The 54,517-nt window shown below is 68.4% G+C and carries 58 protein-coding genes and 1 tRNA gene (2 of these 59 only partly in view); 15 read left to right on the forward strand and 44 right to left on the reverse strand.

Translation table 11 applies throughout. The annotated features are described in order from the left end of the window. The 3 genes from CD928_RS08955 to CD928_RS08965 form a co-directional block, all read left to right on the forward strand. Positions 1-78 carry the end of a hypothetical protein gene (locus tag CD928_RS08955; protein WP_095386753.1) on the forward strand. It extends 330 nt beyond the left edge of the window, so only the last 78 of its 408 coding nucleotides appear in the window; its start codon lies off the left edge, out of view; its stop codon occupies positions 76-78. After that, on the forward strand, positions 71-985 hold the full coding sequence (locus CD928_RS08960) for a sterol desaturase family protein (protein WP_095386754.1): 915 nt from the start codon (positions 71-73) through the stop codon (positions 983-985). Before CD928_RS08955 ends, CD928_RS08960 begins: the two co-directional genes overlap by 8 nt. Positions 986-1,296: 311 nt before the next feature. After that, positions 1,297-2,883, forward strand: a complete 1,587-nt coding sequence (locus CD928_RS08965; RefSeq protein ID WP_095386755.1) for a GMC family oxidoreductase — start codon at positions 1,297-1,299, stop codon at positions 2,881-2,883. Between the two features lie 31 nt (positions 2,884-2,914). Here the strand turns inward: CD928_RS08965 and CD928_RS08970 are convergent, their stop codons facing one another. After that, positions 2,915-3,457, reverse strand: coding sequence for a helix-turn-helix domain-containing protein (locus CD928_RS08970; RefSeq protein WP_095386756.1), 543 nt, complete (start codon positions 3,455-3,457; stop codon positions 2,915-2,917). A 187-nt stretch (positions 3,458-3,644) separates the two neighbouring features. On the opposite strand from CD928_RS08970, the gene CD928_RS08975 reads away from it, so the two are divergent. Next, positions 3,645-4,019: a VOC family protein gene (locus CD928_RS08975; RefSeq protein ID WP_095386757.1), complete on the forward strand. Its 375-nt coding sequence runs from the start codon at positions 3,645-3,647 to the stop codon at positions 4,017-4,019. Positions 4,020-4,575: 556 nt separating this feature from the next. Here the strand turns inward: CD928_RS08975 and CD928_RS08980 are convergent. From CD928_RS08980 to CD928_RS09040, 13 genes are all read right to left on the reverse strand, one after another. Beyond that, entirely contained in the window at positions 4,576-5,910 is a 1,335-nt protein-coding gene (locus CD928_RS08980) for an ammonium transporter (protein WP_095387347.1), read from the reverse strand. Between the two features lie 14 nt (positions 5,911-5,924). Next, a complete protein-coding gene (locus CD928_RS08985; RefSeq protein WP_095386758.1) occupies positions 5,925-6,263 on the reverse strand; it encodes a P-II family nitrogen regulator in 339 nt (112 codons plus the stop codon). A 287-nt stretch (positions 6,264-6,550) separates the two neighbouring features. Then, positions 6,551-7,249, reverse strand: a complete 699-nt coding sequence (locus CD928_RS08990; RefSeq protein ID WP_095386759.1) for an endonuclease/exonuclease/phosphatase family protein — start codon at positions 7,247-7,249, stop codon at positions 6,551-6,553. Between the two features lie 165 nt (positions 7,250-7,414). Further along, positions 7,415-7,627, reverse strand: coding sequence for a DUF2007 domain-containing protein (locus CD928_RS08995; RefSeq protein ID WP_095386760.1), 213 nt, complete (start codon positions 7,625-7,627; stop codon positions 7,415-7,417). Beyond that, positions 7,627-8,190 carry a pyridoxamine 5'-phosphate oxidase family protein gene (locus CD928_RS09000; RefSeq protein ID WP_095386761.1) on the reverse strand — a complete coding sequence of 188 codons (564 nt, stop codon included), beginning with the start codon at positions 8,188-8,190 and terminating at the stop codon, positions 7,627-7,629. The genes CD928_RS08995 and CD928_RS09000 overlap by 1 nt, the downstream gene beginning before the upstream one ends. Before the next feature lie 31 nt (positions 8,191-8,221). After that, on the reverse strand, positions 8,222-9,019 hold the full coding sequence (locus CD928_RS09005) for a hypothetical protein (RefSeq protein ID WP_217983746.1): 798 nt from the start codon (positions 9,017-9,019) through the stop codon (positions 8,222-8,224). After that, positions 9,016-9,591 carry a DUF924 family protein gene (locus CD928_RS09010; RefSeq protein WP_095386763.1) on the reverse strand — a complete coding sequence of 192 codons (576 nt, stop codon included), beginning with the start codon at positions 9,589-9,591 and terminating at the stop codon, positions 9,016-9,018. The genes CD928_RS09005 and CD928_RS09010 overlap by 4 nt, the downstream gene beginning before the upstream one ends. Before the next feature lie 3 nt (positions 9,592-9,594). Beyond that, positions 9,595-10,002, reverse strand: coding sequence for a hypothetical protein (locus tag CD928_RS09015; protein ID WP_095386764.1), 408 nt, complete (start codon positions 10,000-10,002; stop codon positions 9,595-9,597). Between the two features lie 455 nt (positions 10,003-10,457). Continuing rightward, positions 10,458-11,669 (reverse strand): hypothetical protein, encoded by a 1,212-nt coding sequence (locus CD928_RS09020; protein WP_095386765.1) that lies wholly within the window; start codon positions 11,667-11,669, stop codon positions 10,458-10,460. 344 nt (positions 11,670-12,013) lie between these two features. Next, on the reverse strand, positions 12,014-13,456 hold the full coding sequence (tldD, locus tag CD928_RS09025; RefSeq protein ID WP_095386766.1) for a metalloprotease TldD: 1,443 nt from the start codon (positions 13,454-13,456) through the stop codon (positions 12,014-12,016). A gap of 267 nt (positions 13,457-13,723) precedes the next feature. Beyond that, entirely contained in the window at positions 13,724-14,278 is a 555-nt protein-coding gene (locus tag CD928_RS09030; protein ID WP_176473528.1) for a DUF4402 domain-containing protein, read from the reverse strand. A 168-nt stretch (positions 14,279-14,446) separates the two neighbouring features. After that, positions 14,447-14,644: a zinc-finger domain-containing protein gene (locus CD928_RS09035; protein ID WP_095386768.1), complete on the reverse strand. Its 198-nt coding sequence runs from the start codon at positions 14,642-14,644 to the stop codon at positions 14,447-14,449. Between the two features lie 139 nt (positions 14,645-14,783). Next, positions 14,784-15,344, reverse strand: a complete 561-nt coding sequence (locus CD928_RS09040) for a DUF4402 domain-containing protein (protein ID WP_255247091.1) — start codon at positions 15,342-15,344, stop codon at positions 14,784-14,786. A 111-nt stretch (positions 15,345-15,455) separates the two neighbouring features. On the opposite strand from CD928_RS09040, the gene CD928_RS09045 reads away from it, so the two are divergent. From CD928_RS09045 to nadB, 3 genes are read left to right on the forward strand one after another with little or no spacing between them, the layout of a single operon-like run. After that, positions 15,456-16,379, forward strand: coding sequence for an ABC transporter ATP-binding protein (locus CD928_RS09045; RefSeq protein ID WP_095387349.1), 924 nt, complete (start codon positions 15,456-15,458; stop codon positions 16,377-16,379). Further along, on the forward strand, positions 16,372-16,821 hold the full coding sequence (locus CD928_RS09050; protein WP_095386769.1) for an endonuclease domain-containing protein: 450 nt from the start codon (positions 16,372-16,374) through the stop codon (positions 16,819-16,821). Before CD928_RS09045 ends, CD928_RS09050 begins: the two co-directional genes overlap by 8 nt. Beyond that, complete coding sequence (nadB, locus tag CD928_RS09055) at positions 16,818-18,404, forward strand: L-aspartate oxidase (protein ID WP_095386770.1); 1,587 nt, start codon at positions 16,818-16,820, stop codon at positions 18,402-18,404. The genes CD928_RS09050 and nadB overlap by 4 nt, the downstream gene beginning before the upstream one ends. Before the next feature lie 14 nt (positions 18,405-18,418). On the opposite strand, the gene CD928_RS09060 is transcribed toward nadB, so the two are convergent. Beyond that, a complete protein-coding gene (locus tag CD928_RS09060; RefSeq protein WP_095386771.1) occupies positions 18,419-19,621 on the reverse strand; it encodes a M20 family metallopeptidase in 1,203 nt (400 codons plus the stop codon). Continuing rightward, positions 19,618-20,796: an acyl-CoA dehydrogenase family protein gene (locus CD928_RS09065; RefSeq protein ID WP_095386772.1), complete on the reverse strand. Its 1,179-nt coding sequence runs from the start codon at positions 20,794-20,796 to the stop codon at positions 19,618-19,620. The genes CD928_RS09060 and CD928_RS09065 overlap by 4 nt, the downstream gene beginning before the upstream one ends. 211 nt (positions 20,797-21,007) lie before the next feature. Here CD928_RS09065 and CD928_RS09070 point away from each other — a divergent pair, with 211 nt between their 5' ends. Next, entirely contained in the window at positions 21,008-22,291 is a 1,284-nt protein-coding gene (locus tag CD928_RS09070; RefSeq protein ID WP_095386773.1) for a dipeptidase, read from the forward strand. On the opposite strand, the gene CD928_RS09075 is transcribed toward CD928_RS09070, so the two are convergent. Next, the gene (locus CD928_RS09075) at positions 22,288-22,692 is read right to left on the reverse strand and encodes a DoxX family protein (protein WP_095387350.1); all 405 of its coding nucleotides are present in this window, start codon (positions 22,690-22,692) and stop codon (positions 22,288-22,290) included. The genes CD928_RS09070 and CD928_RS09075 overlap by 4 nt on opposite strands. Before the next feature lie 2 nt (positions 22,693-22,694). Beyond that, positions 22,695-23,987, reverse strand: a complete 1,293-nt coding sequence (locus CD928_RS09080; protein WP_095386774.1) for an FAD-dependent oxidoreductase — start codon at positions 23,985-23,987, stop codon at positions 22,695-22,697. A gap of 155 nt (positions 23,988-24,142) precedes the next feature. Between CD928_RS09080 and CD928_RS09085 the strand changes: the two genes are divergently transcribed. Then, positions 24,143-24,216 (forward strand) — tRNA-Gln (locus CD928_RS09085). 30 nt (positions 24,217-24,246) lie between these two features. Here CD928_RS09085 and CD928_RS09090 read toward each other — a convergent pair. The 9 genes from CD928_RS09090 to CD928_RS09130 all read right to left on the reverse strand — a co-directional run bounded on the left by CD928_RS09090 (position 24,247) and on the right by CD928_RS09130 (position 34,036). Then, positions 24,247-25,077 carry an SDR family oxidoreductase gene (locus tag CD928_RS09090; protein WP_255247092.1) on the reverse strand — a complete coding sequence of 277 codons (831 nt, stop codon included), beginning with the start codon at positions 25,075-25,077 and terminating at the stop codon, positions 24,247-24,249. Positions 25,078-25,195: 118 nt separating this feature from the next. Then, positions 25,196-26,566, reverse strand: coding sequence for an efflux transporter outer membrane subunit (locus CD928_RS09095; protein ID WP_095386776.1), 1,371 nt, complete (start codon positions 26,564-26,566; stop codon positions 25,196-25,198). Further along, positions 26,566-27,711 carry an HlyD family secretion protein gene (locus CD928_RS09100; RefSeq protein ID WP_095386777.1) on the reverse strand — a complete coding sequence of 382 codons (1,146 nt, stop codon included), beginning with the start codon at positions 27,709-27,711 and terminating at the stop codon, positions 26,566-26,568. The genes CD928_RS09095 and CD928_RS09100 overlap by 1 nt, the downstream gene beginning before the upstream one ends. Next, positions 27,708-29,387: an MFS transporter gene (locus CD928_RS09105; protein WP_095386778.1), complete on the reverse strand. Its 1,680-nt coding sequence runs from the start codon at positions 29,385-29,387 to the stop codon at positions 27,708-27,710. Before CD928_RS09105 ends, CD928_RS09100 begins: the two co-directional genes overlap by 4 nt. Further along, positions 29,380-30,009 (reverse strand): TetR/AcrR family transcriptional regulator, encoded by a 630-nt coding sequence (locus CD928_RS09110; protein WP_095386779.1) that lies wholly within the window; start codon positions 30,007-30,009, stop codon positions 29,380-29,382. Before CD928_RS09110 ends, CD928_RS09105 begins: the two co-directional genes overlap by 8 nt. 100 nt (positions 30,010-30,109) lie before the next feature. Beyond that, complete coding sequence (locus tag CD928_RS09115) at positions 30,110-31,576, reverse strand: S41 family peptidase (RefSeq protein ID WP_095386780.1); 1,467 nt, start codon at positions 31,574-31,576, stop codon at positions 30,110-30,112. Between the two features lie 52 nt (positions 31,577-31,628). Next, complete coding sequence (locus CD928_RS09120) at positions 31,629-32,348, reverse strand: RlmE family RNA methyltransferase (RefSeq protein WP_095386781.1); 720 nt, start codon at positions 32,346-32,348, stop codon at positions 31,629-31,631. Then, a complete protein-coding gene (locus CD928_RS09125) occupies positions 32,345-33,439 on the reverse strand; it encodes a Ppx/GppA phosphatase family protein (RefSeq protein WP_095386782.1) in 1,095 nt (364 codons plus the stop codon). Before CD928_RS09125 ends, CD928_RS09120 begins: the two co-directional genes overlap by 4 nt. A 189-nt stretch (positions 33,440-33,628) precedes the next feature. Next, positions 33,629-34,036 carry a glycine zipper 2TM domain-containing protein gene (locus tag CD928_RS09130; protein WP_095386783.1) on the reverse strand — a complete coding sequence of 136 codons (408 nt, stop codon included), beginning with the start codon at positions 34,034-34,036 and terminating at the stop codon, positions 33,629-33,631. A 194-nt stretch (positions 34,037-34,230) separates the two neighbouring features. On the opposite strand from CD928_RS09130, the gene CD928_RS09135 reads away from it, so the two are divergent. Continuing rightward, a complete protein-coding gene (locus CD928_RS09135; protein WP_095386784.1) occupies positions 34,231-35,226 on the forward strand; it encodes an esterase-like activity of phytase family protein in 996 nt (331 codons plus the stop codon). A gap of 37 nt (positions 35,227-35,263) precedes the next feature. On the opposite strand, the gene rpmB is transcribed toward CD928_RS09135, so the two are convergent. Further along, complete coding sequence (gene rpmB, locus CD928_RS09140; protein ID WP_095386785.1) at positions 35,264-35,557, reverse strand: 50S ribosomal protein L28; 294 nt, start codon at positions 35,555-35,557, stop codon at positions 35,264-35,266. A 139-nt stretch (positions 35,558-35,696) separates the two neighbouring features. Here rpmB and tadA point away from each other — a divergent pair, with 139 nt between their 5' ends. Beyond that, on the forward strand, positions 35,697-36,152 hold the full coding sequence (gene tadA, locus CD928_RS09145; RefSeq protein ID WP_095386786.1) for a tRNA adenosine(34) deaminase TadA: 456 nt from the start codon (positions 35,697-35,699) through the stop codon (positions 36,150-36,152). A gap of 29 nt (positions 36,153-36,181) precedes the next feature. Here tadA and hemN read toward each other — a convergent pair whose 3' ends face one another. From hemN to CD928_RS23385, 15 genes are all read right to left on the reverse strand, one after another. Further along, positions 36,182-37,501: an oxygen-independent coproporphyrinogen III oxidase gene (hemN, locus tag CD928_RS09150; RefSeq protein WP_095386787.1), complete on the reverse strand. Its 1,320-nt coding sequence runs from the start codon at positions 37,499-37,501 to the stop codon at positions 36,182-36,184. Between the two features lie 61 nt (positions 37,502-37,562). Continuing rightward, the gene (locus CD928_RS09155) at positions 37,563-37,790 is read right to left on the reverse strand and encodes a hypothetical protein (RefSeq protein WP_095386788.1); all 228 of its coding nucleotides are present in this window, start codon (positions 37,788-37,790) and stop codon (positions 37,563-37,565) included. Next, positions 37,787-37,942: a cbb3-type cytochrome oxidase assembly protein CcoS gene (ccoS, locus tag CD928_RS09160; RefSeq protein WP_095386789.1), complete on the reverse strand. Its 156-nt coding sequence runs from the start codon at positions 37,940-37,942 to the stop codon at positions 37,787-37,789. The genes CD928_RS09155 and ccoS overlap by 4 nt, the downstream gene beginning before the upstream one ends. Beyond that, a complete protein-coding gene (locus tag CD928_RS09165) occupies positions 37,939-40,059 on the reverse strand; it encodes a heavy metal translocating P-type ATPase (RefSeq protein ID WP_095386790.1) in 2,121 nt (706 codons plus the stop codon). Before CD928_RS09165 ends, ccoS begins: the two co-directional genes overlap by 4 nt. Further along, positions 40,056-40,526, reverse strand: a complete 471-nt coding sequence (locus CD928_RS09170) for a FixH family protein (protein WP_095386791.1) — start codon at positions 40,524-40,526, stop codon at positions 40,056-40,058. The genes CD928_RS09165 and CD928_RS09170 overlap by 4 nt, the downstream gene beginning before the upstream one ends. Continuing rightward, positions 40,523-41,980 carry a cytochrome c oxidase accessory protein CcoG gene (gene ccoG / locus CD928_RS09175; protein WP_095387351.1) on the reverse strand — a complete coding sequence of 486 codons (1,458 nt, stop codon included), beginning with the start codon at positions 41,978-41,980 and terminating at the stop codon, positions 40,523-40,525. Before ccoG ends, CD928_RS09170 begins: the two co-directional genes overlap by 4 nt. Further along, positions 41,967-42,905 carry a cytochrome-c oxidase, cbb3-type subunit III gene (ccoP, locus tag CD928_RS09180; RefSeq protein ID WP_095386792.1) on the reverse strand — a complete coding sequence of 313 codons (939 nt, stop codon included), beginning with the start codon at positions 42,903-42,905 and terminating at the stop codon, positions 41,967-41,969. Before ccoP ends, ccoG begins: the two co-directional genes overlap by 14 nt. Beyond that, the gene (locus tag CD928_RS09185) at positions 42,892-43,056 is read right to left on the reverse strand and encodes a cbb3-type cytochrome c oxidase subunit 3 (protein WP_095386793.1); all 165 of its coding nucleotides are present in this window, start codon (positions 43,054-43,056) and stop codon (positions 42,892-42,894) included. The genes ccoP and CD928_RS09185 overlap by 14 nt, the downstream gene beginning before the upstream one ends. Next, positions 43,053-43,829, reverse strand: coding sequence for a cytochrome-c oxidase, cbb3-type subunit II (gene ccoO, locus CD928_RS09190; protein ID WP_095386794.1), 777 nt, complete (start codon positions 43,827-43,829; stop codon positions 43,053-43,055). The genes CD928_RS09185 and ccoO overlap by 4 nt, the downstream gene beginning before the upstream one ends. A 14-nt stretch (positions 43,830-43,843) precedes the next feature. Further along, a complete protein-coding gene (gene ccoN, locus CD928_RS09195; protein ID WP_095387352.1) occupies positions 43,844-45,502 on the reverse strand; it encodes a cytochrome-c oxidase, cbb3-type subunit I in 1,659 nt (552 codons plus the stop codon). Positions 45,503-45,662: 160 nt separating this feature from the next. Beyond that, complete coding sequence (locus CD928_RS09200) at positions 45,663-46,352, reverse strand: Crp/Fnr family transcriptional regulator (protein WP_176473562.1); 690 nt, start codon at positions 46,350-46,352, stop codon at positions 45,663-45,665. A 62-nt stretch (positions 46,353-46,414) separates the two neighbouring features. Continuing rightward, positions 46,415-47,626, reverse strand: coding sequence for an NnrS family protein (locus CD928_RS09205; protein ID WP_141237129.1), 1,212 nt, complete (start codon positions 47,624-47,626; stop codon positions 46,415-46,417). Continuing rightward, positions 47,623-49,875, reverse strand: a complete 2,253-nt coding sequence (locus CD928_RS09210; RefSeq protein ID WP_095386797.1) for a nitric-oxide reductase large subunit — start codon at positions 49,873-49,875, stop codon at positions 47,623-47,625. Before CD928_RS09210 ends, CD928_RS09205 begins: the two co-directional genes overlap by 4 nt. A gap of 31 nt (positions 49,876-49,906) precedes the next feature. Beyond that, on the reverse strand, positions 49,907-50,239 hold the full coding sequence (locus CD928_RS09215; protein ID WP_095386798.1) for a cupin: 333 nt from the start codon (positions 50,237-50,239) through the stop codon (positions 49,907-49,909). A 2-nt stretch (positions 50,240-50,241) separates the two neighbouring features. Continuing rightward, the gene (locus CD928_RS23385; RefSeq protein ID WP_176473529.1) at positions 50,242-50,388 is read right to left on the reverse strand and encodes a hypothetical protein; all 147 of its coding nucleotides are present in this window, start codon (positions 50,386-50,388) and stop codon (positions 50,242-50,244) included. Positions 50,389-50,509: 121 nt separating this feature from the next. On the opposite strand from CD928_RS23385, the gene CD928_RS09220 reads away from it, so the two are divergent. After that, the gene (locus tag CD928_RS09220; RefSeq protein WP_095386799.1) at positions 50,510-51,208 is read left to right on the forward strand and encodes a Crp/Fnr family transcriptional regulator; all 699 of its coding nucleotides are present in this window, start codon (positions 50,510-50,512) and stop codon (positions 51,206-51,208) included. Between the two features lie 109 nt (positions 51,209-51,317). Here the strand turns inward: CD928_RS09220 and CD928_RS09225 are convergent, their stop codons facing one another. After that, positions 51,318-52,022 carry an NAD-dependent deacylase gene (locus CD928_RS09225; RefSeq protein ID WP_095386800.1) on the reverse strand — a complete coding sequence of 235 codons (705 nt, stop codon included), beginning with the start codon at positions 52,020-52,022 and terminating at the stop codon, positions 51,318-51,320. 111 nt (positions 52,023-52,133) lie between these two features. Here CD928_RS09225 and dapB point away from each other — a divergent pair, with 111 nt between their 5' ends. From dapB to CD928_RS09240, 3 genes are all read left to right on the forward strand, one after another. Further along, positions 52,134-52,862 carry a 4-hydroxy-tetrahydrodipicolinate reductase gene (dapB, locus tag CD928_RS09230; protein ID WP_095386801.1) on the forward strand — a complete coding sequence of 243 codons (729 nt, stop codon included), beginning with the start codon at positions 52,134-52,136 and terminating at the stop codon, positions 52,860-52,862. Between the two features lie 5 nt (positions 52,863-52,867). Further along, a complete protein-coding gene (nth, locus tag CD928_RS09235) occupies positions 52,868-53,524 on the forward strand; it encodes an endonuclease III (RefSeq protein ID WP_095387353.1) in 657 nt (218 codons plus the stop codon). Positions 53,525-53,776: 252 nt separating this feature from the next. Then, positions 53,777-54,517, forward strand: partial view of a M20/M25/M40 family metallo-hydrolase gene (locus CD928_RS09240; RefSeq protein WP_095386802.1) — the 5' portion only. It continues 633 nt past the right edge of the window; the window shows 741 of its 1,374 coding nt (coding positions 1-741); the start codon lies at positions 53,777-53,779; its stop codon lies beyond the right edge, outside the window.

The following is a 54,517-nucleotide window of genomic DNA, read 5'->3' on the forward strand; positions in this document are numbered from 1 at the left end:
TTCGGCGCGGTGACGCTGCAATTGGGGAAGGACGCGGGGGTGTGGGCGTCGCGGATGCGGGAGGTGGTGCATGGATAGTCTGCCCGATCCGGTCGTCTACGCGGTCCCCGCCTTCATCCTGCTGCTGATCGCCGAGATGCTGATCGCGCTCCGCCGCGACCGGAGCCGCTACGAGGCGCGCGACACGCTGACGTCGCTGATGCTCGGGACGGTCAGCCAGGTCGCGGGCGCGCTCGTCGGCGCCGCCGTGATCGGCATGTCGGTGTGGGTCTATCAATTCCACCTGTTCGACATCGGGATCGCGTTCCGGAACTGGTGGTGGGCGTGGATTCTCTGCTTCTTTCTGGACGATCTCGCTTATTATGCCTTTCACCGCGCCGCGCACCGGGTGCGCTGGTTCTGGGCGAGCCATGTCATCCACCATTCGAGCCAGCATTATAATCTGTCGACCGCGCTGCGGCAGACGTGGACGGGTTTTTTCAGCCTGACCTTCCTGTTCCGGATGCCGCTGTTCCTGATCGGCTTTCCGCCGGCGATGGTCTTCTTCTGCGCGGGGCTGAACCTGATCTACCAGTTCTGGATCCATACCGAGGCGATCGGGCGGATGCCGAAATGGTTCGAGGCGGTGATGAACACCCCGTCGCACCACCGCGTCCATCACGGGGTGAACCCGCGCTATCTCGACGCCAATTATGCCGGGGTCTTCATCATCTGGGACCGGATGTTCGGCAGCTTCGTCCCCGAACGCGACGACGAGCCGGTGCGCTATGGCATCGTCAAGCAATTGGGCAGCTTCAACATACTCTGGGCCGCGGTCCACGAATGGGTCGGTATCGCGAAGGATGTGTGGAGCGCGCCGTGGCGGCACAAATTCTCCTATATGTGGCGCGAGCCGGGCTGGAGCCACGACGGCAGCCGGATGACCAGCGACATGATCAAGGAACGCTGGCGCGCGGGACGGGCGGTCGAGGATGCGGCGGAATAGTTCGCTTAAGAAGGGGTCACGCGGAGACGCGAAGACGCGGAGGGATTACCAACTCCGTTGGTGCTGAGCTTGTCGAAGCACAGTTCTTCTTCTTGACCTTTTAAGAAGGAAGAACAGCCCTTCGACAAGCTCAGGGCGAACGGATTTAGGAGGCCCGATTTCCTCCGCGCCTCCGCGCCTCCGCGTCTCCGCGTGAACCCCTTCTCGTCGCCCCCGCGAAGGCGGGGGCGACGTGTATGGACTTGCCTCGCCACCTAATGACATTCATGTAAGCCGCACGACCACCGACCGGGTGGCGAGGGGAGCGGAACATGGATCAGTTCGACATCATCGTCATCGGCGGCGGCAGCGCGGGGAGCGCGGCGGCGGGACGGCTCGCCGAGGACGGGATGCAGCGGGTGTGCCTGGTCGAGGCGGGCGGGTCGAACGACAGCGTGCGGGTGAAGACGCCGGGTTTCATGCCCTTCATCCCCGATGCGTCCAACTATCGCTACGAGACGGTGCCGCAGGCGGGGCTGAACGGCCGCATCGGCTATCAGCCGCGCGGGCGCGGGCTGGGCGGGTCGAGCGCGATCAACGCGATGGTCTATATCCGCGGTAACGCCTTCGATTACGATCAATGGGCCGAACTCGGCGCGACCGGCTGGAGCTATGCCGACGTGCTGCCTTACTTCAAGCGCAGCGAGGGCAATGAGCGCGGGGGCGACGATTTTCACGGCGCGAGCGGGCCGCTCAACGTCATGGACCAGCGCTGGCCCAATGTGACGAGCCGGCGCTTCGTCGAAAGCGCCGCGGCGCTGCAACTGCCGCGCACCCGCGATTTCAACGGCGCGAACCAGGAGGGTTTCGGCCTCTATCAGGTGACGCAGAAGGCGGGCGAGCGCTGGTCGGCGGCGCGCGCCTATGTCGAGCCGCTGCGCGGGCGCGCCAATTTCGCGATCCGCACCGGCGCGCTGGTCGAGAAGATCCTGGTCGAGGACGGGCGCGCGACGGGGGTGGTGATCCGGCGCGGCAAGGGGCGCGAGACGCTGCGCGCGGCGGGGGGCGTGATCCTGTCGGCGGGCGCGTTCAACAGCCCGCAGATACTGATGCTGTCGGGGATCGGGCCGGCGGCGCATCTCGCCGAACACGGCATCGGGGTGGTCGCCGACCGCGCCGGGGTCGGTGCCAACCTGCAGGACCATATCGACTATGTGTCGAGCTGGGAGACGCGTTCGACCGAGCCCTTCGGCGACAGCCTGGGCGGGACCTGGCGAATGGTGAAGGCGATCGTCGAGCATCGCCTGGGGCGCACCGGGATCATGACGACCTGCTTTGCCGAGGCGGGCGGCTTCTGGACATCGCGGCCCGACCTCCCCGCGCCCGACATCCAATATCATTTCGTCCCCGCGATGCTCGAGGATCATGGCCGGGCCAAGGTCAAGGGCCACGGCTTTTCGTGCCACGCCTGCGTGCTGCGGCCCGAGAGCCGCGGCAGCGTGACATTGGCGTCGGGCGATGCCGCCGCGGCGCCGCGGATCGACCCCGGCTTCCTGACCGACGATCGCGACATGGCGACCCTGAGGGCGGGCGTGCGGATGATGCACCGGATCGTCGGCGCGCCGCCGCTGTCGGACTATGGCGGCGTCGACCGGCATCCGGTCGACCTCGCCGACGACGCCGCGCTCGATGCGCTGATCCGCAGCCGCGCCGACACCGTCTATCACCCGGTCGGGACGTGCCGGATGGGCAGCGACGCCGACGCGGTGGTCGACCCGGCGCTCAAGCTCAATGGCGTCGAGGGGCTGTGGGTCGCCGACGCAAGCGTCATGCCGCGGCTGGTCAGCGGCAACACCAATGCGCCGAGCATCATGATCGGCGAGCGCGCGGCGGATTTCGTGAAGGCGGCGCTGGGGTGATTTTCCAAACCCTCCTCTTCAGATGAGGGGCTCAAAGGAAGCACGCCTCCGCCAGCAGTTCTCCCTGTCCCGTGAGCCCGTAGCGGCTGACCGGCGGACGCCCGTCGACCACATCGCGCGTCACCAGCCCGTGCCGGCCGAGCGCCGTCAGTCCCTGCGACAGCGCGCGCGGGCTGGCGGGAGCGAGGAGGCGCGCGAGGGCGTTGAAGCGGTCGTGCCCCGTCCCGATCCCCGCGACGATCGGCAGGCCCCAGCGCGTCGCGGCGCCCGGCGGCAGGCCGAGCGCGGCCTGTGCCCCGGCGATCGTCGCGGCGCGTGCGGCGGCTGCGGCGCCCGCCTCGGTCACTATATATTCGGGGCGCAGCGGGTGGCCGTGGCCGGGGTTGCGCCGCACCCAGCCGAGCGCCGCCGCGGCCTCGATCGTGCGCGCCAGGCTGTCGCGCGACAGGCCGAGGCGGTGAATCAGCTCGACGAAGCGCGCGCCCTTGTGGCCCGCGAGATCGGCGAGCAGCGGCACCAGCCAGCGATGGCCGGAAAGCTGGACGAGCAGCGGATCGGGTGCGCTTGACCGCATTTGCAACTAACTATACAAACCAGACTATAAGAGCAAGAGCGCCGGGTGTTTCCCGATTCTCCGATGTCGTCATGGCGAGGGAAGCGGGGCCGAAGGAAGCCTTGGGTCAACCATCCGGGACGGGTCCGGGCGCTCCCGATGGCCGCCTCGCCAAGACGATCATCTTATTTGCAAAGGGAGACATGATATGGCGCTTCAGATCGGATCCGAACTGACCTGCTCGATGGGAGTCACCGACATGACCGCGTCGATCGCCTGGTACGAACGGGTGATGCAGTGCACGCTGCTCTACCGCGTCGACGAAATCGGCTGGTGCGAACTCGCGACGCCGATGGCGGGGGTGAATATCGGGCTGAGCCAGCTCGAATCGGTGGTGCAGGGCGGCGGCGCGACCAATGTGTTCGAGGTCGCCGACATCGACGCCGCGAAGGCGCATCTCGACGCCGAGGGGGTGCGGCAGGACGGCGACATCCAGCATGTGCCGGGACTGGTGCGGCTGATCACCTTCTACGATCCCGACGGCAATGCCTTCATGTTTTCGCAGTCGGAAAAGGCGGGCTGAGGGTAGCGGACGCGGGCCGGAAAGAGCGTAAGCCCCGTCGCATTTCTGCGGCGGGGCTTCCCTAGGTTGCGTCCGAAGACGCGAACCAAATTCTACCTTTTCTTTCGATCCAGTAGGTTCATGAAACGCGCCGGAAGAGACAATGGTTCCCCGGCGGACGGAAAATTTCCGCGTCGCCGGAAGGGGCGATTCGATTCGGCGGCGCGGCGATTCGGCGGTGCGTCATCCTCGAGGGAGGGCACGGATTTCCGGGGTTTCCGTCCGCACACCCCATCGCGGACAAAAAAAGAGGGCCGGGACTTGCGTCCCGGCCCAGCCTTTCAGGCTCTCCCCTCCTGAAACTGTTGACCCAATGAATGCCACATTAATGTCACCTTGGAAAGGCCTAAATTGGGGGCAGCGCTGCCCGGTTTTTGTGCAGGCGGCGGCGTGCACAAAATGCGCAAAAAGAGGCCGGGACTGGTCGGTCCCGGCCTTCAGTGGTTCGCAGGAGGAACCCCGGTGGACCCCGCCGCCCTTGAAAGAGGAGAGAGCCGGCGGCGGGTGTCCTGTCTCGTCAGTAATTATAGGCGCGCTCGCCATGCTCGCCGAGGTCGAGGCCTTCGCGTTCGACCTCTGCCGAGACGCGCAGTCCGGTGAGCGCCTTGGCGGCGTAGATGGCGATGGCGGTGCCGATGGCGGCCCAGACGATCGTCGCGGCGACCGCCGAGACCTGGGTCACGAGCTGCGGTCCGATGGCGAAATCCTCGCCGCCGGGGCCGCCGAGGCTCGGCGCATAGACGATGCCGGTGCCGATCGCGCCGACGATGCCGCCGATGCCGTGGATGCCGAAGGCGTCGAGCGAGTCGTCATAGCCGAGCTTCGGCTTGAGCACGGTGACCATGTAGAAGCAGACGACCGAGGCGACCGCGCCGAGCAGGATGGCGCCGAACGGCCCCGAATTGCCCGCCGCGGGGGTGACGGCGACCAGCCCCGCGATGATGCCCGAGCAAAAGCCGAGCGCCGAGGGCTTGTGGCCGCCGACCTTTTCGGCGAGCATCCAGGCGAGGCCCGCCGAAGCGGTGGCGACGAAGGTGTTGATCATCGCGAGCGCCGCCGAGCCGTTGGCCTCGAGCGCCGAGCCGGCGTTGAAGCCGAACCAGCCCACCCACAGGAGTCCGGTGCCGACCATCGTCAGCGTCAGCGCGTGCGGCGCCATGATTTCCTTCTGATAGCCGATGCGCTTGCCGAGGATGATCGCGGCGACGAGCGCCGAGACGCCCGCGTTGATGTGCACCACGGTGCCGCCCGCGAAATCGAGCGCGCCCATTTCGAAGAAGAGGCCGCCCGTCGCCCACACCATGTGCGCGATCGGGAAATAGACGATCGTCAGCCAGACGAGGCCGAAGACCATCACCGCGGCGAACTTCATGCGCTCGACCGTCGCGCCGAGGACCAGCGCGAGGGTGATCGCGGCGAAGGTCATCTGGAAGCTGATGAACACATATTCGGGCAGCTTGAAACCGTCGCTGAACGTGTCGGCGAGGCTGTCGGGCGTGACGCCCGCGAGGAAGAACTTGCCCCAGGCGAAGAAGGCATTGCCCTCGGGCCCGAAGGCGAGGCCATAGCCGTAACAGACCCAGACGATCATCGCGAGGCAGGCCGCGGCGCCGATCTGCGTCATCGTCGAGAGCATGTTCTTGGTGCGGGTAAGGCCGCCGTAGAAAAGCGCGAGGCCGGGCAGGATCATCGCGAGGACGAGCACGGTCGCGGTCATCATCCAGGCGGTGTCGCCCTTGTCGACCACCGGCGCGGCTTCGGCGGCGGCTTCCTGCGCCCAGGCGGGCAGCGCGGCGAACAGCGCGAGCCCGGCGGCCCCGGCGCTCGCCGCCATCTTGTTTGCGAACGTCATAGTTTCCCCCTTCATTAGAGAGCCGCCTCGCCGGTCTCGCCGGTGCGGATGCGTACGGCCTGACCCACGTCGAGAACGAAGATCTTGCCGTCGCCGATCGACCCGGTCCCGGCGCTTTGCTGGAGTGTTTCGACGACCCGCGGCGTGAGCGCGTCGTCGCAGACGAGTTCGATCTTCACCTTCGGCACCATGTTGGTCGCATATTCGGCGCCGCGGTAGATTTCGGTCTGTCCCTTTTGCCGGCCGAAGCCCTTGACCTCGGTCACGGTCATGCCGGCGATGCCCAGCCCGGTCAGTGCTTCGCGCACCTCGTCGAGCTTGAACGGTTTGATGATAGCCAGGATCAGCTTCATGATGCCCCCTTTTGCTAATGGCACCATGTTGCGGTGCAACAGCCGTGCCAGATTGCGCGAGGGCGGGAAAAGGCGATATTTTCTGAGGGTATTGCGGGCTGCGATGTTCGAAACATTCGCAGAATGGGCAGGAGCGGCGGGGTTTTGCCTAAATTTTAGGCAATGCTAAAGCAGCTTCGTCACCCCGGACTTGATCCGGGGTCCCGCTAGTCGAGGTCGCTGAGCGGGACCCCGGATCAAGTCCGGGGTGACGCGTGAGTAACGAACGATGCTCCTCGACTTCCGTCTTAGCCCACGCTCTCGAACCGCGCCCAGATCGGCAGATGGTCCGACGCCCGCGCCGCGAGCGCGCTCTGGTGCACGCCGGCTTCGACCGCCTGAAGGTCGGGCGAGGCGAAGATGCGGTCGAGCTTCGCGACCGGACGGCGGCTGTGGAAGCTGTGGCCGGTGTCGACGAGCCGGTGATGCTCGCCGAAATCGGCGAGGCAGCCGCCGCGATTGCGCCATTCGTTGCAGTCGCCCATCAGGATCGTCGGCAGCGCCTCGCCCCCGGAGACGTGGTTCAGGATGGCGCGCGCCTGCTGGCGGCGGCGCAGCCCCGAAATATCGAGGTGCATGCCGACGACGCGCAGCCGCGCCTCGCCGACGCGGAGCGTCGCCGCGACCGCGCCGCGCGGTTCGAGCGTCGGCAGGTGCAGCGCGTGGCTTTCCTCGACGTCGATCCCCTTTCGGACGAGCAGCGCGTTGCCGTGCCAGCCGATCGCATAGGGGCGGCCGCCCAGCAGGTCGACGGGAACATAGTCGCTATGCTCCTCGAACATGTGCGGCGGGATCGCGCTCGCGCGCGTGCCGAAGCGGCGGTCGGCCTCCTGCAGGGCGACGACGTCGGCGTCGAGCTCGCGCAGGACCGACAGCACCCGTGCGGGATCGCGGCGGCGGTCGAGCCCGATGCCCTTGCGCATATTGTAGGAGGCGACCTTGATCATGGGGAGAAAGGGCTGTCCTTCGGCTATTCCAGTGTAAAGGACGAGCGGGAGGGATTTGGGTTGCCTCACATGCCCGTCATTGCGAGCGGAACCGAAGCAATCCAGAGCGGTTTACGCAAGCCTGGATTGCTTCGTCGCTCCGCTCCTCGCAATGACGAGGGATATTCAACCCACGCCGAACTCTTCCATCAACGCCTGCGCTTCGGCGAGATCCTCGTCGAGCACCATGACGCGCACCGGGATCATCAGCCCGACGCTGTCGGCGATGTTCATGCCCGCGTCGAAACAGACCGCGGGAACCCCCGCCGATTCGAGCCGCCCGCGCAGCAGTTCGGCCTCGACGCCGCTGGGCAGCCGGACGAGCTCGACCAGCGGCATCAGGCGTCGCCCGCGATATAGCGGTCGGTGGCGCGCGTCGGCAGGCCGTCGATGCTTTTGGTGCGATTCTCGAATTTCTCCAGCCACTCGGCGGGGTCGGCCTGGCGATGATATTTCTGCAGCGTGTCGCGCTCGCGCTGCAATTCCATCATCGGCACGCCCCAGCCGCAGCTCGTCTGGACGCTCTCGACGTCGATGACGAAGATCTGGCGCGTGCCGGACAGCAGAGTGAAGGGCGCCGCGACGGCACCCCAGTCGGCGTCCTGCGGCAGCACCGGGCGCCCGCGACCGTAGATGCGCAAAATCCACGCCGGGCGGTCGAAGGCGCAGAACATCAGCGTGATGCGGCCGTCAGCGGCAAGATGCGCGTGAGTCTCGTTGCCCGATCCGCCGAGGTCGAGCCAGGCGACCCGCGATTCGGACAGGATGCGGAAGCTGCCGGCATAGCCCTTGGGCGACAGGTTGATCCGCCCGTCCGCCGCCGCGGTCGCGACGAAGAACATCGGCTGGCGCTCGATGAAGGCGACATGTTTGTCGGTCAGCGTGTCGGTGAATTCGGCCATGGAGCGATTTAGCGGGCCGCGGGCGGGCTTGTCACGCGCCGAAACGGACCGAGGGGCCGAGGATCAGCGCGAAGGCGAGCGTGGCGATGAGGCCCGCGACGAACAGCGGCCAGCTTCGCCCGACCGCGAAACCGGTCTCGGCCGTGCCCCTGGGCACCGCGAAGCCGATCGAGATGAAGCCCGCGAGCCCGCCGAAGGAAGAGGCGGCCGCCGACATCAGCGTGATGAAGAGGCCGACCGGATTGAGCAGCCCGGTGAGCACCGCGGCGACGCCGGCGACGAGATAATAGCCGTGCGCGAGAGTCCGGCGGGTCGGCCCGGTCGCCGGCGAATCGCCCAGCATCGCGGTAAGGCCGCGGATCGCGGCGCGGACGAGCCAGATATAGGCGCAGAGGCCGAAGAGGAATTCGCCGATCCGCCACAGCCCGGGATGGGCGAGCGGCCCGATGCCGCCGTCGACGCCGGGGCCGAGATCGCCGACCCCGCTCGCGCCCGAGAAGAGGAAATAGCCCGCCGCGACGAAGCCTTCGCTGACCCAAATGAGCCAGAGCAGCAGCCGCGAGACATCGCCGCGCGCGCGGCGCCACAGCGCATGGGCGGCGAGCGCGAGCAGCGTGTTCACCCCAACCCCGGCGAGCGCGACGATCCGGCGCGGCAGGCCGGCGAGCCCGTCGCAATCGGCATAGAAGGCGCCGATCTCGGTCACTTGGCCGCCCTGCAGCGCGCAGGCGGCGGCGTGGCCGCCGATCTCGTGCCACATCGTCAGCAGCGGCATCAGCAGCAGCCCGAGCCCGGCGACGGTGACGATATCGACCCGGCTCGCCCTCACCACCGGCTGCCCTCGGCGATCGCGGCTTCCTCTTCGGGCCGCGTCGCGCGGCCGAGCGCGGCGTTTCGATGCGGGAAGCGGCCGAAGCGGTCGATCATGTCGAAATGCTTCTGCGCATAATCGTGAAAGGCGGGGTCGGCGAGCTGGTGGAACAGGCGCAGCGATTCGCGCTGGTCGTCCCTGTCCTCGCTGTGCTGGAGGGGAAGATAGGCGAACTGGCGGCGTTCGTCGGGCCAGTCCCGGTCCCAGCCCTTTTCGACGATGCCGCGCGCGATCGCGCGGGCGAGGCTGTCGGTCGCGAAGGCCTCGGCGCTGCCGCGATATATGTTGCGCGGCACCTGGTCGAAGAGGATCGCCGCGGCGAGCGCGGTGTCGGGATCGGTCAGGAAGGCTTCGGGGGGCAGCGAGCGCAGCGCTTCGCGCCAGTCGGCGGCGAGGTCGCGCACCGCGGCGTCGAAATCGGGGCCGCCGCCATACCAGTCCTCCATGCCGCGGCCGTCGAACCAGAAGGCGAGGAGGCGCGCCGCCCAGTCGGCGGGCGGCGCGGCCGCTTCGGTCTGCTCCCCGGTCACGGACTATTTCGCGGCCGTGTCGATCTTGCGATAGGGGACGAATTCGCCGAGCGAGACGAAGCCCGCATACATATGGCTGTTGCGGTCGTGGAGTTCGATCGTGTCGATCGAGCACAGCCGCGTGCCGGTCAATTTGGTGACGAGGATATTGTCGTCGCCGTCGAGCGATTCGGCGCCGCCCCGCGGGCGGTTGACCCAGAGGGTGCTGCCGATGCGATAGACGATCGCGGTGTCGTCGACGACCTGCGAGCTGGTCGCGGACGACAGGGTGATGCAATCCTGCGGTTCGCCGGCGACGCGGCCTTCGAGAATCTTGGCGAGCTTTTCCTCGCCGGTCGGCTTGTCCTTGGCGGCAGCGGGCGCAGCCGCGAGGATCGCGGCGGAGAGGATGGTGGCAATCAGCGGACGCATGGTTCGACTCCAGTTCATTCAGGTCTCACCCTGAAACCACTCATAGCAGGAAGCGGGTGAACGGTCGCTGACTGATTTCGTAGAGAGGAACCGCACGTTAGGCGCCGGTTTTTAAGGGCGATGATATATTTGCAAAAACCGCTTGCGCCGGCTCTCGCCGGGATGACGAAGCGGGAGAGGTCCGCTTTCGGCCGGTATCGGCCAATCAAATCCTCCCCGCTTTGCGGGGAGGGGGACCGCCGAAGGCGGTGGAGGGGGCGGGCGGCCTGAAACGGCGTCGCGTAAGGACGCGAACCCCCTCCGTCAGCCCCTGCGGGGCTGCCACCTCCCCACAAGTGGGGAGGATCTGAACGCCCGCTCCCCCCCAAAGCCGACGTCCTCGCCTGCGTCTGCAACCGATATAGTCGCTCTGAAGAGGAGCGGTGCAACCGTTCAGGCGAAGGGCATGAACCCCCTCAGCACGCCGCGTCGGGAAGCGGGATGCCGAGCGGGCCCTTGCACTTCTTTTTCTTGGGCTTTTCGGCCGGTGCGCTGCCCGCATCGCTGCCGCCCGCCGCGCCCATGCCGCCGAAATCGGCACCGACCATCAGCATCGTGTGCGAGCGGAAGCGCACCTTCGCGGTCCAGTCGATATTCCACGCGACCTTGCCCGCGGGCTTGGGCGGGTAGGCGAAGTTCGCCTCCGGCCCGAAGGCGTTGAGATTGCCGATCATCATCTCGCCCGAGGCCTTCTTGACCTCGGCGGGAATCTGGCAGCTCGTCTGGCTCGGCGGCATCACGATCTTCTGCGGGATCAGCTTCGCGACGGTCGCGGGCGGCAGCCAGTCCCAGAGGCCGCCGCCGAACTCGCGCGACGCGCTGCTCGTCCACCACACCATGTCGCCGCTGCCGCCGCGGTCCATGCCGCCGATCGTCCAGGCGACATAGCCGGTCGCGTTCTGGACCGGGTTCCAGCGGATCATCACCGAGCCGTCGCCTTGCGCCGCGGTCGAGGCCTGGAGCGGGTCCATATAATCCTGCGCGAGGGTGAAGTTGATGTCGGAGCCGACATTGCTCGCGACGCGATGCGCGCCGAGCAGCGAACTGTCTTTCGACGGCGGCTTGCCCCCCTTGCCGTTCGGCCAGTCCATGTAGGAGCGGCTGTTCGCGGCCGACACCTCGCGGACCACCGGCACGGCGGTCGAGAAGAGGCCGGGCGGCACCTGCCCCGCCGCGACCTTGGCGAAGTCGATCACGACCGGCTGCCCCGGCCCCGCCTTCGCGCCGCAGCCCCAATAGAGGAGCAGGCGGCCCTTCGGGCGCTCGAATTCGGTGGTGGTGCTGCCCTCGCGGCGCTCGGGGCTGATCAGCGGCACCGACTTGCCGAGCTTCGCCTGCGGCTCGAAATAATGGTCGCCCCTGGGCGGCGGCGCGCCGGGCGCCTGGTCGGAGCCGAGACGGAGCAGGAGCTGGTGGGCGACCGCCTTGTCGGGGCCGCCCCCGAACATCATGCTCATCGCCCCGCCCATGCCGCCCTTGCCGCCGCCCATCGCGGCGAAGCCCGACATGGTCGCGACGTCCATCTCATAGCGTTCCTTGGGGCCGGTCGTTTTTTGTGCCGAGCCGGGAACGGCGGCGAGTATCGTGGCGACGGCGGCCACGGGAACAAAACGCAGAGTCGAACGCATGCTATCCTCCCTGTGCAGGGGATTCCCCCACGGATAATGCGACCGAATCTTTTTCTGTTTGCCCATCCTATATGCGCGGTGGGGAGGAACGCCAAGTGAGCGCGATCACTCCCGCAAATATCGTCATCCCGGACTCGATCGGCGTTTATACCCTCAAGACAGGTATGCGGGTGATCCCCGGCGAAAGCCGGGGTCCACGCCATGCGCGCGCCATCTGGACCCCGGCTTTCGCCGGGGATCACTCACCTGTCTGAAAGGGACAATCGTCTACTTGATCCGGGGTCCATTCAACGATCGTAGCCATGGGTGCCGGATCAAGTCCGGCATGACGAGAGAGGGGCTGTTTACGCCGTGCCGCCCACGGTCAGCCCGCTGACCAGCAGGGTCGGCTGGCCGACGCCGGCGGGGACGCTCTGGCCGCCCTTGCCGCAGACGCCGATGCCCTCGTCGAGCGCCATGTCGTCCCCGATGCCGGTGACCTTGGTGAGCACGCTCGGGCCGTCGCCGATCAGCGTCGCGCCCTTGATCGGTGTGCCGAGCTTGCCGTTCTCGATCTTGTAGGCCTCGGTGCAGGAGAAGACGAACTTGCCCGAGACGATGTCGACCTGCCCGCCGCCGAAGCTCTTGGCGAAGATGCCGTTCCGGACGCGGCCAAGCAGTTCGGCGGGATCGTCGCTGCCGCCGCGCATGAAGGTGTTGGTCATCCGCGGCATCGGCGCGTGGGCGAAGCTCTCGCGGCGGCCGTTGCCGGTCGGCGCGACGCCCATCAGCCGGGCGTTGAGCCGGTCCTGCATATAGCCCTTGAGGATGCCGTCCTCGATCAGGATATTCTCCTGCGTCGGGGTGCCCTCGTCGTCGATGCTGAGCGAGCCGCGGCGCCCGCCGCCCACCGGGCTGGCGATGCTGCCGTCGTCGATCACGGTGACGCCCGGCGCCGCGACGCGTTCGCCGATTCGCCCCGAAAAGGCACTGGTGCCCTTGCGGTTGAAATCGCCTTCGAGCCCGTGGCCGACCGCTTCGTGGAGCAATACGCCGGGCCAGCCGGGACCGAGCAGCACGGTGAACTCGCCCGCGGGGGCGTCGACCGCGCGCAAATTGACGAGCGCCTGCGCCAGCGCCTCGTCGATCGCGCGGTTCCACTGGTCGGGCTCGAACAGATGGTCGTACATATAGCGGCCGCCGAGGCCGAAATAGCCGCTCTCGCGCCGCCCATTCTCCTCGACCACGATCGAGACGTTGAGGCGGACGAGCGGGCGCACGTCGGTCGCGAGGAAACCGTCGGCGCGGACGATCTCGACCACCGACCAGCTTCCCGCCAGCGTCACCGACACCTGCGCGACGCGCGGGTCGCGCGCGCGGGCGGCGGCGTCGACCTGCTGACAGAGCGCGACCTTCTTCGCGAAGGGGATGAGGTCGAGCGGGTTCGCCTCGGCGTAAAGGTGGCGGTTGGTGCGCGGCGGAGGGGCGGCGGGCGCCTGCTTCGCGGGATCGAGCAGCGCCAGCGTCTCGGCGGCGCGGCGGATCGCGCCGGCGCTGATGTCGCTCGCATGCGCGAAGCCCGTCATCTCGCCCGACACGGCGCGCAGGCCGAAACCGGCATCGGTCGAATAGTCGGCGGTCTTGAGCCGCCCGTCGTCGAAGCCGAAGCTCTCGGTCGCGCGATACTGCAGATAGAGCTCGCCGTCGTCGGCCCTGGCGAGCGCCTCGCGCGCAAGGCTCTGCGCGAGATCGGGGTCGAGCGCATCGGCGCGGTAGAGGAAACGGCGGGGATCGGTGGGGCTTGTCATGTGCTGGATATAGGCATGCGGGGCGGCCCGCGCAAAGGGGCATCGCTGCGGCGGGCGATGGGCGGATAATGCCGGGGAGGGCTTGAGGTGGGAGCGGACACTGCCCCACTAGGATAGAAAGGGTGCGTTCCGGTGGATGGCAGCGCTTGGCGATCTCCGGCGAAAGCCGGGGCCCAGAGCGTTGGAGAGCCGGCGCTGCATGGTGACGCTCTGGACCCCGGCTTTCGCCGGGGATCACGTCGGATATGATGGCGGCGAAAATCGCCCCTACAGATAGTTGACCGTCAGCGTGAAGCTGCCGCTGTAATCGCCCGCGGGTTGGTTCGGCGGTACGGTGAGCGTCCCACCGATATAATAGGTCTGCACGCCGCTCGGGAACAAGGTCGCGCTTGGGCCGAGCAAGGTGATGCCGCCGCCGCTCGTTGATACGGCGCGGGTCAGCGTTGCGGTCATCGACGGGCCGCCGCCGGCGCGGGTCAGCGTCACCGAATTGCTGCCGCTGACGATCAGCAGCAGCCAGCCGCCGGTCCCCTGGAATATCGCGCGCTGCGCGCCGCCGCCGACGGGGGTGACGCCGCCGCTGGTCGCGCGCGCGCCGGTGACCGGGTCGATCGTCACCGTACCGGCGGCGCCGCTGATCAGCGTGCCGAAGTCGAGATCGTCGGTTTTGACGAGCGTGTTCGGACGGACGACCGCCGCGGTCGCGGTGCCGCTCTGCTCGGCCCCTTGCGCGGGCGCGGCGAGCGCGCCGGCGGCGACGCCCGCGATGATGGCAAGGCGGCGCAGGCAAGCGCCGCGGTTGCTGGTCCTTCGAATCCCCACGATTCTGCTCCTGTCCGGCACAGACCTATGCCAGCCGGACGTGAGCCGATGATGCAGGGACGTGGTAAAGAGCGGCTTTACCTTTGGGCGGGCGATCCCCCCCCCGACTCTCAACCTTTGTCGGCGATCCCGCCGGGTCTCAGCTTTTGTCGGCGATCCCGCCGCCGTTCAATTCTTGTCGGCGATCCCGCCGACGAGGATGAAGCGCCGGTCGCAATAGCCGCAGTCGACGAAGCCGTCCTCGGGGTCGATCTCGAGCCAGACGCGCGGATGGCCGAGCGCGGCGTTGGCGAGGCCGTCACCGGTGCCGTCGCAGGCGATGCGGGTCTTGGGCGTGCGGATCGTTTCGGGTGCGGGCTGGGTCATCGACCGCGCCCATAGCAAGCGTCTCGCGGCTCGGCAATCGGCTGCGAACGCAGGCCGGACGGCGGCATGACGGCACCGGGCCCGCGCCTCCCCCAAGGCGCGACTGGTCCCCCGGTGCCGTCCCCCCACGCAGCGGCGGTCAAAGATAGTTCAGGGTGATGGTGAAGCTGCCGCTGTAATCGCCCGGCGCCTGGTTCGCATTGACCTCGAGCGTGGCGCCGACGGGGAAGTTGTAGTTGCCGAGCGGCGAGCTGATGCGGAAGCGCGTCGGCGAGGTCGAGAGGATCGCGGTCGGGGTGCTGCCGATCTCGAAATCGCGGACGCGCATCCGCTGCCCCGGCCCGGTGATCCAGATCCGGTTCGCGCCGAGCGAGATATTGACCTGGCGGTTATAGCTGCCGAGCCCCGCGAAGCGCGCGGGCTCGCCCCCCGATCCGGCGAGCGTCACGCCGCCGGTGCGGCTGCGCGACCCGTCGGGGGCGAGGGTGACGGTGCCCGCCGACCCCGACGCGATGATGGCGCCGAAATCGAGGTCGTTCACCTTGAAGAAGGAAAGCGGCCGCAGCACGATGGCCTCGGTCTCCGCCTGCGCGGCGTCCTGCGCGAAGGCCGGTGCGGCCGCGGCGGGAGCCGCGATCAGCGTGCAGGCGGCGATGCCGCGCAGCAGCGGCTGCGGGAAAAGGGCGTGACTGGTCCTCACGGGGCACCGCTTTAGCGGCGAGGCACCAAGATATGCTTAACGCCGGAAGTAAGCATAACGGCGGCGGCAATCCTCTTTCGCCCCCGGCGCGGCCTCGCTATGGAAGCCGCCATGACCGAAGCCGCCATCCGCATCGACGCCGTTTCCAAAATCTACGCCGGCGGCAAGCAGGCGCTCGACGAGGTCAGCTTCGACGTGCCGCGCGGGGAGATTTTCGGGCTCCTGGGACCGAACGGCGCGGGCAAGTCGACGCTGATCAACATCCTCGCGGGACTCGTCAACAAGACGAGCGGATCGGCGAGCATCTGGGGCTTCGACATCGACGCCGACCCCCGCAACGCCAAATATTCGATCGGCATCGTGCCGCAGGAGATCGTCTTCGATCCCTTCTTCACCCCCTATGAGACGCTCGAGAATCAGGCGGGGCTCTATGGCGTGCCCAAGGGGAAGCGCATTTCGGACGAGCTGCTCGCCGCGGTGCACCTGTCGGACAAGCGCGACGCCTATGCGCGCACGCTGTCGGGGGGCATGAAGCGCCGTCTGCTCGTCGCCAAGGCGATGGTGCACTCGCCGCCGATCATCGTCCTCGACGAGCCGACCGCGGGGGTCGACATCGAGCTGCGCCAGCAGCTCTGGTCCTATGTGCAGAGCCTCAACGACCGCGGCGTCACCGTGGTGCTGACGACGCATTATCTGGAGGAAGCCGAGGAGCTGTGCGACCGTATCGCGATCATCAACCATGGCAAGCTGATCGCGAACAAGCCGACGCGCGAGCTGGTCGACATGGCGCGCGAGAAGATCGTCGTCGTGACGCTCGACCAGGACGTCACCGTGCTGCCGACGCACCCCGCCTTCGACAAGGTCGAGCGCGAGGGCGAGCGGGGCCTCGCGATCAGCTACAACAAGGACCGGATGAACGCGGGCGAAGTGCTCGCGGCGGTGAACGCGATGGGGCACGGCATCGTCGACGTCTCGACCCGCGAGGCCGATCTGGAGGATGTGTTCCTGAATTTGACGCGGGCGGCGAATGGGTGAGGACGAGCGCCCTTCTCCCCTCCCGCMKGCGGGAGGGGCCGGGGGTGGGCCTGTCCGCAAATTCCGCCCGCGCGAAACGCTGAAGGCGCAAAGGCTGCGCCGCGAAGCGCCGCCGCCTGAACGCAGGCTCTGGCAAGCGATTTCCAAACGTCAGCTCGAAGGCTGGAAATTCAGCCGTCAGATGCCGATTGGTCCTTATGTGGCCGATTTCCTGTGCCGCGAAGCAAAGCTTGTCGTTGAACTTGACGGCATCTCGCACGATGTGCGGCAGGACGAAGATCGTCGCAGGGATGGCTATATGCGCGCGCAAGGTTATCAGACGCTGCGCGTCGCCAATGCCGATGTCATGTCGAATCTGGAAGGTGTGTTGATGACAATTCTTGCGGCATTGAATTCAGGCCCACCCCCGGCCCCTCCCGCMKGCGGGAGGGGAGAGGCATGACCGATACCGCCCCCCATGACGTCATCATCGTCGGCTCCGGCGCGGCCGGGCTCACAGCCGCCATCGCGCTTGCCGATCATTGCCGCGTGCTCGTGCTCGCGAAGGGCGAGCTGACCGGAGGGTCGACCGCCTGGGCGCAGGGCGGGATCGCGGCGGTGCTCGATGCCGGCGACACGTTCGAGAATCATATCGAGGACACGATGGTCGCGGGGGCGGGGCTCAACCGGCGCGAGACGGTCGAGTTCGTGGTCGAGAACGCTCCGCACGCGATCGAGCGGCTGATCGAGATGGGGGTCGCCTTCAACAAGGAGGAAGGCGCGCTCCACCTGACGCGCGAGGGCGGGCATTCGCACCGCCGCATCGTCCATGTCGACGACGCGACGGGCTGGGCGGTGCAGGCGGCGCTGCTCCAGACCGCCGAGGCGCATCCGAACATCACCCTGCTGCCGGGGCAGGCGTGCATCGACCTGATCACCGGGCGGCACGAGGAACGCTATTCGGGGTCGGGGCGCGTCTGGGGCGTCTATGCGCTCGACGAGGCGACGGGGAAGGTCCACGCGCATGTCGGGCGCGCGACGATCCTCGCGAGCGGCGGGGCGGGGCGCGTCTATCAATTCTCGACCGCCCCCAGGGGCGCGACCGGCGATGGCATCGCGATGGCATGGCGCGCGGGCTGCCGCGTCTCGAACATGGAGATGATGCAGTTTCACCCGACCTGCCTCTATAATCTGGAGGTCAAGAATTTCCTGATCACCGAGGCGGTACGCGGCGAGGGCGGCATCTTGAAGCATCCGGTCACCGGGCATCGCTACATGCCCGATTACGACCCGCGCGCCGAGCTGGCGCCGCGCGACATCGTCGCGCGCGCCAACGACGACCAGATCAAGCGCTTCGGGCTCGATTACGTCCATCTCGACATCAGCGACAAGGACCCCGATTTCGTCGCGGGGCACTTCCCCAATATCTACGAGAAGCTGCTGACGCTCGGCATCGACATGACGAAGCAGCCGATCCCGGTGGTGCCGGCGCAGCATTATACCTGCGGCGGGGTGCTGATCGACCTCGAGGGGCGCACCGACCTTCCCGGGCTCTACGCTGCGGGCGAGGTGACCGAAAGCGGGCTGCACGGCGCGAATCGCCTCGCGTCCAACTCGCTGCTCGAATGCTTCGTCTTCGGCGAGGCGGCGGCGAAGCATATCATCACGCACTGGGACGAGCTGGGCGCCCCGCCCGCGATCCGGCCGTGGGACGAAAGCCGCGTCACCGATTCGGACGAAGAGGTCGTCATCAAGCAGAACTGGACCGAAATCCGACGCTTCATGTGGAACTATGTCGGCATCGTCCGCACGACCAAGAGGCTCGAGCGCGCGCAGCACCGCATCAACATGCTGTCGGGCGAGGTCGGCGAATATTACGGCCATTTCCGCGTCACGACCGACCTGATCGAACTCAGGAACCTGCTCCAATGCGCCGAGCTGATCGTCAAGAGCGCGCTCCACCGCAAGGAAAGCCGCGGGCTCCACTATACGCTCGACTATCCCGAACTGGCGGCGGAGGCGGTCGATACGGTGCTGGTGCCTTGAGGCTGGTGTAGGGTCTACGCAAACCCCTCGTTCAAAAACCGCTCAGCCAGCGCCGCATGCAGCGCAGCGCCGCGCGCCATGACTTTTTCGTCGAGGACCATGCGGTTCGAGTGGAGGCCGCAGCATTGGCGCCAGTCGCTGCCCTGCTCGCTTGCGCCGAGCCAGAACATCGCGCCGGGGACTTTTTCGAGGACGTAGGAGAAATCCTCGGCGCCCATCACGGGGTTGTCCATCGTCAGCCAGGCCGCTTCACCGAAGGTCTCTTCGACGACCGACTGGCCGAAGGCGACGGCGCGGCTGTCGCAGATGGTGACGGGGAAGCCTTCCTCGATCGTCACCTCGGCGGTGCAGCCGTGCGCCTCGGCGATCGCCGGGGCGAGGCGCTTCAATTCCTCGGCGACCATCGCGCGGCGGTGCGGCGACAGGGTGCGGATCGTGCCGAGCATCTCGGCGGTCTCGGGAATGATGTTGTTCGTCGTTCCCGCCGCGATCTTGGCGATGGTGATGACGGCGGGATCGAAGACCGAGATGCGGCGCGTCACCATCGTCTGGATCGCCGAGACGATGGCGCAGGCGACGGGGATCGGGTCGATCGCATCCTGCGGCATCGAGGCATGGCCGCCCGCGCCCTTGACGCTGATCGACAGCACGTCGGACGAAGCGAGCAGCGGTCCCGCGCGCCCCGCGAAGACGCCGTGCGGCGCATTGGGCATGATGTGGAGCGCGAAGGCGGCATCGGGGAGCGGGTCGATCAACCCGTCCTGAAGCATGAAGCGCGCGCCGTGATGCCCCTCCTCGCCCGGCTGGAACATGAACATGACCGTGCCCGCGAGCCGGTCGCGCGCGGCCGAAAGCAGCTTCGCCGCGCCGACGAGCATCGCGACATGCGTGTCATGCCCGCACGCGTGCATCGCGCCGCTGGTTTCGGAGGTGAAGTCGAGCCCGGTATCCTCGACCAGCGGCAGCGCGTCCATGTCGCCACGCAGCAGCACCGTGCGCCCGTTCGCCGGCCCGCGCAGAATCGCGATCAGCCCGGTGGTCGACGGCCCTTCGCGAAATTCGAGCGGCAGCCCGGCGAGCGCCTCCTTGATCTTCGCGAGCGTCTTGGGGTTCTGGAGCCCGAGTTCGGGTTCGCGGTGAATGGCGCGGCGAAGGTCGACGAGATCGTCGAGGAGGGTTTCGGCCTCAGTGGGCCAGCTTAGGGCGATTTCGCTCATTTCCTTCCTCCTCCAAACAATTGCCGTCCCGCGAGGTCGAGCATGATTTCCTCGCTGCCGCCGCCGATCGCGTTGACGCGGACCTCGCGGTAGATGCGCTCGACCTTGCTGCCCGTGATATAGGACGCGCCGCCGAGGATTTGCGCAGCTTCGCGGGCCACCGATTCGAGCATACGGGTCGCCTGCACCTTCAGCATCGCGAAATCGGCGGGGCGGGCTTTGTCTTCTTTCACCTGCCAGGCGGCGAGGTCGACCCACGCCTGGGTCGCCTCGATCTGGCGCTCCATGTCGGCGAGCTTGATGCGGATCGACTGGTGGCCGACGAGCGGCTTGCCGAAGGTCTCGCGGTTCTGCGCCCACTCGGCCGCCTCGGCCATCGCGACGCGGGCGTAGGCGCAGCAGCCCATCGCCATGCCGAGCCGTTCGCTGTTGAAATTGCGCATGATGCCGATGAAGCCGCCATTTTCGGGGCCGATGAGGTTGGTGGCGGGGACGCGGACGTCGTCGAAGTGGATCGCGGCGGTGTCGCTGCAGCGCCAGCCCATCTTGTCGAGCCGCGTCCGCTCGACGCCGGGCGATGCCATGTCGATGAGCAGCAGCGAGATGCCCGCGGCGCCCGCCCCGCCGGTACGCACCGCGCAGGTCAGCCAGTCGGCGCGCATGCCTGACGTAATGAACATCTTGCCGCCGTTGACGACATAATGGTCGCCGTCCTTCACCGCGATCGTCTTGAGGTTGGCGACGTCGCTGCCGCCGCCCGCCTCGGTGATGCCGAGCGCGATGATCCTTTCGCCCGCCAGCACCGGCGGCGCGACGCGCTGCTTCAATTCCTCGGAGCCCAATGCGAGGATCGGGGGCAGGCCGATGCCGTGCGTCATCAGCGACGCGCCGAGGCCTCCCGCGCCGACCGCCGCGAGCTCCTCGGTGACGACGAGGCTGTGGAAATTGTCGAAGCCCTCGCTGTGCCCGCCATATTGCTCGGGGTAGCGCAGGCCGAGGATGCCGGCTTCGGCCGCTTTCTTGTGCAGCTCGCGCGGCAGTTCGCCCTCGGCCTCCCAGCGGTCGATATGCGGCGCGATTTCGCGCGCGACGAAGCGGCGGACGCTCTGCGCGAGCGCTTCGTGGGTTTCGTCATAATAGGGCGAACGGGCGCGCCAGTCGTCGAAGGCTGTCATGCGGCGATGCTGGGCCGGGTTTACGTCAACGTCAAGTTGGACTGCGGCGAAGGCGTTCCATAGTCTCACACAAAGACACAAAGAGGACGGTGCAGAAACATGCCGCCCTCTTTGTGTCTTTGTGTGAGATGATAAAGCGCGACCTTGCGGCCGCGCGGATGGTCGAAATTTCGGCTCGATTTCCGCGTCCCGTCCCTTAAGGTCGCGCCCTATGACAAAGCCCTTTCTGCTCACCGGCCTCGCCGCTCTCGCCCTTGTCTCCACCCCCGCCGCCGCGCAGCAGTCGCCCGAGGCGGTTGCCGAAGCCGCGCTCAAGCGCGCGCCGGTGTTCGACGGGCACAACGACGTGCCCTGGGCGCTGCGCGGGCGGCTCGGCAATGTCATCAACGGCTTCGACTTCGTCGACACGACCGACACCGCCGAGCCCGACCGCGATCCGCCGCGGATCGCGATGCACACCGACCTCGCCCGGCTGCGCAAGGGGCATGTCGGGGCGCAATTCTGGTCGGTCTATGTCCCTTCGAACGACGACGAGGACGAGGCGGTGCGGCAGACGATCGAGCAGATCGACGTCGCGAAGCGGCTGATCGCGCGCTATCCGCAGGACTTGACGCTCGCGGCCAATGCGGCCGAGCTCGAAAAGGCGATGAAGGCGGGCAAGGTCGCCGGGATGCTGGGGATGGAAGGCGGGCAGTCGATCGGCTCGTCGCTCGCCGTGCTGCGCCAGATGTACGCCCTCGGCGCGCGCTACATGACGCTGACGCACGGGCAGAACACGCCGTGGGGCGACAGCGCGACCGACGCGCCCGAGCATGACGGGCTCACCGATTTCGGCCGTCAGGTGGTCGCCGAGATGAACCGCATCGGGATGATCGTCGATTTGAGCCACACGAGCCCGGCGACGATGAAGGACGCGCTCGCGGCGTCGAAGGCGCCGGTGATGTTCAGCCATTCGGGCGCGCGCGGGGTCAACGACCATCCGCGCAACGTCCCCGACGATGTGCTGCCGCTGGTCAAGGCGAACGGCGGCATCGTGATGATCGTCTTCCTGCCCGGCTTCCTCGACCCCGCGGTGCGCGCGCGCGGGCTCGACCGCGCCGCCGAAAAGGCGCGGCTCGACGGGCAGTATCTCGGCAATCCCGAGGGCGCCGCCGCGGCGCTGAAGGCGTGGGACGATGCGCATCCGGTACCCAGGACGCAGATCGCGAAGGTCGCCGACCATATCGACCATATCAAGGCCGCGATCGGCGTCGATCATATCGGGCTCGGCGGCGATTACGACGGGATGGATTCGGCGCCGGTGGGGATGGAGGATGTCGCGGGCTATCCGGCGCTGTTCACCGAACTCGCGCGGCGCGGCTATACGCAGGCCGAGCTCGAAAAGATCGCGAGCGGCAACATGCTGCGCGTGCTGAAGGGGGTCGAAGCCTATGCCGCGAGCCAGAAGGGCCAGCCGCCGGTGGAAACGCCGGTGGCGCAGCGCGGCGACGACTAAGCCCCGCGCGCCTTCGCGCCGAACGGCCAGTCGACCGCACCGCTCGCCCAGAGCGCCCACCAGATGATCAGCGGCTGCGCGATGAGCCGCGGGGCGTGATAGCCCCAGCCGAGCGCCGTGCCGCCGATCGCGACATGCGCGAAGGCATGGTGGAAATTGGCCGGCCAGACGCACAGCGCATAGAGCGCGAGCGACCAGCCCGCGGCCTTGCGCGTCGCCGGGATCAGCAGCCCGACCGCGCCGGCGATCTCGGCGATGCCGGTCGCGGCGACGACGAAGGCGGGCTCGGGCACCCACGGCGGGGTGATCGCGAGGAAGGGCGCGGGGGTCGCGAGATGGCGATAGCCCGCATAGGCATAAGCGAGCGCGAGCAGCCAGCGCAGCGCGGCGCGGGCCCTCAGCGTCAACGGCCGATCGCGGCGAGCATCGCTTCGACGCTGGTGAATTTCTCGCGCGGGGCGCCCGCGATCGCCGCCTGGACCTCGGCCTCTTCGATGCGGCGCCAGTCGCGGAAGGTCACCGGGGTGAGGTCGCGGCTCGCGAGCAGCGCGTCGAGCCCGGCGCGCCCGGGCTTGCCCGCGCCGCGCCCGATATCCTCCAGCAGCATTTCGGCGATGCGCGCGCCGTCGGGCTTGTTGGTGCCGATCGTCCCCGACGGCCCGCGGCGCGCCCAGCCGACGGCATAGAGACCGGGAAGAATCCGGCCCTCGTCGCTCGCGAAGCGGCCGCGGCCATGCTCGTAGGGAACGCCGGGGATCGGCGGGGTCTGATAGCCGATGCAGCTCACCACCAGCCCCGCCTCGACCGCATAGGTCTCGCCGGTGCCGTGGCTGCGCAGCTCGGCGTCGAGCTCGGTCTTTTCGACGATGACGCGCTGGACGCGGCCATTCCCCTCGATCGCCACCGGCATGGCGAAGAAGTCGAAATCGATCGTCACCGGCTTGGCGACCGGGTTGGCGGCGAAGCTCCTGAGGTGCGTCACCGACTTGCGCATGCCGGGTTCGAGCATCGCGTCGTCGCCCTCGGGCGGCAGGTCGGCGGGGTCGACGCGCGGGCTCGCGCGCTCGAGGTGGCCCAGCTCGCCGAGCTCCTTCGGCGTCATCGCGATCTGGTGCGGGCCGCGGCGGCCGAGGATGTGGATGTGGCGCACCCCGCTCTGTGCCAGCGCGTCGCGCGCGTGGGCGACGATGTCGCTGCCCGCGAACTCGCCCGGCGTCTTGGCGAGGATGCGCGCGACGTCGAGCGCGACATTGCCGTTGCCGATCACCGCGACGCCGGGGGCATCGAGCGGCGGATCCAGGTCGGCGAAATCGGGATGGCCGTTGTACCAGCCGACGAAGGCTGCGCTGCCGATCACCCCCGGCAGATCGGCGCCGGGAATGTCGAGCGGCCGGTCGTTCGGGGCGCCGGTCGCGAGCACGACCGCGTCGTAGAGCTGGGTCAGTTCGTCGATCGTCACGTCGCTGCCGACCGAGACATGGCCGACGAAGCGGACATTGTCGGTGAGCGCGACGCCCTCGTAGCGGCGCGACACCGCCTTGATCGACTGGTGGTCGGGGGCGACGCCGGTGCGGATCAGGCCATAGGGGACGGGCAGCCGGTCGATGACGTCGATCGCGATGTCGTCGGCCTTCTGCAGGGTTTCGGCGGTATAATAGCCCGCCGGGCCCGACCCGACGACCGCGACATGACGCATCAGCCCACTCCTTCGGGGTGTCCGGCGCGAACTGCCGTCCCCCTCTTCGTTGCCGCCGATGCTAGCGGCGAAATGCGCGAGGGCAAGCGGGCTTGTGCACGAAGCCGCAGCGGCCTTGACAGGCGCGCCGCGCAATCATATTGCGCCCGCCTCATTGCCCCGTCGTCTAATGGTAAGACTACGGATTCTGATTCCGTCTATCGAGGTTCGAATCCTCGCGGGGCATCCATCTTTCATCCCCCCTCCGCTGTGCGCAGCGCTACGCGTTCGAGACGAAGTCTTCGAAGCGATCCTTCCAATCCGCGTGCCAGCGCGACAGCGCGGGGCGGTTCTGCGCGAGATCCTCGGCGCTCCAGCGGATGCGCGCGGCGTCGAGAGCGGGGGAGACCGCATTGTCGGGGCAGAGGATGTAGAAGTCGCCCGCGATGACGCGTTCGATCATCAGGTCGACGACCTGCTCGGCGCTCCACGCGCCTTCGGGCTTTTCCGTCGCCGCGCCCGCCGTCATGCCGGTGAAGGTCCAGCCCGGAACGAGCAGGTGCGCGCTGACCTGCGATCCGGGCTCTTCCCGAAGGGCATGCGCGAGCTGCTCGGTAAGGGTACGGACGCCGGCTTTCGCGACGGCGTAGGCCGGGTGGCCCGGTGGATTGGTGATTCCCTGCTTGGAACCCGTGTTGATAACGGCCGCGGGGCGCGCCTGCGCGAGCATGCGGGGCACAAAGGCGTGAACGCCGTTGATGACGCCCCACAGGTTGATGTCGATGATGCGCCGCCAGTCGTCGGTTCCCCGCCAGCTCTCATCGCCCCGTCCGCCGATCGCGGCATTGTTCATCAGCAGGTCGACCCGGCCGAAGGCGTCGAACGCCGCGTCGCGCAATCGCTCGACGTCGGCCATGCTGGCGACGTCGCCGGCCAGCGTCCGCACATCGCCATCCAGCGAATCGGCCAGGGCGCGAAGCCCGTCCGCGTCGCGGTCGAAGAGCATGAGCTTCATGCCGGCGGCCGCGAACCTGCGCGCCGCCGCGGCTCCGATTCCGCTCGCGCCGCCGGTAATGACGGCGACCGCATCCGTGCCGAAGACGTGGGTCACTGCTGATTTCTCCTTGGGAATCGGGGGCCGGGAATCACTGGCTCGCCTCCATGCGCGGGCGGCTGCCCGATGGCAACTCCGGGGTGGCGCCAGGGGTCCCGACCCTAGGGTCCTGACCCTAGGGTTCGGTGCCGCCGCCCAGCGCCTGATAGAGCGCGACATAGGCCGTCAGCCGGTCGGCGCGGAGCTGGATCAGCGCGAGGTCGACCGACAACAAAGCGCGCTGCGCGTCGATCTGTTCGAGATAGGGCGAATAGCCCGCGCGATAGCGGTTGGTCGCGTGGCGCAGCGCGTCGGCGACCGCGGTGCGCTGGGCGAGCAGCGCCTGTTCCTGCGCGCCGAGCCGGTCGATCACCGCGAGCTGGTCCTCGACCTCGCGGAAGGCGGTGAGCACCGTCTTGCGATAGGCGAAGGCCGCCTGGTCGCGCTGCGCGGTCGCGGCGTCGAACTGGCCGTGCAGCCGCCCGCCCTGAAACAAGGGTGCGAGGATGCTGCCGCCGATCGACCAGATGCCGACCGGGTCGGACAGCGCCGAGGAGATGACCGCCCCCGCCGACGCCGACAGCCGGATCTGTGGCAGGAATTGCGCGCGCGCGGCGCGCAGATTGGCGTCGGTCGCGGCGAGCGCATATTCGGCCTGCGCGATGTCGGGGCGCCGCCGGACGAGGTCGGAGGGCAGGACGGCGGGCACCGCGGGGGTCGCCAGCGCGTCGAAGCCCGCGCCGCGCTCCACGGCCCGCGGCGTGTCGCCGGCGAGCACCGACAGCGTATTCTCCTGCCGCGCGATCGCCGCCTCGATCGCCGGGATCTGCTGCTCGGTGGCGCGATATTCGGCCTCGGCCTGGCGCAATTCGAGTTCGGACGTATAGCCCGCCTCGGCGCGGTCGCGCGCGATGCGCAGCGCCTCGCCGCGCGATGCCAGCGTCTGTTCGAGCAGATCGCGCCGCGCGTCGAGCGCGAGGAGGGTGATATAGCCGCTCGCGGTCGCGGCGCTCACCGAAAGCGCCGCCGCCTCGCGCGCCGCCGCGACCGCCGCGGCATTGGCGCGCGCGGCATCGGCCTGCGCGGCGTTGCGGCCGAAGAGGTCGAGTTCGTAGGAGGCCTGGAAGGCGGGCTGCGCGACGCTGCTCGTCGTCGCGGTGCCGAAGGCGTTGAGCGCGCGCTGCTCGGCCGCCGGTCCGCCGACGCTGAGCGACGGGAGCAGCAGCGAACGCGCCACCCGCTCCTGCGCGCGCGCCTCGGCGACGCGCGCCGCGGCGATCGCGAGGTCGGCGTTGTTCGCGCGCGCCTGTTCGACCAGCGCGGCGAGCCGGGCATCCCCGAAGCGCGTCCACCATGTCCGGTCGATCTCGCCGTTCGCGGGCAGGGCGGTGCGCCAGTCGGCGGGCGGCGCGACGGCGCTCGCCGCGGGGCGCGGCGTGATCGGCGGCGCGCAGGCGGCGAGCAGGAGCGGCAGCGCGAGCGCTGCGGAGGCCAGGGCGCGCGCCATCACTCGGCCCCGGTGCGCACGGTCGCGACCACCGACATGCCCGGGCCAAGCCGCTCGGCGAGCTTTTGCCCGGCATCGATGCGGATGCGCACCGCGATGCGCTGCGGCACCTTCACGAAATTGCCCGATCCGGTGTCGGGCTTGATCACGCTGAACTCGCTGCCTGCTGCCGGTGCGACGCTTTCGACATGCCCCTTGAGCTTCGCGCCGCCGAGCGCGTCGACGCGCAGGGTCGCGGGTTGGCCGATGCGGATGTTCGCGGTCTGCGCTTCCTTGAAATTGGCGACCACCCAGTGGCGCTGAGGGACGAGATACATGAGCTGGGTCCCGGGGCTGACGAGCTGGCCGACGCGCACCGTCACCTCGCTCAGCCGCCCGTCGCGCGGCGCGCGGATGACGGTGTTTTCGAGGTCGATGTCGGCGAGCCCGCGCTGCGCCTTCGCATTGGCGACCCCCGCCTCGAGCCCGCTGCGCCCGACCCCGACCGAGCGGACCTGCTGCGCCGCGATCGCGCGCTGCGCCTCGGCCTGGCGCACCGCCGCCTCGGCCTGGCGGAGCGCGGCGAGCGTCTGGTCGCGCTCGCGCAGCGACACCGATCCGGCGTCGACCAGCTCATTGACGCGCCGCATGTCGGCCTGCGCCCGCGCGAGCTGCGCCTTCGCGCTGACGATCGCGGCGTCCTGGAGTTGCACCTGCGCCTCGGCCGAGCGCAGGCTCTGCGCGCTGTTGTCGAGGCTCGCCGCCTGTGCGGCGATCGACGCGGTCCCCTGCGCGACGCGCTGGCGATAGATGCGGTCGTCGATGCGGGCGAGCAACTGCCCCGCCTTCACCCGCTCGAAATCCTGCACCAGCACCTCGGTCACATAGCCGCCGACCTGCGGCGCGATGATCGTCGTCTGGCCGCGCACATAGGCGTTGTCGGTCGTCTGGCTTGCGGGCCGGAAGGGCGGCAGGCCCCAGGCGTAGAGGATCGCGAGCGCGCCGATCAGGATCAGGCTGCCGAACAGGACGATGCGCCCGCGCGACCGCGGCGGCTTCCACCCCTCCTCGGCGTCGGCGGGCGGCTCGGCGGCGGGCGACGGCGGGGTTTCGGCGACCGCCGCCTCTTCTGGCGCTTGCGTCTCGTTTTTCGGGGTGTCGCTCATGTGTTTCCGGCTCTCATCTTCTGCAATGCTTCCAGTTCGGCCGCCAGCGGATTGTGTCCGCGCCGGCGGTCGTAGAGCCAGCGCGCGAGCATGACGGCGAAGGCGAGCGCCGCGAGCGATCCGATGACGAAGAACACGTCGTTATAGGCGAGGATCGCCGCCTCGCGCGCCGCCTCGCGCACGACCTGCGCCCCGGCCGTCGCGCTGCGCAGCGCGGGGTCGGCGATCGTCCCCGCCTGCGCCGCGGCGAGCCGCGACAGGCCCTGCGCGACATCGGGGTCGGCGGCCGAGATGCTGCCGCCGAGCGTCATCAGATGCGATTTGGCGCGCAGCGTGTGAAAGGCGGACAGCGCCGCGACCCCCGCGAGCCCGCCGAGCGTCTGCGACAGGCTGAACACGCCGACGAAGCTGACCAGATAGGACGGCCCCTTGGTCATCGCGCGCAGCAGCCCCTCCATCAGCATCGGGCCCATGAAATAGACCGCGGCGAAGGCGATCGCGGCTTGTGAGAAATAGAGGTTCATCGGCCCGGTGCGCAGCCCCGAATGAGTGTCGAGGAAGGCGCCGAAGGCGATGACGCCGAGCGACACGAGCGTCTGGCGGCGGAGGTCGGTCGGGTCGAGCGTCACGATCGAAAGCAGCGCGCCGAACAGCGTCGCACCGGTCAGCACCGCATAATAAGGAACGAGCTGGTCGTTCACCAGGCCGATCGACGCGAGCAGGCCGGTCGCGCCGAAATTCTGCTCCGACGTCAGCACGCGGACGAGCGCGCCGGTGAGCGCGAATTTGACGAGATCGCGGCTGCCCATCCAGCGCGTCTGGAGCATCGGATTGGCGCGATTGTGCTCGATCAGGAAGGCGGCGCCGATCAGCACCACCGATGCCGCGAGCGCGCCGCCGAGCCACGGCGTCGACCACCATTGGATGCGCCCCTGGACCAGGAAGGCGCAGAGCAGCCCGACTCCGCTCGCGAGCAGCGGAAAGGTCACGAGGTCGAGCTTTTCGAACGAACGGATCGTATCGCCGGGGGGCAGATGGAGGATGTTGACGAGCCCGACCGCGACGAGCGAGAGCGCGAACTGCAGCACGAACAGATTGGTGATATCGCCGTCGGCGAGCAGCAGCGGCGAGATCGCGCGCGCGAGCGGCACCGCGACCTGGGTCAGCCCGATCGCGAGCAGGAAGCCCGCGATGCGCTTTTCCTGCGGCAGCCCCTGCATCATGTAGAAGGCCGCGAGGGTCGAGAGCCCGCTCGCCGCGATCCCCGACACGCCGCGCGCGACCAGCTCCATCCGGTAGCCGGCGTCGAACAATTGCAGGAAATTGGCGAGCAGCAGCGCGAGCATCATCGCGCGCACGAAGCGCTGGATGCCGAACTGCTGGCGCGACTTGTAGAGCAGGATGCTCATGCACGCGTTGGTCATGTTGTAGGCGACGGTGACCCAGCCCGCGTCGACCGGCGTCAGGTCGAGATGCCCCTGCATCGCGGTGAGATTGGCGATCAGCAGGCCGTTCTGGAACCCCCCGACGATCGCGAGATAGAGGCCGATCAGGAAATAGAAGAATTTGCGCCGCACCGGATGGTCGGGCGAGGCGGGCGACCCCGGCATGAAGGGCCGTTCGTGCGGCTTGAACACATAGCCGCCGGCTCGGCTCGGGGCGGCGGGATCAGCCATGGCGGAAATGCGGTTCGACGAGGGTGGCGCGGAGCGCGGCGCGGAACGCGGCTTCGTCCGCGAGCTCGGGTGCGAGGCGCGCGAGGGTCGCGCGGCGGATGACGTGGCCCGCGAGCCCATAGGCGAAGTTGAGAAAGAACAGCGCGGGAATCGGCGCGGTCACCGCGCCGCCGGCGGTCGCCCGCTCGATCAGCGGCAGGAACTCGTCGAGCACGGGGCGCGAGACATGGTCGAACACCCACGCGGCGCGTTCGGGATCGTGGCTCGCGTCGCGGAGCAGCACGCGCGGGATCGCGTCGTCGTCGCAATTGATGTCGATGAAGGCGTTCATCGCGGCGGCCAGGGCCGATCCGGCATCCGTCGTCTCCGTTCGCGAAACGCCCCGCAGCCGCTCGACCATTGTCGCTCCGACGCGCGCGACGATAGCCTTCCACAGGTCGAGTTTCGACCCGAATCTGTAGGAGACGAGCGCGACGTCGACCCCCGCCTCGGCCGCGATGTCGCGCAGGCTCGCGCCGTCGAACCCCGCATCGGCGAAGCGGCGCAGCGCGGCTTCGCCGATGCTCCTTTCCGTCGCATTGTTGTTCGCCCGGCGGCGCCCGCGGCGTTGTCGTTCGGCCATGAATCGTCTCCGTCGGGGCCGGACCCCGTTGCGGATATATTGCACTGCACAAATATTTCAACGACTGATGAATAAATAACGCCGACCTCCGAGCGGCGCGTCAGAACAGGCCCGGCAGTTCGCGCTGGGCGGTGGTCGGCTTCGCGGGCACGAGCATTTCGGGGCCCGGCGCCGGGCTGCCCGTCATGCGGCTCGCCGAGGCCGACCGGGTATCGGCGATGCGCGTCGTGCAGGCCTGGCCCGACAGGAAGTCGATCGCGGCGCGCACCGAGGCTTCGCGCGGGTCGCCGAGCGGGAAGCCGAGGTCGTCGTCGGCGGCGCAGCTGTTCGGGATCTTGGACGCGAGGCCGCTGTAATAATCGCCCTGGCCGTCGGCGTTGGCGAGCGCGAAGGCGATCACGCGCATCCGGTCGTCGCACTCGCTCTTGTCGAGCGCGATCTGGCCGACCGGCTTGCCATAGGTGTTGTCGCCGACCAGCGTCATGTTGGTGCCGAGCCAGGGCAGCATGCCGTTGATCACCAGCTCGCTCGCCGACGCGGTCGACCCGGTGCCGATAAAGGCGAGCCGCGTCGGCGCGATCGATTCGGGCTGCGCGGTGAAGAAATGCTGGCCGTTCTCCGACGATTTCTCGGGCCGGAACCGGACCTGGTCGAACAGGTCGCTCGCATTGCGTCCCCCGCCGAGCAGGTCGCCGAACAGCTCGGCCACCGAAACGAGCCCGCCGCCGTTGTAGCGCAGGTCGACGATGACGTCGGTCACCCCCTGGTCGCGGAAGTTCTGGAAGGCGGCGCGAAGCTGCGGATTCGCCGAGGTGATGAAGGTGCGCAGATTGACATAGCCGTAGCGGTGCCCGCCCTCGGTGATGATCTTCGCGCCATAGCGGTCCGATACCGGATCGATGTCATATTCGGCCTTGGTCACCGTGACGTCGCGCGTTCCCGCCGCATTGGTGATCCGCAGCACCCGGGTCACGCCCGCCTGGTCGGGGCCGAGCGCATTGATCAGCCCCGCGGTGCCCTCGGCCGCGACGATGCTCGACGTGCTGCGCAGATTGCTGCTGGTCGTCCCGATCGCCGAGATCTCGGTGCCGCGGTCGATTCCCGCCGCCAGCGCCGGTGCGCCCTCATAGGCTTCGGCGATGACGATGCGCTGGGTGAAGGGGTTGTAGGCGAGGCGGACGCCGAAGCCGGCGCTCGACCCGCTCGCATAATAGGCATCCTCCTCTGCGATCGAGGTGATGTAGGTGAAATAGCGGTCCTTGCCCTGCGCGCGCGCTGGGGCGAGCAGCGCGTCGATATAGGTCTGGACGTCGCCATAGCTGGCCGGGTTGACGTTGGTGGCGACGTCGCTGGGGAACAGATACCATTCGTCGATCACCGACTTGGCGAAGGACTGGCGCGACGACAGGCTGCAACCGGCGGTCGGCGTCGGGGTGGGGGTCGGCGAGGGCGTCGGGGTCACGGTGACCGGCGGCGCGCTGCCGCCCCCGCCGCCTCCGCCGCCGCACGATGTCAGCATCAGCGCCGCGATCGTCACGGCCGCTACCGATCTTCCGGACCCGATCATCCTCTCTCTCCCCATGCCGGTCCCCGATGCCCCTCCTCGGGCAGCGCGGACCCTATTCCTGCGCGTCAGCCTCCTCCGCTGCGTCGCCGCGCCCCTTGAACCCTTGCGCGATGACATAGAGTTCGGGCGATCCCTTGCGGCTCGCGGGCGGCTTGGCGTGCTTGACCGTCGCGAAATGGCGCTTGAGCAATGTCAGCAGCTCGCGGTCGGCGCCGCCCGCGAACACCTTGGCGACGAATGCACCGCCCGGCAGCAGCGTCTGCACCGCGAAATCGGCGGCGGTCTCGGCAAGCCCGATCGTGCGCAGATGGTCGGTCTGCGGATGGCCGACGGTGTTCGCCGCCATGTCCGAAATCACGAGGTCGGGCGCGCTGCCGAGCGCGTCGATCAGCGCGTCGGGCGCCGCATCGTCCATGAAATCCATCTCGAGGATCGCCACCCCCTCGATCGGCTCGCAGGCGAGGAGGTCGATCCCGGCGACGCGGGCGCGCGGGTTCGCCTTGCGCACCACCTGCGACCAGCCGCCGGGGGTGATGCCGAGGTCGACCACCGCGCGCGCTTTCTTGAGGAAACCGAATTTCTCGTCGAGCTCGATCAGCTTGTAGGCGGCGCGCGAGCGATAGCCCTCGGCCTGCGCGCGGCGGACATAGGGGTCGTTCAACTGCCGCTGCAGCCAGCGCGTCGAGGATGCGGTGCGCCGCCGCGCGGTCTTGACCCGCTCGTGCAGGCCGCCGCGCCCGCTTCCGCCCCCGCTGCCCCCCTTGCGGCTCATTTGCGATACTCGCGGCGCGTCACCGGCACGGTGCGGCCCTGCACCGCCAGGGTGCGCAATATTCCCTCGCGGATGCCGCGGTCGGCGACGCCGACGCGCGCCGCGGGCCACAGGTCGATGATGCTTTCGAGGATCGCGCAGCCCGCGACGACCAGGTCGGCGCGCTCGCGGCCGATACAGCCGATCTCGGCGCGGTCGACGATGCTCGCTTCGGCAAGGCGGCGGCTGATCGCGCGCATGTCGTCGGCGGGGACGACCAGCCCGTCGACCGCGCGCCGGTCGTAGCGCGGCAGGTCGAGGAAGACGCTGGCGAGCGTGGTCACCGTGCCGCTGGTGCCGAGCAGGCGCAGCGGCTGGCCGGCGAAGCGCGTCGCGCGCTCGGCAAAGGCGGCGAAGGCGTCACGCGTCACCGCGCGCATATGCGAATAGCCCGCCTGCCGGGCCTCGAGGCTGTCCTCGGCGGGCGGGACATGCTCGGTCAGCGACACGACGCCCCACGGGACGCTGATCCAGTCGCGGATCTCGATGTCCTGGCCGTCGGATTCGACGTGCATCAATTCGGTCGACCCGCCGCCGATGTCGAAGATCAGCGCGGGACCGTCGCCGGGCTCCATCAGATTGTGACAGCCGAGCGCCGCGAGTCGCGCCTCCTCGGCCGCCGAGATCACGTCGAGCACGATGCCGGTCTCGCGCCGCACCCGGTCGGCGAGTTCGTCGCAATTGTCGGCGCGGCGGCACGCCTCGGTCGCGACGGCACGCGACAGCGCGACGTGGCGGCGGCGCAGCTTGTCGGCGCAGATGGCGAGCGCGCCCACCGCGCGGTCGATCGCGGCTTCGCTGATCCGCCCGCTGCCGTGCAGCCCCTCGCCGAGCCGGACGATGCGCGAAAAGGCGTCGATGACGACGAGCTCACCATCCTGCGGCCGCGCGATCAGCAGGCGGCAATTATTGGTGCCGAGATCGATCGCGGCATAGCTTTTGGGTCGCGTGAATGCGGCGGGGCGGAGCCCGGGGGCACCCGTCTTTCCGTCCTTCGCCACCGCTGCCTGGGGCCGCGGCGGTCGCCCTGTTGGCGCTGCCATTTGCCGCATGGCTATTCTGACCTGTCTGCTCACGCGCCCGCATGGTCGCGGGCGTGCACTTGGGGGCAAGACTAGGCGGGGCCGGCGGTGATGGCAAGCCGCATCGCTGGTAGGCTGGGCGCGCAAAGAAAACCCCCCGCCGCGCAAAAGCGGGCGGAGGGCAGGGACGGAGTAATTTCTTGGGGGTCGGGTCAGGCCTTAGCGGCAGCCGTCATTCCCCTTGTCGATGGCGCGGCCGGCGAGGGCGCCGATCGCGCCGCCGATGATCGTGCCGACGGTGCGGTCGCCGCGGCCGGCGATTTCGTGGCCGGCGAGGCCGCCCGCCACCGCGCCGATGATCGTGCCGCCGGTGCCGTTGTCGCACTGGCGATAATTGCGGCGATCGTAGCGGTTGTTGTAATAGCGACGGTCGCTGCGGCGGTCGTAACGACGGTCATAGCGGTCGCTGCGACGGTCATAACGGCGGTCGTTGCGGTCGTAGCCGGCATAATAGTTCGAATAGCCGTCGCGGTCGTAATAGCCGTTCTGGGCGGCGGCCGGAGTCGCGATGCCCAGCGTCGCGGTCGACATCAGGGCGGCGATGGAGAGGGTCATCATCTTTTTCATTGTCTGTCTCCTTCTTTCGTCGATGGGCCCGTGCTGGGGGCGGTGGATCGATGAGGCTGTTCTGCCCGATTCGCTTTGAGCCAAGGCTGAACATCGCTGTCGGCGTTCGTTCAGCTTCGGTTGCCTGACGTTCAGTTTCGGAGGGCGCCTGTCCGCCCTTCCCTTTCGCGGCCGGCCCCTCTACGCCCGCGCCGATGCGCCGCCTGCTCCCCGCCGCCCTGATCTTCCTGACCCTCGGTCCGGTGCCGGGCACCGCGATGCGCTTTCCGGTCAACGACTACAGGCAGGAGGTCACCGCGCGCCCGGTCGCCTTCGCGCCGCAGGCGTCGGGGATGCTTCGCTTCGTGCGCGGCTGGCATCTCACCAGCCCGCACAGCCGCTTCGGCGGGCTCTCGGCGGTCGCGGTGATGGCGCCCGGCCGGTTCCAGTTCGTCGGCGACAACGGCTATGCGACGCGGCTGACGCTGCGTCCCGGCGGCGGGGTCGCGGCCTTCCACATCGGCGCCCTGTCGACCCCCGACGGGCGACTGCGCAAGAAGTCGATGATCGATGCAGAGGCGATGGCCTATGACCCCGCGAGCGGGAAAAGCTGGGTGGCGTTCGAGGGCACGAACCAGATCTGGCGCTTCGATCCGGGCCTGACGCGGATCGAGGCGCGAAGCGCTCCGGCGGCGATGCGGCGCTGGTCGGCTTACTCGGGCCCCGAATCGATGGTCCGCCTCGCCGATGGCCGGACGATCCTGTTCTGCGAGGCGCCCGGCGACGATCCGCGCGGGTCGGAGGCGCTCGTCTTCGCGGGCGATCCGGCGCTGCCGGGCCCGCCGCCGCTCCGTTTCTTCTACGACTCGGAAGACAAAGGGTCGGTCAGCGACGCCGCGGCGCTTCCCGATGGCCGCATCCTGCTCGTCCACCGGCGGCTCGGCTTCGATCCCGTGTTCACGACGATCCTCGGCCTTCTCGACCCGGCGGACATCGGCCGGGAAAAGGTGGTGCGCTCGCGCGCGATCGGGCGCGTGCCAAAGCCGCTCGCCGACAATTTCGAGGGCGCCGCGATCGAAGCCCGCGACGGGCGCATCTGGCTGTGGCTGGTGTCGGACGACAATTTCAACAGCTGGCAGCGCAGCCTGCTTCTGCAATTCGAACTCGGCCTGCCGCCGCGCGCGCCGGGCAGCAAAAAGGCCGCGCGGTAATCCGGCGGCCTGATTGCGTCGGCGATTCGAAGAGCGCTCAGGCGGCCTTTTCGGCCAGCTTCTTCGCGACTTCCTTCTTCACCTTGCGGGCGTTCGCCGAAAGCTGCTCGTCGCCGGCCTTCAGCAGCCAGTTGTCGAGGCCGCCGTTATGCTCGACCGAGCGCAGGCCGTGGGTCGACACGCGCAGCTTCACGCCGCGGCCGAGCGCGTCCGAAAGCAGCGTCACATTCTGCAGGTTGGGCAGGAAGGTGCGCTTGGTCTTGTTGTTGGCGTGGCTGACATTGTGGCCAATCTGGCGGCCCTTGCCGGTCAGTTCGCAAATGCGCGACATGATGCTCTTCCTCGTCAAAAAATTTCGGGTCGGCGTCCGGGCGCTTCCCGAAAAACGGGGAAGGGCAGGACCGGATGGGCCGGGAAAGGCGCGCGCTTATCGGCTTGCCGGGGATTCGTCAAGGGATTAGCGGTGGAGAATGTCCCGTTTTCCCTTGCCCGAACCGATGCGCCGCGCGCTCGATCTCGCGCGGATCGCCGCCGAATGGGGCGAAGTGCCCGTCGGCGCGGTGGTCGTCAAGGACGGCGCGATCGTCGCCGAAGGCCACAACCGCCCGCGCGAATCGCACGACCCGACCGCCCACGCCGAGATCGTCGCGATTCGCACCGCGGCGGCGAAGCTCGGCAACGAACGCCTCGACGGCTGTGACCTCTATGTGACGCTCGAACCCTGCGCGATGTGCGCGGGCGCGATCGCCCACGCCCGCATCGCGCGGCTCTACTATGCCGCCGATGACCCGAAGGGCGGCGCGGTCGTCCACGGCCCGCGCATCTTCGCGCAGCCGACGATCCACCATCGGCCCGAAATATACGACGGCATCGGCGCGAACGAGGCGGCGGTCCTGCTCAGGGACTTTTTCGCGGCGCGGCGCTGAAAGGGGCGCCGCGGCCTCCGACCGCGCAGTCATGGGGACGGCCCCTGGATCGACCGGATGTTTCCCCGGATGCGATCGAATCGCGCGGCGACGTGGCGCGCATAGGGCAGGCCGCAATCGCGGATGACGAGTGCGCCGTCGTCCCATGCGATGATGCCCCGTCGCTCGAAATCGGACAGGGCGTTCCGAGCCGGCGCGATCTCATCCAAACCCAGATGCGCGCACCCGTTGCATAGCAGGTCGCGAATATGCCCCGCGCGTCGCTGTTCCTCCGCATCGACCCGGATGCCTCTCGCTACGGCGAGTCGTCCGGCTTCGACGAGATCGCGATAGGGACCGGACCGTTTTTCATTCTGGACGATCAGGTCGGGAAACTTGCTGATCGCGCTGGCGCCGAAGCCGAGCAGGACCGGCGTATCGTCCTCGGTAAAGCCCTGAAAATTGCGGTTCACCCGGCCTTCGCGCGCCGCGACGGCCAGCGCGTCGTCGGCGCGCGCGAAATGGTCGAACCCGACGGGGATATAACCGGCGGCCGTCAGGCGCCGATGGCCGAGCCGGGCCTGATCGAAGCGCAATCGCGCGTCGGGCAAATTCGCGGCGACGATCCGCCGCTGGCGCGGGATCATATCGGGAAGATGAGCATAGCCGAACAGCGCGATCCGGCTCGGCATGAGGCGGACGGTCTCGTCGAGCGTCGCGTCGAGATCGGCGAGCGTCTGCTCCGGCAGCCCGTACATCAGGTCGAAGTTGATCGCGTCGATGCCGCGCAGGCGCAGCGCGGCGACGACGCGCTCGATGTGCGAGAGCGGCTGGATGCGCCCGATCGCCTGCTGGACGTGCGGCGCGAAGGTCTGGACCCCCAGGCTGACTCGCGTGACCTGCGCCGCCGCGAGCACCAGCGCCCATTCGGGGGAGAAGCCGCGCGGGTCGAGCTCGATCGAGACGTCGGGCCGATGCGCGTCGAAGACGGTGAGCAGCAGATCGAGCAGGCGCACCAGTTCGACCGGTGCGATCGCATTCGGGCTGCCGCCGCCAAAGGCGATGCGGCGCACGCGGCCGCGTCCTCCCAGCCGCTTCGCGACCAGCGCGATCTCCGTCCTGAGCGCCGTCAGATAATCGTCGAGCCGCTGCTTGCGCCCCGCGGCGCCGGTGTTGCAGCCGCAATACCAGCAGATGCTTTCGCAAAAGGGGATGTGGACATAGAGCGAGATCGGCGTCGCGGGCTCGACGGCGTCGAGCGCCTGCGCATAATCGTCGGTGCCGACGTCTTCGGCGAATTCCATCGCCGTCGGATAGCTGGTGTAGCGCGGCACCGGCTTTGCGAGCAGATCGGGGTGATAGGACCACATGCCCGCACCCTATGCCCGATCGGGCGCTGCGACATTGACCGGGATCAACGGCGGCGGATTTTCAACAACAACGCTTCGACCCTACCGATTTGCCGCGACGCTCGGTGACCGCGTGACACGCCTTGGCGCAGTCGCGCCGCTCCGCGGGGTCGGCAGGGTCGCCCGGCAGCAGCATCCGATGCGCCGCGCCGCCGCATGCCCGGAGCGTCAGCACGCGCGCCTCGACCGCGACGGGCGGCTGCATCAGCGCTGCCGCGCCCAGCATCAGGACGACATGGCGCGCGGTCATCGCGCGTCCTCTTCCTCATCCTCGACGAAGATGCGCAGCGCCGCACCGTCGAGATCGTCGAACTGCCCGCCGCGCAGCGACCAGAAGAAGGCGGCGAGCCCGATGAGGCCGAGCCCGAGCGCGACCGGGATCAGGACGAGCAGGCCGTTCATCGCGCCGCGCCCTTCAGCCGCAGCGCGTTGCCGACGACGATCAGCGACGATCCCGACATGGCGATGGCGGCGACCAGCGGTGTCACATATCCCATGAAGGCGAGCGGCACCGCGATGATGTTATAGCCGATGGCGAGCGCGAAATTCTGCCGCACGATCGCTTGCGTCCGCCGCGCGACGCGGATCGCCTGCACCACCGGCATCAGCCGGTCGCCGAGGAAGATGCAGTCGGCGGCATTCTTGCCCGCGTCGCTCGCCGATCCCGGCGCGATCGAGGCATGGCCGGCGGCGAGCGCAGGGCCGTCGTTGAGCCCGTCGCCGATCATCAGCACCCTGTGCCCCGCCGCCGTCTGGCGCGCGATGGCGGCAAGCTTGTCCTGCGGGCTCATGCCGGTCTGGGCGGTCAGGCCGAGCGAGCGCGCCACCGGCGCGACGGCTGCGGCGCGGTCGCCCGACAGGATGCTCGGCGCGACGTCCGCCTGGCGCAGCGCGGCGATCGTGTCGGCGGCATCGGGGCGCAGCGCATCGGCGAAGCGGACGGTGAGCGCCGGCGCGCCATCGATCGCGAGCTGGGTCGCGAGCGCGCTGTCGGTTGTGGGCTGGGCTGGGCGGCCCAGCGTCACCCTGCGGCCTTCCCATTCGGCCTCGACGCCGAAGCCGGGGGTTTCGCGGATTGCTTCCACCGCGAGCGGCGTCACCCCCGCCGCGGTCAGGTCGCGGGTCAGCGCCTCGCTGAGCGGATGGCGACTGGCGCGCGCGAGCGCGAGCAGCAGCGCGCGGACGGTCGCGTCCGCCTCGTCCAGATTGGTCGCGACCGGGCGGCCCAGCGTTAGCGTTCCCGTCTTGTCGATCATCGCGCGGTCGACGTCTGCCAGCCGTTCGAGCGCCGACCCGTCCTTCACCAGCACCCCGACCCGCATCAGCGTCCCCGCCGCGACGATCTGCGCCGCCGGCACCGCGAGGCCGAGCGCGCACGGACAGGTGATGATCAGCACCGCGACCGCGATCAGCAGGCTATGGTGCCAGCCCGCCCCCGCGACCATCCATCCGGCAAAGGCGAGCAGCGCCAGCGTGTGCACCGCGGGCGCATAATAGCGCGCCGCACGGTCGGCGATGCGGACATAGCGCGACTTGCCCTGCGCCGCCTCGCCCATCAGCCGCGCGATGTCGGCGATCGCGGTGTCGGCGCCCGCCGCGGTTACCCGGACGCGGATCGGCGCCTCGATATTCAGCGTCCCGGCGTGGACCGGATCGCCGAGACGCGCCTCTCGCGGCGCGCTCTCGCCAGTCAGCAGCGACAGGTCGATCCGGCTGGCGCCGCCCGCGACGACGCCGTCCGCCGCGAGCCGCTCGCCCGCCGCGACCAGCATGACCATGCCCGGTTCAAGCGCGGTGGCGTCGACCCAGCGGCTCGTCTCGTCGGCGCCGACGACCATCGCCCCGGTGCCCATGTTGCGCAGTAGCGCGGTCACCCCGCCGCGCGCGCGGTCGCGCATCACGCTGTCGAGCCAGCGGCCGCAGAGCAGGAAGAAGAGCAGCATCACGACGCCGTCGAAATAGGCGTGGGGACCGTGCGTCGCGGTTTCGTAAAGGCTGAGCGCGGTCGCGATCAGCACCCCGATGCTGATCGGCACGTCCATATTGGTCCGGCCGTGCCGCACCGCGCGCCATGCCGAGCGGAAGAAGCTGCGCCCGGCATAGGCGACGGTCGGCAGAGCGATCGCCGCCGACAGCCAGTGGAAGAGGTCGCGCGTCGCGCCGCTCGCGCCCGACCACACCGACACCGACAGCAGCATGATGTTCATCATCGCGAAGCCCGCGACCGCGACCGCGCGCAGCAGCGCCCGGCTGTCGGACGCACCGCCGTCGACCTCCGCCGGGCCATCGCCGATCGGATGCGCCTCGAATCCCAGCAGCGAGAAAGCGCCGATCAGTTCGGGCGTTTCCGCATCGAGGGTGCACGAGATATGCACGCGCTTTTCGGTGAAGTTGACCCGCGCCGCCGCGATCCGCCGGTCGCGCACCAGCCCCTGCTCCAGCTTGGCGATGCAGCCCGCGCAGCGGATGTCGGGTACCGCGAAATCGCGCTCGACGAGCAGGGCGGCGGCTTCGGTCATTGCAGATCGACCCGGTAGCGCGCCTCGTCGGCGCCGCGATGCACCGACAGGTCGAGCTGCCAGCGCCCGGCGGGCAGCGCATCGAGCGAGCGAAGCGCGCCGTCGGCGGCGGGCGCGAAGCGCATCGCGCGGGCGGGCGTCTGGCCGAGCGGGTGGCGGAGCGTCGCGACGATGCGCAGGCCCTTCACCGGCGCGCCGTCCTTACGGACGGTCAGCCGGACGTGGCGGCCCTCGTCGACCGTGACGCTCTCGTCCCAGCCGAGCCGGTCCTGCGCCTCGGCGCGCGCGAGCCATTCGTTGTAATGCTGGCTCGCGACATAGCTGTTGTCGACGACGGTGCCGCCGAAGGTCGACAGCGCAAAGCTCGCCATCACCATGTTGACGCCGATGACGACGCCGAAAAAGGCGACGAGGATCATCGCCGCATGGCGTCCGGTGAAGGGCCCCGGCTCGCGCTTTTCGGTCATGGCTCGGTTCCCGGCCGGTCGAACTGGATGATCTCGCGGTCGCCGCGCGGATCGTCGTCGAGCGCGCGCACCGCGATGGCGAAATCCTGCCGCGCCGGCCCGTCGCCGGGGGCGACGACGAACAGCCGCGCGCTCGTCACGCTGTCGGGCGCCAGCGGCATGTGCAGGCTCTGCCGCGCCGTTTCGCGCGATCCGCCGTCGATCCACAATCGCGCCTCGGGCAGGCCTCTGACGCTGATTTCGACCCGGCGCGGGCGAAGCTCCATATTGCGCAGCTTCAGCGTGTAATTGTTGCGGATCGCGCCGTCGGAAAGCTGGACGTAGAGCGGGCTGCGCTCGTGCTGGACGGCAAGGTCGAGCCGGGTGCGCTGGCCGAGGGTGAAGAGCATCGCCAGCCCGATCGCGCCCCACAGGCCGAAATAGACGAGAGTGCGCGGGCGGAACAGCGTCTTGCGGATCGGCGGCGCGACCCCGCCCGCCTTTTCGGTCGCGGCATCGTCGAGCGTGCAATAGTCGATCAATCCGCGCGGCCGGCCGACCTGCGCCATCACGCTGTCGCAGGCGTCGATGCACAGCGCGCAGGTGATGCAGCCGATCTGCGGTCCCTCGCGGATGTCGATGCCGGTCGGGCAGACCGCGACGCACTGGTTGCAATCGACGCAGTCGCCAAAGGCGCCGGGGTTCTTCTCGGCCTTCTTGACGCTGCCGCGCGGCTCGCCGCGCCAGTCCTTGTAGGTCACGAGCAGCGACTTCTCGTCCATCATCGCGGTCTGGATGCGCGGCCAGGGGCACATATAGATGCACACCTGCTCGCGCAGGAAGCCGCCGAGGACGAAGGTCGTCGCGGTGAGCACCGCGACGGTGACATAGGCGACCGGCTCCGCCTGCCCGGTCCAGAAATCGTGCGTCAGCGTCGGCGCGTCGGCGAAATACATGATCCACGCGCCGCCGGTCCAGAAGGCGACGGTCAGGTAGATCGCATATTTGACCGTCCGCTTGGCGATCTTTTCGGCCGTCCACGGCCCGTTCGCGAGGCGGATCTGCGCGTTGCGGTCGCCGTCGATCAGCCGGTCGACATGCTGGAACAGGTCGGTCCACACCGTTTGCGGACAGGCATAGCCGCACCAGGCGCGCCCGACCGCGCTGGTGACGAGGAACAACCCGATCCCCGCCATGATGAGCAGGCCCGCGACATAATAGAATTCATGCGGCCAGATCTCGATCTGGAACATGTAGAAGCGCCGGTTCGCGAGGTCGACGAGCACCGCCTGGTCGGGCGCGTGCGGCCCGCGATCCCAGCGGATCCACGGCGTTCCGTAATAGATCGCCAGCGTGACCGCCATGATCGCCCATTTGAAGCGCCGGAACGGGCCGTCCACCTTCTTGGGGTAGACGCCTTTCCGCGCCGCATAGAGCGACCCATGCTCGCCGGTCAGGTCGTCAGGGCTGGCCATCGGCTCCCCGTCCTTCGGGCGCGGCGGCCGCAAGGGCCGGCGCCGGCGCCTTTTCGCCGCCGCCGAGCGAATAGACATAGGCGGCGAGCATCTTGATCGTCACCGGGTCGAGCCGGCTGTTCCAGCGCGGCATCACGCCGTTGCGCGGCTGGGTCACCGTCGCGGCGATGCTGGCACGGTCGCCGCCATAGAGCCAGATGGCGTCGGTCAGCTTCGGCGCGCCGACCTCGCGCCCGCCCTCGCCGGCGGGACCATGACAGACGGCGCAGTTCGCCTCGAACAGCGCGGCACCGCGCGCCGACGACGCGCTCGGCTTTTCCTGACGGCTGATGACACGGACATGGCTGACGACGTCGGCGATCTGCCCCGCGTCGAGGATGCCGTCGCGCCCGAAGGCGGGCATCAGGCTGGTGCGCGTCGCCTTGTGATCGGGATTTCGGATACCGTGCGTGATCGTATAGTCGATCGTCGCCAGGTCGCCACCCCACAGCCAGTCGTCGTCGGTCAGGCTGGGATAGAGTGTCTTCACCCCCGCGCCGCCCGCGCCGTGGCACTGAACGCAATGAACGCGGAAGGCCGCGGCTCCGCCCTGCACCGCCGCCTGCATCAGTTCGGGCTTCGCGGGCAGGTCGGCGATCGCGGTCGCGGCGATCGCGTTCATCACCGGCGCCCGCCGCGCCGCGTCGGCCTGCATCTCCGCCTCGAGCTGGCCGCGGCTGCTCCAGCCGAGCACACCCTCGGTCGCGCCATGGATCATCGGCCAGGCGGGATAGAGGATGACATAGACGATGCCCCAGACGATCGTCGCATAGAGCGACCACAGCCACCAGCGCGGCATCGGCGTGTCGAGTTCCTCGATGCCGTCCCATTCGTGACCGGACGTGACCGTCCCCGTCACTTCGTCGATGCGCTTATGATCGGCCATTGTCGTCTTCCTTGAAGATCATGTTTGCGGCTTCGTCATGGTGACGGCGGGCGCCCTTGCGGAACGGCCAGGCAATGAAGAGGAGGAACATCGCCACCATGACGATCAGGCCCCAGCTATCGGCGAAATGCCGCACCTCGTCATAGCTCATCGCGCTGCTCCCGCAGCGGCGGCGGGCGCGTGCGTCTGCTCCTGCGGCGCCGCCTTCTCGACATCGACCAGCGTGCCGAGCATCTGGAGATAGGCGATCAGCGCGTCCATCTCGGTCACGCGGGCGGGATCGCCGTCGAAATCGCGCACCTGCGCCTTGGGGTAGCGCTTGACGAGATCACCCGCGCCCGCATTCGGGTCGGCCTGCGCGCGGATGTCGTCGTTCGCCTTGGCGATGTCGTCCTTCGTATAGGGAACGCCGACGCGGTAGAGCGCGGTCAGGTCGCGCGCCATGTCGCTGGCCTCGAGATCGCGATCGGCGAGGAAGGCATAGCCGGGCATGATCGATTCGGGGACGACGCTGCGCGGGTCGATCAGGTGCGCCTTGTGCCATTCGTCCGAATAGCGCCCGCCGACGCGCGCGAGGTCCGGTCCGGTGCGCTTCGACCCCCATTGGAACGGGTGGTCGTACATGCTCTCCGCCGCCAGGCTGTAGTGGCCATAGCGTTCGACCTCGTCGCGGAACGGGCGGATCATCTGGCTGTGGCAGGTATAGCAGCCCTCGCGGATATAGATGTTGCGCCCCGCGAGTTCGAGCGGCGTATAGGGCCGCATCCCGTCGACCTTCTCGATCGTGTTGTCGATCCAGAACAAGGGCGCGATCTCGACGATGCCGCCGATCGCGACGGCGATCAGCGAGAAGAAGCCGAGCAGGCTGACATTGCGTTCGAGCTTCTTGTGGCTGAAGCGCTTTTCGGCAGGTTGGGAAGCCATGTGCCTGAAGCTCCTTATTCGGCGGGAACGGGCGCCAGCGGGCGGTCCGCAGCGGCGTTGTAGGGGGTCTCGGTCATCGGCTTTTCCTCGCGGACCCGGCCCGCGAGCGTCGCCCAGACGTTGAAGACGAGCAGCAGGAAGCCGGCGAGATACATCGCCCCGCCTGCGGCGCGGATCAGATACATCGGGTGCATGGCGGCGACGGTCTCGGCAAAGCTGTAGACGAGGTAGCCGTCGGCGCCGTACTCGCGCCACATCAGCCCCTGCATGATCCCCGCGACCCACATCGAGGCGGCGTAGAAGACGATCCCCAGCGTCGCGAGCCAGAAGTGCCAGTTGACCATGCGCAGCGAATAGAGCCGCGGCCGTCCCCACAGGCGCGGGACGAGATAATAGACCGCGGCGAAGGTGATCATGCCGTTCCAGCCGAGCGCCCCGGCGTGAACGTGCGCGATCGTCCATTCGGTATAGTGGCTGAGGCTGTTGAACGCCTTCACCGACAGCATCGGCCCCTCGAAGGTCGCCATGCCGTAGAAGGCGAGCGCGACGACCATCATGCGGATGATCGGGTCGGTGCGGATCTTGTCCCACGCGCCGTTCAGCGTCATCAGCCCGTTGATCATGCCGCCCCAGCTCGGCATCCACAGCACGACCGAAAAGACCATGCCCAGCGTCTGCGCCCAGTCGGGCAGTGCGGTATAATGGAGATGGTGCGGCCCGGCCCAGATATAGAGGAAGATCAGCGACCAGAAATGAAGGATCGACAGGCGATAGCTGTAGATCGGCCGTTCCGCCTGCTTGGGCACGAAATAATACATCATCGCGAGGAACGGCACGGTCAGGAAGAAGGCGACCGCATTGTGCCCGTACCACCATTGCGTCAGCGCATCCTGCACCCCGGCGAAGGCCGAATAGCTCTTCGACCCGAAGATCGTCGCCGGCACCGACAGGTTGTTGACGATGTGGAGCATCGCGATGGTGACGATGAAGCTGAGATAGAACCAGTTGGCGACATAGATGTGCGGCTCGCGGCGTTTGACGATCGTCCCGACGAAGACGACGAAATAGACGACCCAGACGATCGTCAGCCACAGGTCGACATACCATTCGGGCTCGGCATATTCGCGCGCCTCGGTGACCCCCATCAGATAGCCGGTGGCCGCGAGAACGAGGAAGAGCTGATAGCCCCAGAAGACGAAGCGGGCGGCGGCCGGAAAGGCGAGCCTGGCGCGGCAGGTGCGCTGGACGACATAAAAGCTGGTCGCGATCAGCGCATTGCCGCCGAAGGCGAAAACCACGGCCGACGTGTGCAGCGGGCGCAGCCGCCCGAAGCTCGTATATTCAAGTCCCAGGTTGAGCGCCGGGAAGGCGAGCTGCAACGCGATATAGAGCCCGACCGCGAGCCCCGCGACGCCCCAGAAGATGGTGGCGATGACGCCCCAGCGCACCGGGTCGTCGTCATAGACGCCCTGGTCGGGCGGCATCTTCAGGAGGCCGCGCGCCATGGCCCCGTAATCGGCGCGCGAGACACGGCTCCACAGCATGATCAGGCAGGTGGCCGCAACGATGACCATATGCACGGCAAAGGGCGTGTCGACCGCCAGCGCCGCAAAGACCAGCGCCAGCAAGGCGAGCCCCAGCCAGCCGCCCGCCTTGAAAACCAGATCGTCCATCATCGCGAATCCCCGTTCGGCGCGGCTCCATCGGCCGCGTCCATCAAAGCCCATGGCCGCACCCGCGGCCCGGAACATTGACCTGGATCAACGAAAAATGCTGCAGCGCATCAATAGGACGATTTGTCCCAGTCGGGGGATAAGCGCGGCCCGAAGGCGGTCAGCCGGCGATCGCCTCCATCGCCGCGCGGTCGTTGATCACGATCTCGCGGCGCGAGGGCAGATCGAGCAGCCCCTCGGCGCGCATCCGGGTGAGCTGGCGGCTCGTCGTCTCGATCGTCAGCCCCAATATGTCGGCGATCTGCTGGCGGCCGAAGGGTAGCTCGAACCCGCTCTGCGCACCGGAGTTGCATCCCTGCCCCGACAGGCGCTCGGACATTTCGAGCAGGAAGGACGCGACTTTCTCCTCCGCCGATTTGCGGCCGAGCAGCATCATCCAGTGCCGCGCCCGGTCGAGCTCGTCGAGCGTGCGGCGCAGCAGCTTGTGCTGCAGGTCGGGATGCGCGCTCGCGAAATCGTCGAAGCTCTTGCGATTGAAGATGCAGACCTCCGCATCGGTCATCGCGGTGACGCTGTACGGACTTTCCTTGCCGAACGGCCGGCCGATGAAATCGGACGGAAAGACGACGCCGACGATCTGCTCGCGCCCGTCGGCGGCCGCGACGACCAGTTTCAGCACGCCTTCGAGAACATTGGCGACGACCGGCGCGTCGTCGCCTTCCCACAGCAGGGTCTGCCCGGCCTTGACGCGATGATTCCGTCCGAGTTTGCCGAGCAGCGCCAGTTCTGCGGCATCGAGGCTTGCGCAGATCGCCCGATTGCGGACGACGCAGGAGGCACAGTCGGTCACCCCTCCGCCATAGTCGACTGCGGACCCGGTGGGAAGGGACGATGGGTCGAAGAAGGCTTCGGTCATGCCGCATCCGCGCCGGGAGCCGGCCGCACCGCCATCGGGACATAGATGAGCAGGAACAGCAGGAAAGCCGCGGCCCACAGCCCGCCCGCCACCGCGATGACCGTCATATAGTCGAACGGCAGCAGTGGCGCGATCACGCGCAGCAGCGCCCCCGAGTGAACGAGGATATAGATGAGGACGGTCGCGCGGTCGGCCTCGAGCGGCCGCCCGGTGTGGCCGCGCGTCGCGCGCGTCATCACCGCCAGCGTCATCGCCCCCATCGCGCCGGCACCGAGCGCATGCACCGCGCTCGAAACCGGCAGCAGCGGATGCAGCGTCGCGCAGCCGAGCAGGATCAGCCCCGCCGGAAGCCAGGCGTAAGAGAGGTGGAGCACGAAGACGAGCGGATCGCCGAACGCCTTCAGACCCGCCCAGCGCGCGAGGCGAACGAGCTGGAGGCCGCCCGCGGCGATCAGCAGCCCGGCCGCGACGGGGCTGGCGGGCCCCGCGACCCACGCCGTGAGCGCTAGCGCCGTCATCCCGATCACCGCCATGTCGAACCGGTTCGGCAAGGTCGGCAGCCCCTCGCTTGTCCCCTGCCGCATCAGCCAGTTGCGGGTGAAGGCGGGGGTGATGCGACCGCCGATCAGCGAGATCAGCAGCAGGATCAGCGCAAAGCCCATATGCACCCCGAGCGCCGGATCGGCGAGCGCGCCCATCATCGCGGCATGATCGAGCGCGCAGGCGGTCGCGAACAGGAAGAGGATGACCAGGATCGGCTTGTTGCGGTTGCCCGAGGCGAAAATCTCGCGCGCCGCATAGGCGAGCAGGATCAAAAAATAGACGACGTCGAGCGCCGCGCCGACCAGCGGCGGCACCGTCGCCGAGAAGAGGATCGCCAGCCGCGCCGCCAGCCACAGGCCGCCGACCGCCGCGACGCGCCAGCCCGTCACCGTCGGCCGCCCGGTCCAGTTGGGCATGGCGGCGCTGACGAAACCGCCGATGATCGCGCCGAGATAGCCGAACAGCATTTCGTGCTGGTGCCAGGCGAGCGGGTCCATCGCGATCGGCAGCGTCCAGCGCCCGCCGAGCGCGCCGACCCACAGGGTCACGACGATCGCCGCCCAGGCCGCGCCGCACCCGAAGAGCAGGCGATAGCCGCCGCGCAGCCACAGCGGCGAGCGCGCATCGGCGCCCGGCGCGCCGGCGGCCATCATCGCCATGCTCATGCCCGCGCGCCCTTCCGCCACAGGCCGAGTATCACGACCTGCCACGCGACCGCGACCGCGCCGAGGATGAACACCACGTCGCCGAAGGTGCGGACCCAGCGCAGCGTTTCGAGGAAGTCCTGCTGCAGGAATTCATCGCTGCGCGCATACCACATGCCGGTGGTCACGCTCGCCTCGAACTGGAACAGGCCGACCGGCAGCAGGCTGGTAAAGATCATCAGCACCAGCCCCGCGTTGAGCCCCCAGAAGCCGAGGCGCATCAGCCGCTCGTTGAACGCGATCTCCGGCCGGATGTAGCGCAGCACCAGCAGCGTGAAGCCGAGAGCGAGGAAGCCATAGACCCCGAACAGCGCCGCATGGGCGTGGACCGCGGTGGTGTTGAGCCCCTGGAGGTAGAAGAGCGCGACCGGGGTGTTGATCATGAAGCCGAAGACCCCGGCGCCGAGCATGTTCCAGAAGGCGACCGCGACGAAGCACATCAAGGGCCAGCGCAGCGCGCGCATCCACGGCGCGCGGTCGCGCAGGCTCCAATGCTCCCACGCCTCGTAACCAAGCACGATCAGCGGCACGACCTCGAGCGCGCTGAACGCCGCGCCGACCGCCATCACCGGGGTGGTCGTCCCCGAGAAATAGAGGTGGTGGAAGGTGCCCGGCACCCCGCCGACCATGAACAGCGAGGCCGAGGCGAGGCTGGCCGCGGTCGCGATCCGCTTCGACACCAGCCCCATCGACGCGAAGATGAAGGCGATGGCGGCGGTCGCGAACACCTCGAAAATGCCCTCGACCCACAGGTGGACGACCCACCAGCGCCAATATTCCATGATCGTGATGTGGGTGCGCTCGCCATAGAAGAGGCCCGAGCCGTAGAAGAGCCCGATCGCGACGGTCGAGACAGTGAGCAGCAGCAAGAGGCTCCGGTCGCCCTCCTTCTCGCGCCGCAACGCCGGCATCATGCAGCGCAGCATCAGCACCAGCCAGAAGAGCAGGCCCGCGAACAGCGCAAGCTGCCAGACGCGGCCGAGGTCGAGGAACTCATAGCCCTGATGCCCGAGCCAGAAGCCGAGCCCGTCGGGCATTTCCTGCGCGATGGCGAAATAATTGCCCGCAAACGACCCGACGACGACCAGGATCAGCGCCCAGAAGAGCAGGTCGACCCCCAGCTTCTGGTGCTTCGGGTCGCCGCCGTGGATCACCGGCGCCAGGAACAGCCCGGCGGCGAGGAAGGCGGTGGCGATCCACAGCACCGCGCTCTGGACGTGCCAGGTCCGGGTCAGCGCGTAAGGAAAATATTGCGACACATCGATGCCGTAGAAGCTCTGCCCCTCGATCGTGTAGTGCGCGGTGAAGCCGCCGATGAACACCTGAAAGATGAAGAGCGCCAGCACCACGAACAGATATTTGCCGAGCGCGCGCTGCGACGGGGTCAACGCCGCGAGCGTCAGCGGATCCTTGTCGGCGGCGACGAGCGGCGTGTCGTCATGGCGGCGCAGAAAGGCCCAGCCCCAGATCAGCGAGCCCACGCCCGCGATCAGGATGACGACGCAGGCGAGCGACCAGAGGATGTTCTCGGGCGTCGGCTGGTTGCCGATCAGCGGCTCGGGCGGCCAGTTGTTGGTGTAGGTCGCAACCGTCCCCGGCCGCTCGGTCGACGCCGCCCAAGCGGTCCAGAAGAAGAAGTCGGTCAGCGCCGCGCGCTTCGCGGCGTCGGGCAGCGTCCCCTCCTTCATCGCATAATTGTCGCGCATCTCGCGCAGCGCCGGGTCGGTGCCGTAAAGTCCCTCATAATGCGCAGCGACATGTGCGATCGCACGGGCGCGGCGGTCCGAGACGGTGACGGCGCCCGTCGCCGGATCGAGGCTGTTGTGCCGATATTCCTGCTTGAGCCGATGGGTCAGCGCTGCCTTCTGCTCGATGTCGAGAGTGTCGAACGGCTTGCCATAGCTCTCCTCGGCCGCGATGCTCAGCCACGCGGTCAACTCGCGATGCAGCCAGTCGGCCGACCAGTCGGGCGCCTGATAGGCGCCGTGCCCCCACACCGAGCCGAGCTGCATCCCACCCGTGCTCTGCCACGCCGCCTGACCCGCCATGATGTCCTCGCGGGTCATCAGCACCTCGCCCGAGGCGGCGACGACCTGGGCCGGGATCGGCGGCGCCTTGCGATAGACCTCGACCCCCGAAATGCCGAGAATGGCGAAGGTCACCGTCAGGACCGCGATCAACGTCCACCAGAGCTTGCGATATTCGCCCACTTGAACCCCCTGTCGTCTCGAAAAATCCGTTTCAGCCCGACGCGCGTTCGTCGAACAGGATCGTCAGCAGCAGTGACGTGTCCGCGACCGCCTCGACCGTGTGCGGCGTTCCCGGTTCCAGGAACAGCCAGTCGCCGGCCCGCAGCTCGGCGGGCGCATCGCCGCCCAGTCGCGCATGCCCGGCGATGCAGTAAAGCGTCAGCGACCCCGCGACCCGGTGCGACGCGATCGAATCGCCGGCGCGCACCACCAGATGGATCGCCTCGAAGGACGGCGTCCGGGCCAGCGCCGCCGTCGCGGTCGCCGGATCGTCGAGCGATCCCGGGCGCGCCACCTCGCCGGAGCGGCAATGATGCAGCGCCACGCTCAGCCCTCCCGGGGCCGGACGCGGCGGACGAGGGCGCGGAGCCATCGGCCGACGGCCTTCGCGAGGCCGTCGCCGCTGTCGTGGCGCGCGCGCCGCACGTCGAGCGGCCCCGACCCGATCACTTCGCCGCATTCCGGGCAGAACATCGTCCATTCTCCATGAGCCAGCCTTGACCCTGTGTCCGCAGGATAGCAGAGCCGGCGGCGATGAATTTGCGCTGGATCAAACTTCTCCCCCTTCGGCCCAACCTTTCCTAGAAGGCCGGGCATGACCGCCTTGATTCCCGTCGATGCGAACGCACTCGCCGACATCGCCCTGTTCGCGGCGCTGCCGCCCGCCGTGCTGGATGAGGCGGCCGCGATGGCCCGTGCGCGGCCGCTGCCGCGTGGTCTGCGGGTTTTCGACCAGGGCGAAACCGCCGGCCGCGCTCACGCTCTGCTGTCGGGCTGGGTGCGAATCACGCAGGCGGGCAGCGACGGAGAGGAAATCCTCGTCCGCTTCATCGGCCCGGGCGAAATCTTCGGCTGCGTGCCGGTCCTGACCGACGGCCTCTACCCCGCCGACGCGACCGCTATCGTCGATGCGGTCGAGCTGAGCTGGGATCCGTCCGATCTGCTCGCGCTGATGCAGCGCCATTCGCAGGTCGCGATCACCATGGTCGCCATCGTGGGCCGGCGGCTGGGCGAGGCGCAGGAACGGCTGCGCGAACTGGCGACGCAAAGTGCCGACCGCCGCGTCGCGCGGACGCTGCTGCGGCTGCTCGACCAGGCGGGGCGCCCGGGCGGCGAGGGCATTCGGATCGCATTTCCGCTGCGGCGCAAGGACGTCGCCGATATCGCCGGAACCACGCTCCACACCGCCAGCCGCATTCTCGCCGAATGGGAACGCCGTGGTCTGCTGGTCAGCCGGAACCGGCATCTGATCATCGCCTCCCCCGAAGAGCTGCGCCGAATCTCCGAGGGTTGAGCCGGCTGAACGGCACTGCGCCTCGCGCCGCATCGCGGCCAACGATGCGCCATGGCCGAGGCCGAACCAGATTATCGTGTTTGCGTCTTCTGGATCGCAGCGGCGACGCTTATTCTCGCAGCATCTCCATGACCCACGCCGGCACCAGCGCGGTCGCGGGCCCGTGCCGCGCCTCGTCGAACCAATAGCTTCCTTGGCTCGGCTCCATGTTGAGTTCCAATGTCCGCGCCCCGCTCGCGCGCGCTTCGCGCACGAAGCCCGCGGCGGGATAGACCGCGCCCGAGGTGCCGATCGACACGAACAGGTCGGCGCGATTGATCGCGTGATAAATATCGTCCATCCGGTACGGCATCTCGCCGAACCAGACGACGTCGGGGCGGAGGTAGCCCGCCGTGCCGCACGCCGGGCAGCCGGGGCGATCGATCAGCGGGCCGGTCCACGCGCTCCGCCGGTCGCAGGCGGTGCACCAGGCATTGAGGTGCTCGCCGTGCATGTGGATCAGCCGCTTCGCCCCCGCGCGCTCGTGCAGGTCGTCGATATTCTGGGTGACGATCAGCAGCTCGCCCGGCCATGCCGCGTCGAGCCGCGCGAGCGCTTCGTGCGCGGCGTTCGGCGCCTTTTCCTGGATCGCGGCGCGGCGCGCGTCGTAGAAGCGATGGACGAGGTCGGGGTCGCGCACGAACGCCTCGGGAGTCGCGACATCCTCGACGCGGTGCTGTTCCCACAATCCGCCCGCGTCGCGAAAGGTGTCGATGCCGCTTTCGGCCGACACGCCGGCGCCGGTGAGGATGACGATGTTCCGAATTTCGCGCAAAAGGTTTAAACTCCGCTTGTCCTGAACTTCAAAGGACCGTCCTTCCCTTTTGGGTGGTGATGGCGCAAGGACGGCCCTTCGACAAGCTCAGGGCAAACGGGGATCGGAGTCATGACCAGCATCGGCATCATCGGCAGCGAGGGCCGCATGGGCGTCGCGCTCGCCGCCGCCATATCGGAGGCGGGGCAGCGGAGCTGCGGCGTCGACAAGGGCGGCAATGTCGCGAAGCTCGCGGCGGCGGCCGACGTCCTCGTCGATTTCTCGTCGCCCAAGGCGATCGAGGCGACGCTCGACGCCTGCGTGGCGGCGAAAAAGCCGATCGTCATCGGCACGACCGGGCTCGAGGAGCGCCACCATTATCTGATCGACGATGCCGCGAAGGACATCGCGGTGCTCCAGACCGGCAACACCTCGCTCGGTGTCACCCTGCTCGCGCATCTGGTGCGCGAGGCGGCGTCGCGGCTCGACCCCGAATGGGATATCGAGATCCTCGAAATGCACCACCGAAACAAGGTCGACGCGCCGAGCGGCACCGCGCTGCTTCTGGGCGAGGCGGCGGCCGAGGGGCGCCGCATCGACCTCGCCAAATGTTCCGAACGCGGCCGCGACGGCCTCACCGGCGCGCGCGGCCATGGCAAGATCGGCTTTGCGAGCCTGCGCGGCGGCACCGTCGCGGGCGACCATGACGTGATCTTCGCCGGACCCGAGGAGATGATCACCCTGTCGCACCGCGCCGAGAACCGCATGATCTTCGCGCGCGGCGCGGTGAAGGCGGCGCTGTGGCTGATCCATCAGAAGCGGGGCCGCTACACCATGCCGCAGGTGCTGGGGCTGTCGTGAAGGCGATGACCAAGGCGGAGATCTTCGAATTCTTCCGCCGCCTCGCCGAGCTCGACCCCGATCCGCAGACCGAACTCGAATATGGCAACACCTACCAACTGCTCGTCGCGGTGGTGCTCTCGGCACAGGCGACCGACGTCGGGGTCAACAAGGCAACGCGCAAACTCTTCGAAGCGGTGAAGACGCCGCAGCAGATGGTCGACCTCGGCGAGGCGGGGCTCAAGAGCCACATCAAGACGATCGGGCTGTTCAATGCGAAGGCAAAGAATGTCATCGCCCTCTCTGAAATTCTGATCCGCGATTATGACGGACAGGTCCCCGCCGACCGTGACGCGCTCGTCGAACTGCCCGGCGTCGGGCGCAAGACCGCGAATGTCGTGATGAACTCGGCCTTCGGGGCGGAGACCTTCGCGGTCGACACCCACATCTTCCGCGTCGGCAACCGCACCGGCCTCGCGCCGGGCAAGACGCCCCTCGCGGTCGAGAAGCAGCTCGAAAAGAAGGTGCCCGGCCCGTTCCGCATCGGCGCGCACCACTGGCTGATCCTCCACGGCCGCTACATCTGCAAGGCCCGCACCCCCGAATGCTGGCGCTGTCCGGTCGCCGACCTCTGCCGCTACAAGCCCAAGACCCCGGCGCCGAAGGCGAAGAAGGCGGCGTGACGGTCCAAAGCTCAGGTGAGAGACGGCCGCATTGGGGTGGATTTGAGCCATTCCCCTCCCTTTTAGGGAGGGGTTAGGGGTGGGTGCGCGAGCGGAGCGAGCCTACAAAGAGCGCCGCCTTCGGCGGCTACCCACCCCAGCCCCTCCCTAGAAGGGAGGGGAGAAGGTATGGCCGCAATCGGTCGAAAATCGCCGTAAAGTGGCCCAATTGCCGCTTGCCGCCGATCGAAGATGCCGCTTAACTCGCGTCCCATGCGCACCGTCACCGCCCCGCTCGCCCTCGCCGCCGCGCTGATCGCCGCGGCGCCCGCTCACGCCAGGCCCGCCGATCCGGTGGTGGCGAAGAAGATTCTGATCGACAGCGTCGCGATCCCGACCGTCGAGGGGCGCGGCAAGGTGCCCGAACTCGCGGCCTATTATGCCGGGGTGCTCAAGGCCGCGGGCTTCACCGACGCCGATATCGAGATCACGCCGATCGGCGAGACCGCGACCCTGGCCGCGACGCTCAAGGGCAGCAGCACCGAAAAGCCGATCCTGCTCCTCGGTCATATGGACGTGGTCGAGGCCGACGCGAAGGACTGGACGCGCGATCCCTTCGTGCCGGTCGAGGAGAATGGCTATATCTTCGGCCGCGGGTCGGAGGACAACAAGTTCGATGTCGCGATGATGGTGGCGACCCTCGCGCAATTGAAGAAGGACGGCTTCAAGCCCAAACGCTCGATCATCCTCTTGCTCTCGGGCGACGAGGAAACCGCGATGGTGACGACGCGCGCGCTCGCCGCCAAATATAAAGGCGCCGAATTCGCGCTCAACGGCGACGGCGGCGGCGGGCTGATCGGCGAGGACGGCAAGCCCAAATATTACGGGCTGCAGGCGGGCGAGAAGACCTATGCCGACTTCACCCTCGAAGTGACCAACCCCGGCGGGCACAGCTCGCGTCCCTCGGACACCAATGCGATCGTCCAGCTCGCGAATGCGCTCGCGAAGGTCGGC

The organism is Sphingopyxis sp. GW247-27LB, from assembly GCF_002277025.1.
Classification (GTDB): Bacteria; Pseudomonadota; Alphaproteobacteria; order Sphingomonadales; family Sphingomonadaceae; genus Sphingopyxis.

What these genes read in the sequence shown, in the direction of transcription:
- CD928_RS08970 (WP_095386756.1), bottom strand. Translation starts at nt 3,457, where the DNA reads ATGCGGTCAAGCGCACCCGATCCGCTGCTCGTCCAGCTTTCCGGCCAT.
- ccoO (WP_095386794.1), bottom strand. Translation starts at nt 43,829, where the DNA reads ATGGCTTCCCAACCTGCCGAAAAGCGCTTCAGCCACAAGAAGCTCGAA.
- CD928_RS09035 (WP_095386768.1), bottom strand. Translation starts at nt 14,644, where the DNA reads ATGACCCAGCCCGCACCCGAAACGATCCGCACGCCCAAGACCCGCATC.
- CD928_RS08995 (WP_095386760.1), bottom strand. Translation starts at nt 7,627, where the DNA reads ATGCCGCTGGTCGAGCTCGTCCGGCTGCCCAGCGGCGTCGAGGCCGAA.
- CD928_RS09000 (WP_095386761.1), bottom strand. Translation starts at nt 8,190, where the DNA reads ATGGCCGAATTCACCGACACGCTGACCGACAAACATGTCGCCTTCATC.
- CD928_RS09060 (WP_095386771.1), bottom strand. Translation starts at nt 19,621, where the DNA reads ATGAGCGAAATCGCCCTAAGCTGGCCCACTGAGGCCGAAACCCTCCTC.
- ccoG (WP_095387351.1), bottom strand. Translation starts at nt 41,980, where the DNA reads ATGGCCAGCCCTGACGACCTGACCGGCGAGCATGGGTCGCTCTATGCG.
- CD928_RS09125 (WP_095386782.1), bottom strand. Translation starts at nt 33,439, where the DNA reads ATGCGGCAAATGGCAGCGCCAACAGGGCGACCGCCGCGGCCCCAGGCA.
- CD928_RS09120 (WP_095386781.1), bottom strand. Translation starts at nt 32,348, where the DNA reads ATGAGCCGCAAGGGGGGCAGCGGGGGCGGAAGCGGGCGCGGCGGCCTG.
- ccoP (WP_095386792.1), bottom strand. Translation starts at nt 42,905, where the DNA reads ATGGCCGATCATAAGCGCATCGACGAAGTGACGGGGACGGTCACGTCC.
- CD928_RS09170 (WP_095386791.1), bottom strand. Translation starts at nt 40,526, where the DNA reads ATGACCGAAAAGCGCGAGCCGGGGCCCTTCACCGGACGCCATGCGGCG.
- CD928_RS09135 (WP_095386784.1), top strand. Translation starts at nt 34,231, where the DNA reads ATGCGCCGCCTGCTCCCCGCCGCCCTGATCTTCCTGACCCTCGGTCCG.
- CD928_RS09015 (WP_095386764.1), bottom strand. Translation starts at nt 10,002, where the DNA reads ATGCGTCCGCTGATTGCCACCATCCTCTCCGCCGCGATCCTCGCGGCT.
- CD928_RS08965 (WP_095386755.1), top strand. Translation starts at nt 1,297, where the DNA reads ATGGATCAGTTCGACATCATCGTCATCGGCGGCGGCAGCGCGGGGAGC.
- CD928_RS09220 (WP_095386799.1), top strand. Translation starts at nt 50,510, where the DNA reads ATGACCGCCTTGATTCCCGTCGATGCGAACGCACTCGCCGACATCGCC.
- CD928_RS08975 (WP_095386757.1), top strand. Translation starts at nt 3,645, where the DNA reads ATGGCGCTTCAGATCGGATCCGAACTGACCTGCTCGATGGGAGTCACC.
- hemN (WP_095386787.1), bottom strand. Translation starts at nt 37,501, where the DNA reads ATGTGGTCCTATCACCCCGATCTGCTCGCAAAGCCGGTGCCGCGCTAC.
- dapB (WP_095386801.1), top strand. Translation starts at nt 52,134, where the DNA reads ATGACCAGCATCGGCATCATCGGCAGCGAGGGCCGCATGGGCGTCGCG.
- nth (WP_095387353.1), top strand. Translation starts at nt 52,868, where the DNA reads ATGACCAAGGCGGAGATCTTCGAATTCTTCCGCCGCCTCGCCGAGCTC.
- CD928_RS09205 (WP_141237129.1), bottom strand. Translation starts at nt 47,626, where the DNA reads ATGAGCATGGCGATGATGGCCGCCGGCGCGCCGGGCGCCGATGCGCGC.
- CD928_RS09070 (WP_095386773.1), top strand. Translation starts at nt 21,008, where the DNA reads ATGACAAAGCCCTTTCTGCTCACCGGCCTCGCCGCTCTCGCCCTTGTC.
- tldD (WP_095386766.1), bottom strand. Translation starts at nt 13,456, where the DNA reads ATGACAAGCCCCACCGATCCCCGCCGTTTCCTCTACCGCGCCGATGCG.
- CD928_RS09155 (WP_095386788.1), bottom strand. Translation starts at nt 37,790, where the DNA reads ATGACCGCGCGCCATGTCGTCCTGATGCTGGGCGCGGCAGCGCTGATG.
- CD928_RS08990 (WP_095386759.1), bottom strand. Translation starts at nt 7,249, where the DNA reads ATGATCAAGGTCGCCTCCTACAATATGCGCAAGGGCATCGGGCTCGAC.
- CD928_RS09020 (WP_095386765.1), bottom strand. Translation starts at nt 11,669, where the DNA reads ATGCGTTCGACTCTGCGTTTTGTTCCCGTGGCCGCCGTCGCCACGATA.
- CD928_RS09165 (WP_095386790.1), bottom strand. Translation starts at nt 40,059, where the DNA reads ATGACCGAAGCCGCCGCCCTGCTCGTCGAGCGCGATTTCGCGGTACCC.
- CD928_RS09045 (WP_095387349.1), top strand. Translation starts at nt 15,456, where the DNA reads ATGACCGAAGCCGCCATCCGCATCGACGCCGTTTCCAAAATCTACGCC.
- CD928_RS09115 (WP_095386780.1), bottom strand. Translation starts at nt 31,576, where the DNA reads ATGATCGGGTCCGGAAGATCGGTAGCGGCCGTGACGATCGCGGCGCTG.
- CD928_RS09185 (WP_095386793.1), bottom strand. Translation starts at nt 43,056, where the DNA reads ATGAGCTATGACGAGGTGCGGCATTTCGCCGATAGCTGGGGCCTGATC.
- CD928_RS09100 (WP_095386777.1), bottom strand. Translation starts at nt 27,711, where the DNA reads ATGAGCGACACCCCGAAAAACGAGACGCAAGCGCCAGAAGAGGCGGCG.
- CD928_RS09130 (WP_095386783.1), bottom strand. Translation starts at nt 34,036, where the DNA reads ATGAAAAAGATGATGACCCTCTCCATCGCCGCCCTGATGTCGACCGCG.
- CD928_RS08980 (WP_095387347.1), bottom strand. Translation starts at nt 5,910, where the DNA reads ATGACGTTCGCAAACAAGATGGCGGCGAGCGCCGGGGCCGCCGGGCTC.
- CD928_RS08985 (WP_095386758.1), bottom strand. Translation starts at nt 6,263, where the DNA reads ATGAAGCTGATCCTGGCTATCATCAAACCGTTCAAGCTCGACGAGGTG.
- tadA (WP_095386786.1), top strand. Translation starts at nt 35,697, where the DNA reads ATGTCCCGTTTTCCCTTGCCCGAACCGATGCGCCGCGCGCTCGATCTC.
- CD928_RS09080 (WP_095386774.1), bottom strand. Translation starts at nt 23,987, where the DNA reads ATGCGTCATGTCGCGGTCGTCGGGTCGGGCCCGGCGGGCTATTATACC.
- CD928_RS09095 (WP_095386776.1), bottom strand. Translation starts at nt 26,566, where the DNA reads ATGGCGCGCGCCCTGGCCTCCGCAGCGCTCGCGCTGCCGCTCCTGCTC.
- CD928_RS23385 (WP_176473529.1), bottom strand. Translation starts at nt 50,388, where the DNA reads ATGTTCTGCCCGGAATGCGGCGAAGTGATCGGGTCGGGGCCGCTCGAC.
- nadB (WP_095386770.1), top strand. Translation starts at nt 16,818, where the DNA reads ATGACCGATACCGCCCCCCATGACGTCATCATCGTCGGCTCCGGCGCG.
- CD928_RS08960 (WP_095386754.1), top strand. Translation starts at nt 71, where the DNA reads ATGGATAGTCTGCCCGATCCGGTCGTCTACGCGGTCCCCGCCTTCATC.
- CD928_RS09105 (WP_095386778.1), bottom strand. Translation starts at nt 29,387, where the DNA reads ATGGCTGATCCCGCCGCCCCGAGCCGAGCCGGCGGCTATGTGTTCAAG.
- rpmB (WP_095386785.1), bottom strand. Translation starts at nt 35,557, where the DNA reads ATGTCGCGCATTTGCGAACTGACCGGCAAGGGCCGCCAGATTGGCCAC.
- ccoS (WP_095386789.1), bottom strand. Translation starts at nt 37,942, where the DNA reads ATGAACGGCCTGCTCGTCCTGATCCCGGTCGCGCTCGGGCTCGGCCTC.
- CD928_RS09110 (WP_095386779.1), bottom strand. Translation starts at nt 30,009, where the DNA reads ATGGCCGAACGACAACGCCGCGGGCGCCGCCGGGCGAACAACAATGCG.
- CD928_RS09065 (WP_095386772.1), bottom strand. Translation starts at nt 20,796, where the DNA reads ATGACAGCCTTCGACGACTGGCGCGCCCGTTCGCCCTATTATGACGAA.
- ccoN (WP_095387352.1), bottom strand. Translation starts at nt 45,502, where the DNA reads ATGGACGATCTGGTTTTCAAGGCGGGCGGCTGGCTGGGGCTCGCCTTG.